The organism is Corticimicrobacter sp. (genome assembly GCF_040137905.1).
Lineage (GTDB): Bacteria > Pseudomonadota > Gammaproteobacteria > Burkholderiales > Burkholderiaceae_B > Corticimicrobacter.
Window position 1 is genome coordinate 56271 of record NZ_JBEFDG010000088.1, and the last position, 55523, is coordinate 111793.

Annotated in this window: 52 protein-coding genes and 2 pseudogenes (2 of these 54 cut by a window edge); 31 read left to right on the forward strand and 23 right to left on the reverse strand. The window is 61.0% G+C overall.

Annotation, left to right across the window (positions count from 1 at the left end; translation table 11 throughout):
• The 3 genes in view from ABN482_RS14605 to recQ are tightly spaced (at most 49 nt apart) and all read left to right on the forward strand, a layout consistent with a single transcriptional unit that may run on beyond the window.
• A protein-coding gene (locus ABN482_RS14605) for a cytochrome ubiquinol oxidase subunit I (protein WP_349504668.1) crosses the window boundary here: on the forward strand, nucleotides 1–1356 show its 3' portion. The gene continues 138 nt to the left of window position 1, outside the view; only the last 1356 of its 1494 coding nucleotides appear in the window; its start codon lies off the left edge, out of view; it ends in the stop codon at nucleotides 1354–1356.
• Entirely contained in the window at nucleotides 1353–2411 is a 1059-nt protein-coding gene (locus tag ABN482_RS14610) for a cytochrome d ubiquinol oxidase subunit II (RefSeq protein WP_349504669.1), read from the forward strand. The genes ABN482_RS14605 and ABN482_RS14610 overlap by 4 nt, the downstream gene beginning before the upstream one ends.
• Nucleotides 2412–2460: 49 nt before the next feature.
• Entirely contained in the window at nucleotides 2461–4290 is a 1830-nt protein-coding gene (gene recQ / locus ABN482_RS14615; protein ID WP_349504670.1) for a DNA helicase RecQ, read from the forward strand.
• Between the two features lie 15 nt (nucleotides 4291–4305).
• Here recQ and ABN482_RS14620 read toward each other — a convergent pair whose 3' ends face one another.
• Entirely contained in the window at nucleotides 4306–4737 is a 432-nt protein-coding gene (locus ABN482_RS14620; RefSeq protein ID WP_349504671.1) for a DUF1841 family protein, read from the reverse strand.
• A gap of 14 nt (nucleotides 4738–4751) precedes the next feature.
• A complete protein-coding gene (locus ABN482_RS14625; protein WP_349504672.1) occupies nucleotides 4752–5768 on the reverse strand; it encodes an amino acid ABC transporter substrate-binding protein in 1017 nt (338 codons plus the stop codon).
• A gap of 167 nt (nucleotides 5769–5935) precedes the next feature.
• On the opposite strand from ABN482_RS14625, the gene ykgO reads away from it, so the two are divergent.
• Both ykgO and ABN482_RS14635 read left to right on the forward strand, forming a co-directional pair.
• Nucleotides 5936–6061, forward strand: coding sequence for a type B 50S ribosomal protein L36 (ykgO, locus tag ABN482_RS14630; protein ID WP_109060492.1), 126 nt, complete (start codon nucleotides 5936–5938; stop codon nucleotides 6059–6061).
• A 135-nt stretch (nucleotides 6062–6196) separates the two neighbouring features.
• On the forward strand, nucleotides 6197–6607 hold the full coding sequence (locus ABN482_RS14635) for a ferric uptake regulation protein (protein ID WP_349504673.1): 411 nt from the start codon (nucleotides 6197–6199) through the stop codon (nucleotides 6605–6607).
• Between the two features lie 122 nt (nucleotides 6608–6729).
• Here ABN482_RS14635 and ABN482_RS14640 read toward each other — a convergent pair whose 3' ends face one another.
• From ABN482_RS14640 to ABN482_RS14660, 5 genes are all read right to left on the reverse strand, one after another.
• The gene (locus ABN482_RS14640; protein ID WP_349504674.1) at nucleotides 6730–7653 is read right to left on the reverse strand and encodes a DMT family transporter; all 924 of its coding nucleotides are present in this window, start codon (nucleotides 7651–7653) and stop codon (nucleotides 6730–6732) included.
• 20 nt (nucleotides 7654–7673) lie between these two features.
• On the reverse strand, nucleotides 7674–8372 hold the full coding sequence (locus ABN482_RS14645; RefSeq protein ID WP_349504675.1) for a DUF6776 family protein: 699 nt from the start codon (nucleotides 8370–8372) through the stop codon (nucleotides 7674–7676).
• A gap of 163 nt (nucleotides 8373–8535) precedes the next feature.
• The gene (locus tag ABN482_RS14650; protein WP_349504676.1) at nucleotides 8536–10002 is read right to left on the reverse strand and encodes a phospholipase D-like domain-containing protein; all 1467 of its coding nucleotides are present in this window, start codon (nucleotides 10000–10002) and stop codon (nucleotides 8536–8538) included.
• Between the two features lie 6 nt (nucleotides 10003–10008).
• The gene (gene murU, locus ABN482_RS14655) at nucleotides 10009–10755 is read right to left on the reverse strand and encodes an N-acetylmuramate alpha-1-phosphate uridylyltransferase MurU (protein ID WP_349504677.1); all 747 of its coding nucleotides are present in this window, start codon (nucleotides 10753–10755) and stop codon (nucleotides 10009–10011) included.
• Complete coding sequence (locus ABN482_RS14660) at nucleotides 10755–11810, reverse strand: aminoglycoside phosphotransferase family protein (protein WP_349504678.1); 1056 nt, start codon at nucleotides 11808–11810, stop codon at nucleotides 10755–10757. Before ABN482_RS14660 ends, murU begins: the two co-directional genes overlap by 1 nt.
• A 117-nt stretch (nucleotides 11811–11927) precedes the next feature.
• Between ABN482_RS14660 and ABN482_RS14665 the strand changes: the two genes are divergently transcribed.
• The 4 genes from ABN482_RS14665 to ABN482_RS14680 are packed head-to-tail and all read left to right on the forward strand — an operon-like array spanning nucleotide 11928 to nucleotide 17651.
• Entirely contained in the window at nucleotides 11928–14261 is a 2334-nt protein-coding gene (locus ABN482_RS14665) for an LPS-assembly protein LptD (protein WP_349504679.1), read from the forward strand.
• Complete coding sequence (locus ABN482_RS14670) at nucleotides 14262–15734, forward strand: peptidylprolyl isomerase (RefSeq protein WP_349504680.1); 1473 nt, start codon at nucleotides 14262–14264, stop codon at nucleotides 15732–15734.
• Entirely contained in the window at nucleotides 15731–16552 is an 822-nt protein-coding gene (gene rsmA / locus ABN482_RS14675) for a 16S rRNA (adenine(1518)-N(6)/adenine(1519)-N(6))-dimethyltransferase RsmA (RefSeq protein WP_349504681.1), read from the forward strand. The genes ABN482_RS14670 and rsmA overlap by 4 nt, the downstream gene beginning before the upstream one ends.
• Nucleotides 16536–17651 (forward strand): 3-deoxy-7-phosphoheptulonate synthase, encoded by a 1116-nt coding sequence (locus ABN482_RS14680; protein WP_349504682.1) that lies wholly within the window; start codon nucleotides 16536–16538, stop codon nucleotides 17649–17651. Before rsmA ends, ABN482_RS14680 begins: the two co-directional genes overlap by 17 nt.
• Here ABN482_RS14680 and ABN482_RS14685 read toward each other — a convergent pair.
• Genes ABN482_RS14685 through ABN482_RS14695 form a run of 3 tightly spaced genes read right to left on the reverse strand, consistent with a single transcriptional unit; the run spans nucleotide 17636 to nucleotide 19392 of the window.
• The gene (locus tag ABN482_RS14685; RefSeq protein ID WP_349504683.1) at nucleotides 17636–18124 is read right to left on the reverse strand and encodes a dihydrofolate reductase; all 489 of its coding nucleotides are present in this window, start codon (nucleotides 18122–18124) and stop codon (nucleotides 17636–17638) included. The genes ABN482_RS14680 and ABN482_RS14685 overlap by 16 nt on opposite strands.
• Before the next feature lie 14 nt (nucleotides 18125–18138).
• On the reverse strand, nucleotides 18139–18933 hold the full coding sequence (locus ABN482_RS14690; RefSeq protein WP_349504684.1) for a thymidylate synthase: 795 nt from the start codon (nucleotides 18931–18933) through the stop codon (nucleotides 18139–18141).
• A gap of 21 nt (nucleotides 18934–18954) precedes the next feature.
• Nucleotides 18955–19392 carry an OsmC family protein gene (locus ABN482_RS14695; protein ID WP_349504685.1) on the reverse strand — a complete coding sequence of 146 codons (438 nt, stop codon included), beginning with the start codon at nucleotides 19390–19392 and terminating at the stop codon, nucleotides 18955–18957.
• 551 nt (nucleotides 19393–19943) lie between these two features.
• On the opposite strand from ABN482_RS14695, the gene ABN482_RS14700 reads away from it, so the two are divergent.
• From ABN482_RS14700 to ABN482_RS14735, 8 genes and pseudogenes are all read left to right on the forward strand, one after another.
• Nucleotides 19944–21047, forward strand: coding sequence for an MraY family glycosyltransferase (locus ABN482_RS14700; protein WP_349504686.1), 1104 nt, complete (start codon nucleotides 19944–19946; stop codon nucleotides 21045–21047).
• Between the two features lie 72 nt (nucleotides 21048–21119).
• The gene (gene tviB / locus ABN482_RS14705) at nucleotides 21120–22394 is read left to right on the forward strand and encodes a Vi polysaccharide biosynthesis UDP-N-acetylglucosamine C-6 dehydrogenase TviB (protein ID WP_349504687.1); all 1275 of its coding nucleotides are present in this window, start codon (nucleotides 21120–21122) and stop codon (nucleotides 22392–22394) included.
• 16 nt (nucleotides 22395–22410) lie between these two features.
• Nucleotides 22411–23439, forward strand: a complete 1029-nt coding sequence (locus ABN482_RS14710) for an SDR family oxidoreductase (RefSeq protein WP_502877308.1) — start codon at nucleotides 22411–22413, stop codon at nucleotides 23437–23439.
• A 2-nt stretch (nucleotides 23440–23441) separates the two neighbouring features.
• Nucleotides 23442–24794, forward strand: coding sequence for a murein biosynthesis integral membrane protein MurJ (gene murJ, locus ABN482_RS14715; protein WP_349504688.1), 1353 nt, complete (start codon nucleotides 23442–23444; stop codon nucleotides 24792–24794).
• The gene (locus ABN482_RS14720; protein ID WP_349504689.1) at nucleotides 24778–25941 is read left to right on the forward strand and encodes a glycosyltransferase family 4 protein; all 1164 of its coding nucleotides are present in this window, start codon (nucleotides 24778–24780) and stop codon (nucleotides 25939–25941) included. The genes murJ and ABN482_RS14720 overlap by 17 nt, the downstream gene beginning before the upstream one ends.
• Nucleotides 25941–27032, forward strand: a pseudogene (locus ABN482_RS14725) (glycosyltransferase family 4 protein); the annotation flags it as partial. The gene ABN482_RS14720 and the pseudogene ABN482_RS14725, both read left to right, overlap by 1 nt.
• Before the next feature lie 132 nt (nucleotides 27033–27164).
• Nucleotides 27165–28205: pseudogene (locus ABN482_RS14730) on the forward strand (glycosyltransferase); the annotation flags it as partial.
• 75 nt (nucleotides 28206–28280) lie between these two features.
• Entirely contained in the window at nucleotides 28281–29414 is a 1134-nt protein-coding gene (locus ABN482_RS14735) for a glycosyltransferase family 4 protein (RefSeq protein ID WP_349504756.1), read from the forward strand.
• A gap of 92 nt (nucleotides 29415–29506) precedes the next feature.
• On the opposite strand, the gene ABN482_RS14740 is transcribed toward ABN482_RS14735, so the two are convergent.
• Complete coding sequence (locus ABN482_RS14740) at nucleotides 29507–30898, reverse strand: phosphomannomutase/phosphoglucomutase (RefSeq protein WP_349504690.1); 1392 nt, start codon at nucleotides 30896–30898, stop codon at nucleotides 29507–29509.
• 80 nt (nucleotides 30899–30978) lie between these two features.
• On the opposite strand from ABN482_RS14740, the gene ABN482_RS14745 reads away from it, so the two are divergent.
• On the forward strand, nucleotides 30979–32490 hold the full coding sequence (locus tag ABN482_RS14745; RefSeq protein ID WP_502877310.1) for a M48 family metalloprotease: 1512 nt from the start codon (nucleotides 30979–30981) through the stop codon (nucleotides 32488–32490).
• Nucleotides 32491–32555: 65 nt separating this feature from the next.
• Here ABN482_RS14745 and ABN482_RS14750 read toward each other — a convergent pair whose 3' ends face one another.
• On the reverse strand, nucleotides 32556–33656 hold the full coding sequence (locus tag ABN482_RS14750; protein ID WP_349504692.1) for a YheT family hydrolase: 1101 nt from the start codon (nucleotides 33654–33656) through the stop codon (nucleotides 32556–32558).
• Between the two features lie 10 nt (nucleotides 33657–33666).
• Entirely contained in the window at nucleotides 33667–33882 is a 216-nt protein-coding gene (locus ABN482_RS14755) for a zinc-finger domain-containing protein (RefSeq protein ID WP_349504693.1), read from the reverse strand.
• A 221-nt stretch (nucleotides 33883–34103) separates the two neighbouring features.
• Between ABN482_RS14755 and ABN482_RS14760 the strand changes: the two genes are divergently transcribed.
• The 3 genes from ABN482_RS14760 to ABN482_RS14770 all read left to right on the forward strand — a co-directional run bounded on the left by ABN482_RS14760 (nucleotide 34104) and on the right by ABN482_RS14770 (nucleotide 36660).
• Nucleotides 34104–34772, forward strand: a complete 669-nt coding sequence (locus ABN482_RS14760) for an AzlC family ABC transporter permease (RefSeq protein WP_349504757.1) — start codon at nucleotides 34104–34106, stop codon at nucleotides 34770–34772.
• Complete coding sequence (locus ABN482_RS14765) at nucleotides 34769–35113, forward strand: AzlD domain-containing protein (protein ID WP_349504694.1); 345 nt, start codon at nucleotides 34769–34771, stop codon at nucleotides 35111–35113. Before ABN482_RS14760 ends, ABN482_RS14765 begins: the two co-directional genes overlap by 4 nt.
• A 113-nt stretch (nucleotides 35114–35226) precedes the next feature.
• Nucleotides 35227–36660, forward strand: coding sequence for a DEAD/DEAH box helicase (locus ABN482_RS14770; RefSeq protein ID WP_349504695.1), 1434 nt, complete (start codon nucleotides 35227–35229; stop codon nucleotides 36658–36660).
• Between the two features lie 17 nt (nucleotides 36661–36677).
• Here ABN482_RS14770 and ABN482_RS14775 read toward each other — a convergent pair whose 3' ends face one another.
• Entirely contained in the window at nucleotides 36678–37145 is a 468-nt protein-coding gene (locus tag ABN482_RS14775; protein WP_349504696.1) for a thioredoxin family protein, read from the reverse strand.
• Nucleotides 37146–37225: 80 nt separating this feature from the next.
• On the opposite strand from ABN482_RS14775, the gene ABN482_RS14780 reads away from it, so the two are divergent.
• From ABN482_RS14780 to ABN482_RS14795, 4 genes are all read left to right on the forward strand, one after another.
• Nucleotides 37226–38026, forward strand: a complete 801-nt coding sequence (locus ABN482_RS14780) for an EI24 domain-containing protein (RefSeq protein WP_349504697.1) — start codon at nucleotides 37226–37228, stop codon at nucleotides 38024–38026.
• 20 nt (nucleotides 38027–38046) lie between these two features.
• Entirely contained in the window at nucleotides 38047–38877 is an 831-nt protein-coding gene (locus ABN482_RS14785; protein ID WP_349504698.1) for a competence/damage-inducible protein A, read from the forward strand.
• 138 nt (nucleotides 38878–39015) lie between these two features.
• Nucleotides 39016–39849 (forward strand): IclR family transcriptional regulator, encoded by an 834-nt coding sequence (locus ABN482_RS14790; protein WP_349504699.1) that lies wholly within the window; start codon nucleotides 39016–39018, stop codon nucleotides 39847–39849.
• 196 nt (nucleotides 39850–40045) lie between these two features.
• On the forward strand, nucleotides 40046–40639 hold the full coding sequence (locus tag ABN482_RS14795; protein WP_143857963.1) for a phasin family protein: 594 nt from the start codon (nucleotides 40046–40048) through the stop codon (nucleotides 40637–40639).
• Between the two features lie 202 nt (nucleotides 40640–40841).
• Here the strand turns inward: ABN482_RS14795 and ABN482_RS14800 are convergent, their stop codons facing one another.
• Nucleotides 40842–41687, reverse strand: coding sequence for a LysR family transcriptional regulator (locus tag ABN482_RS14800; protein WP_349504700.1), 846 nt, complete (start codon nucleotides 41685–41687; stop codon nucleotides 40842–40844).
• Here ABN482_RS14800 and ABN482_RS14805 point away from each other — a divergent pair.
• Nucleotides 41686–42549: an SDR family oxidoreductase gene (locus ABN482_RS14805; protein ID WP_349504701.1), complete on the forward strand. Its 864-nt coding sequence runs from the start codon at nucleotides 41686–41688 to the stop codon at nucleotides 42547–42549. The two genes, ABN482_RS14800 and ABN482_RS14805, sit on opposite strands and share 2 nt — an antisense overlap.
• 53 nt (nucleotides 42550–42602) lie before the next feature.
• Here ABN482_RS14805 and ABN482_RS14810 read toward each other — a convergent pair whose 3' ends face one another.
• Nucleotides 42603–43508: a LysR family transcriptional regulator gene (locus ABN482_RS14810; RefSeq protein ID WP_349504702.1), complete on the reverse strand. Its 906-nt coding sequence runs from the start codon at nucleotides 43506–43508 to the stop codon at nucleotides 42603–42605.
• 50 nt (nucleotides 43509–43558) lie between these two features.
• On the opposite strand from ABN482_RS14810, the gene ABN482_RS14815 reads away from it, so the two are divergent.
• The gene (locus ABN482_RS14815) at nucleotides 43559–44473 is read left to right on the forward strand and encodes a DMT family transporter (RefSeq protein WP_349504703.1); all 915 of its coding nucleotides are present in this window, start codon (nucleotides 43559–43561) and stop codon (nucleotides 44471–44473) included.
• Here ABN482_RS14815 and pdxR read toward each other — a convergent pair.
• Complete coding sequence (gene pdxR, locus ABN482_RS14820) at nucleotides 44442–45965, reverse strand: MocR-like pyridoxine biosynthesis transcription factor PdxR (RefSeq protein ID WP_349504704.1); 1524 nt, start codon at nucleotides 45963–45965, stop codon at nucleotides 44442–44444. The genes ABN482_RS14815 and pdxR overlap by 32 nt on opposite strands.
• 110 nt (nucleotides 45966–46075) lie before the next feature.
• Between pdxR and ABN482_RS14825 the strand changes: the two genes are divergently transcribed.
• Together ABN482_RS14825 and ABN482_RS14830 are read left to right on the forward strand one after the other, a co-directional pair.
• Entirely contained in the window at nucleotides 46076–47296 is a 1221-nt protein-coding gene (locus ABN482_RS14825) for a benzoate/H(+) symporter BenE family transporter (protein ID WP_349504705.1), read from the forward strand.
• A gap of 75 nt (nucleotides 47297–47371) precedes the next feature.
• Nucleotides 47372–48085 carry a glutamine amidotransferase gene (locus ABN482_RS14830; protein WP_349504706.1) on the forward strand — a complete coding sequence of 238 codons (714 nt, stop codon included), beginning with the start codon at nucleotides 47372–47374 and terminating at the stop codon, nucleotides 48083–48085.
• 38 nt (nucleotides 48086–48123) lie between these two features.
• Here ABN482_RS14830 and ABN482_RS14835 read toward each other — a convergent pair whose 3' ends face one another.
• From ABN482_RS14835 to ABN482_RS14855, 5 genes are read right to left on the reverse strand one after another with little or no spacing between them, the layout of a single operon-like run.
• Nucleotides 48124–49167: a quinone-dependent dihydroorotate dehydrogenase gene (locus ABN482_RS14835; protein ID WP_349504707.1), complete on the reverse strand. Its 1044-nt coding sequence runs from the start codon at nucleotides 49165–49167 to the stop codon at nucleotides 48124–48126.
• A 25-nt stretch (nucleotides 49168–49192) separates the two neighbouring features.
• Nucleotides 49193–49912 (reverse strand): arginyltransferase, encoded by a 720-nt coding sequence (locus ABN482_RS14840; RefSeq protein ID WP_349504708.1) that lies wholly within the window; start codon nucleotides 49910–49912, stop codon nucleotides 49193–49195.
• Complete coding sequence (aat, locus tag ABN482_RS14845; protein ID WP_349504709.1) at nucleotides 49909–50649, reverse strand: leucyl/phenylalanyl-tRNA--protein transferase; 741 nt, start codon at nucleotides 50647–50649, stop codon at nucleotides 49909–49911. The genes ABN482_RS14840 and aat overlap by 4 nt, the downstream gene beginning before the upstream one ends.
• A 13-nt stretch (nucleotides 50650–50662) precedes the next feature.
• The gene (locus ABN482_RS14850) at nucleotides 50663–51238 is read right to left on the reverse strand and encodes an NUDIX hydrolase (RefSeq protein WP_349504710.1); all 576 of its coding nucleotides are present in this window, start codon (nucleotides 51236–51238) and stop codon (nucleotides 50663–50665) included.
• 26 nt (nucleotides 51239–51264) lie between these two features.
• On the reverse strand, nucleotides 51265–53172 hold the full coding sequence (locus ABN482_RS14855) for an alpha/beta hydrolase family protein (RefSeq protein WP_502877311.1): 1908 nt from the start codon (nucleotides 53170–53172) through the stop codon (nucleotides 51265–51267).
• Between the two features lie 292 nt (nucleotides 53173–53464).
• Here ABN482_RS14855 and ABN482_RS14860 point away from each other — a divergent pair, with 292 nt between their 5' ends.
• Nucleotides 53465–53920: an outer membrane lipoprotein gene (locus ABN482_RS14860; RefSeq protein ID WP_502877312.1), complete on the forward strand. Its 456-nt coding sequence runs from the start codon at nucleotides 53465–53467 to the stop codon at nucleotides 53918–53920.
• 114 nt (nucleotides 53921–54034) lie between these two features.
• Here the strand turns inward: ABN482_RS14860 and ABN482_RS14865 are convergent, their stop codons facing one another.
• The gene (locus tag ABN482_RS14865) at nucleotides 54035–54583 is read right to left on the reverse strand and encodes a YggT family protein (RefSeq protein ID WP_349504712.1); all 549 of its coding nucleotides are present in this window, start codon (nucleotides 54581–54583) and stop codon (nucleotides 54035–54037) included.
• Between the two features lie 146 nt (nucleotides 54584–54729).
• Here ABN482_RS14865 and map point away from each other — a divergent pair, with 146 nt between their 5' ends.
• Nucleotides 54730–55523: the 5' portion of a type I methionyl aminopeptidase gene (gene map, locus ABN482_RS14870; protein WP_349504713.1), read on the forward strand. It continues 1 nt past the right edge of the window; the window shows 794 of its 795 coding nt (coding positions 1–794); it begins with the start codon at nucleotides 54730–54732; its stop codon straddles the right edge of the window (only 2 of its three bases are visible, at nucleotides 55522–55523).

Consider the following 55523-nt stretch of genomic DNA (forward strand, 5'->3'; position numbering starts at 1 on the left):
CAGGGCTGGATGTCCGTCTATCTGTTCTGGGCGCGGGTTTTTTCCATCGTGCTGGTCCTGGCCGTGCTGACGGCGCTGCCGCTGCTGTTGCAGTTCGGTGTGACCTGGCCGGGGCTGATGCCGCGTGTGGGCAGTATCGCCAGCCCCCTGCTGGCGGCTGGCCTGGTGGGATTGCTGCTCCTCAAGTTCTGCGGCTTGCGCGTCATGTTGCATCGGCGCGAACTGGTATCGCCGCGCCTGCACCTGCTGTCGGTGATCTGGGTGGCCTTGTGCCTGACCCTGTTGTTGCTGTGCCTGGTTGTCTATCAGGCCTGGACGCATGCACCGGTGGGTGCCACGCTGGTCGATGGTCGCTATCAGGTCGATGACTGGCGGCCGATTCTGTTCAATCCGCTGCTTGCCGTGTATCTGCCCTGGCTGGTGCTGGCCGCGCTGGCGGCACTGTCTTTCCTGCTCATGGCCGTCCTGTCGCTCAAGATGCAGCGCAAGCCGCAGGATGACGGCCTGCATCTGGTGTTTCGCAGTGCCGTGGTACTGGCTCTGGTATCGACTACGCTGCTGTTGCCTGCCAGCCTGTTTGCCGGCACCCGGTTGCAGCAGTGGCAACCGGCCAAGGCGGCAGCCGTGGCAGGCTACTGGAAAACGGGTACCGAGCCTCGGGTCGCGCTGCTGGCGTGGCCGAACCAGGAGGCACTGCAGAATGACCTTGCCTGGGTCGTCAATGGGGGAGGCGGATACTGGCTCAAGAAGCTGCCGGACGGTACGGTCGAAGGACTGGACAAATACGGCGGCATGTTGCCCCCGGTTGCGCTGGTATTCTGGAGTACCCGAGTGCTGCTGGTGTTGCTGGTCATCATGCCCTTGATTGCCTGGCGGGTATGGGCGGTGGGAGGCTGGCGTCGTTTCGACGTGGCCAGGCTGACGCCGGCACGCCTGAAGATGTTGCGACATGCCGGCTGGCTGGGCCTGGCTGCGCTCGCTGCGGGCCTGCTCGTGATGGAGGCAGGCAAGCTGCCCTATGCCGTGCAGGGCACCGTGACCTATTTCGAGTTGCTGGAAGGCGGCCTGTACGAGTCTGGCGACCTGGGCATGTTGTTGTGCTTCGTTGTGCTGGCGATCGGAGCATGGTGGTTTTTCTATATCTGGCTGCGCCGTGCGGCCGTGCAGCATATCGATGTCTATGAACCCGTTCCCCCGCAGATCGTGGCGACACCTGTGACCGATATATCGATTCCCGACGCGGGTGAAAAGGTGACTGCCGAACCGGATTCCGGCGCTATTGCGCCCGTTGTCGACGAGGCTGCGGGCAGGCAACCAGGTGCCGGCCAGGTGGGGTCCGACAGGAGTCAAGCATGAGTCTCACGGTACTGGCTGCCTCGCTGGGCATGGATGTGTCCGATCCAGCATTCTGGATGCCGTTGCTGCTGTTCGCGGTCTGGGCGGTGATTTTCCTGGCAGGCGTGATACAGGGAGGGCTGGAGCTTGGCATGGGTGTCCTGCTGCTGGCGTCTTCCGTGCGGGCGCAGTTTCAGATTCTCGATGTGCTCAAGCAGTGGCGGTACGCTTTTCTGGCTTGGCTGGCCATTGGCATGATGCTGGCAGACCTGGCATTTCCCGCTGCCTGGGGGGCCTTGCTGGTGCCGCTCAAAATGCCCTTGCTGCTGCTGCTGGGGGGGATGACCCTGCGCCAGTTGGCGCTGGAGCGCTGGCTGCGCGTCGATACGGGACGCCAGTTGTTCTGGAGCCGTGTGGTGGGGGCTGGAGCCCTGTTGGCGATCCTGGGGCAGGGCATGGCCGTGGGCTTGTTCGCCGTGCAGTTCGAGCAGTCCTGGGCGGCCTGGTGGGTGGTGGCGTTTATGAGCGTGGGCCTGGTGGCGACCTACTGTGCGCTGGCCATGACCTGGCTGACCCAGGGGGTGCAGGGCCTGTTGCAACGGCGTATCGCGCGCTGGGCGAGGATTCTGCTGCGCTGGAGCGTGGCAGGCGTCGTGGCAGTATCGATGGCACTGGCGATCAACAATCCCGGGGTGCTGTTTCGTTGGGGGCAGGGTGGGGCGTTGCTGGCGGCCCTGGTTTTCTGGGGATGCTTGTTGCTGGCAATCATTCTGCTTGAAATGTTGTTGCGGCGGGTCAGCAAGTTGCCGGCCCGATGGAAGCGTTTGCCCTTCGTGCTGGAAGCAGCATGGATCGTGGCTGTGCTGGGCGGCCTTTTCTACAGTATTTTTCCTTACCTTGTGCTGGATGAAATTACGCTCTGGGATGCGTCGGCCGATGTCGCTGCCTTGCGCAGCATTGCGTGCATCGGCTTGTTCGGTGTCGTCATTGCCGGCATCGTTTATGTGGTGCGCTGGCTGAACCAGTTGCGCCGAAACGGCGCAGTGCCCCAGGCAGCCGATCGGGATCAGGCTTAAAATGCCAGCTTTCCCATGAGTGAGCCTTTTCAGCCAGGCCGTATGCGTCATGCCTAGTCAGCAAGCCCAGAAAATCCTGCAGCGGGTTTTCGGGTACGAATCCTTCCGAGGCAACCAGCAGGCCATTGTCGACCAGGTCGTCGGCGGTGGCGATGCGCTGGTGCTGATGCCGACGGGGGGCGGCAAGTCCCTTTGCTACCAGATTCCGGCGCTGGTGCGCGAGGGTACCGGCGTGGTGGTCTCTCCGCTGATCGCGCTGATGCAGGACCAGGTCGATGCCTTGCTGGAAGTGGGCGTGCGGGCTGCCTTTCTCAATTCCACCCAGGACTGGCAGCAGGCTCGCGATGTCGAGCGCGCCTTTCTGGCGGGTGAGCTTGATCTGCTCTATGTGGCACCGGAACGTCTTTTGACCGACCGCTGCCTGCAGTTGCTGGAGCGAGGGCACATCGCCCTGTTTGCGATTGACGAAGCGCACTGCGTATCCCAGTGGGGGCATGATTTCCGGCCAGAGTACCTGGGGCTGTCCTGCCTGCATGAGCGCTGGCCGGAGGTGCCACGCATCGCACTGACGGCCACGGCGACCGCCGAAACCCGTGGCGAGATCGTGCAGCGGCTGGCGCTCGATGATGCACAGCATTTCGTGTCGAGCTTCGATCGGCCCAATATCCGCTATCGCATCGTCGAGAAAAATGATGTCAGGCGTCAGTTGCTCAAGCTGATCCAGGAAGAGCATGCGGGCGACGCAGGTATTGTGTACTGCCTGTCGCGGGCACGCGTCGAGGATACTGCCGCCTTTCTCTGTACCCAGGGCATTCGCGCGCTTCCCTATCATGCCGGCCTGAGTGCAGCGGTGCGGGCGGATCACCAGTCCCGTTTCCTGCGTGAAGATGGCGTGGTCATGGTGGCAACGATTGCCTTCGGGATGGGGATCGACAAGCCGGACGTACGTTTCGTGGCCCATATCGACATGCCCAAGTCTGTCGAAGGCTACTACCAGGAAACCGGACGGGCGGGACGTGATGGCCTGCCGGCGACGGCCTGGCTGGCCTATGGGCTGCAGGACGTGGTCCAGCAACGCCGCATGATTGACGAATCTCCCGGCGATGAGGTGTTCCGGCGGCGGCAGGCCGCACAACTGGAAGCCATGCTGGGGCTGTGCGAAACCGTCGAGTGCCGGCGTACCCGGCTGCTGGCCTATTTTGGGCAGGCGAACGATGCCTGCGGCAATTGCGATACTTGCCTGGAACCTCCCCAGTCGTGGGATGGGACTGTGGCTGCGCAGAAGGTCCTGTCAGCTGTGTATCGTTTGTGGCGCGAGCGTGGTCAGCGCTTTGGCGCGGGGCATATCGTCGATATCCTGCGCGGCAAGCAGACCGAGCGCGTCAGCCAGTATGGGCACAACACCCTCAGCGTATTTGGTGTCGGGGGTGACCTGTCGGAGCAGGCTTGGCGCGGCGTGCTGCGGCAACTGCTGGCCCAGGGGCTGCTGACGGTCGATCACGAGGGCTACGGTACGCTGGCGCTGACCGAGGCCAGTCGCGCCGTGCTCAAGGGGGATCGCACGTTGATGTTGCGCCGCGAGTCGGAGCGTGCGGCCCGCAAGTCTGCGGCGCGCGAGAGCAAGCCTGCGGCGGTGCAATTACCGCCCGAGGCTCAGGGGATATTCGAACAGTTGCGACGCTGGCGTGGCGAAGTGGCACGCAATAATGGTGTGCCTGCATATGTCATTTTCCATGATGCCACTTTGCGCGAGATTGCCTTGCAGCGACCGGAAAGCATCGAGGATCTCGGGCTGGTCAGCGGAGTCGGGGCACGCAAGCTTGAGGCTTATGGGGACGATATCCTGACAGTGCTCGAGGAAGCGGCTTCGGAAGCCTGAGCTGCTGGACGCGGATCAGGCTGTCTGCCCTGCGCGCTGCCACAGCAATTCAAGATAGCTGTCATTGTCAAGGGCCTTGCCCAGGCGCTGGGCTTCCCAGACAACCTGTCCCAGGCATTCCATGATTTCGTGTGCAGCCTGGTGCGGATCGTAGCGGGCGGCCAGTGCATCGTGCGCGGCCCGGATGCCGGGAGGATGGTCTACCTGAACCTGCTCGGAGATGGCAAGGTGCATCGAGAGGTGCAGGTAGGGGTTGGTGCGCCCGGCCTCGACCGGATATTCGGCCTCGATGGCGTCGGGGCGCTCCAGATCTGCATGGTACTCGGGGTGCTGCAGTATCCATCCCAGGGCCATGTCTTCGAGCGGCGTCAGCAGTTCGCGTGCCTTGTGCTTGCGCCAGGTTTCGATGAAAAACTGGCGGACTTGTTCACGGGATGGATTGAACATGGTGGCAGAACGGATCAGCGGATAGGCAGGGCGTACATCAGGCCGCCATCATACCACTGGCGGTTCAGACCCCGTGGAATCTGCAGTGAGCTGTTCTCGCCGACATTGCGGGCATAGCTTTCGCCATAGTTGCCGACCTGCTTGACGATGTTGTAGGCCCATTTCTCGTCGAGGCCGAGGTTCTTGCCGGCTCCTGGAGTGACGCCCAGGATGCGTTGTACGTTTGGATTCTCGCTCTTGAGCTGTTCATCGACGTTGGCCTGGGAAATACCGTATTCCTCTGCCTCGAGCATGGCGTAGAAAGTCCATTTGACGATATTCAGCCAGGCATCGTCACCTTGCCGTACGAATGGGCCCAGCGGCTCCTTGGAAATGATTTCGGGAAGGACCAGGTAGTCGTCAGGATTGGCCAGGCGGGAAATGCGGATCGAGGCCAGGCCGGATGCATCGGTACTGAAGACATCGCAGCGACCTGCCGCAAAGGCATTGACCACTTCATTGAACTGGTCGAAGACGACAGGGGTGTACTGGATGTTGTGGCCACGGGCCCAGTCGGCAAGGGTATTTTCGTTGGAAGTGCCGGTTTGCAGGCAGATGGTGGCACCGTTCAGGTCGAGAGCGCTGTCTACATCCAGGCTGCGTGGCACCAGAAAGCCCTGGCCGTCATAGAAGTTGATGCCGGCACCGATGATGCCGAGCGCAGTATCGCGCTGCTGGGTCACGGTGGTATTGCGGGTCAGCACGTCGACCTCACCGGACTGCAGTGCGGTGAAGCGTTGCTGGGCATTGAGCGGTACGGCCTTGAAACGGGATGCATCGCCGAAAACGGCAGCGGCGATGGCCTTGCACAGGTCGATGTCCAGACCACGCCATTCGCCCTTGTCGTCGGGGGCAGAGAAGCCGGCGAAGCCGGTCGTGGTGCCGCACTGAACGACACCACGCGCTTTGACTGTGTCCAGCGTCGAGGCCTGGGCGGTAGCCAGGGGGCCGAGTGTCAGCAGTGTGGCTGCAATAAGGGCGGGAATGCGCATCCTGGATCTCCAGTGGTCATGTAATAGGGTGAAACTTAACATGGAACTTAACCGGCCATGTTAGCGACCACGGGTCGCTGCTGGATGAACAGCATCAGTCCTGGAATAAATTTATTTCTTTGTATTATTAGTTATGATATATCATTCTATTTTTAACTGGAGTGATCATGAAAGTACTGGCATCCCTCAAGAATGCGAAGACCCGTCACCGCGACTGTCAGGTCGTGCGCCGACGTGGCAAGATCTATGTCATCTGCAAGAGCCAGCCGCGTTTCAAGGCGCGCCAGGGGTAATTCACTCACAGTCCGTTGCATCTCTCGGAGGCCTCTTTCGTTAAAAACAGGGTGGCTTCAACCTGCGCTGCATGAGATAATGGTAAATTGCTTGCAGTTCAACGTGTTTAATGTCTGATGCGTTCAGGAGTGAAGATGAGTACGGACAGAATAGAATTGAAAGATATCGGCCTGAAGGTCACCTTCCCGCGCCTGAAGATCCTTGACGTGTTTCGCAGTAGCGAACAGCGCCACCTGAGTGCAGAAGATGTCTATCGCCTGCTGATGAATGACGGCGTCGAGATTGGTCTGGCCACGGTCTACCGCGTGCTGACGCAGTTCGAACAGGTCGATCTGCTCAAGCGCAGCCAGTTGGGCAGCAGCAAGGCCGTCTACGAGCTCAACGATGGCGAGCGCAACCATGGTCATATCGTCTGCACGCAAAGCGGCGATGTGACCGAGTTCTACGATCCCCAGATCGAAAAGCGCCTGCAGAAAATCTGCGAAGAGCGTGGTTTCACGCTGTCGGAACACACCATCACGGTCTTTGCCACTCCCAAGGCCTGATGTCCGGGCGTGCCGAGAGGCATGCCATCCGATATGGTGCAGAAAGCCATGGCTACCTGTCGAGGGGCCGTGGCTTTCTTTTTCAGATTGGGGAGTGATGGGGCACAGCCCCGCAAGGCGCTTCAGCGCGACCGTCGGCTCGCCAGGATGATGCCGGCAAAGATCGCGCCGATGCCAAAGACCTGGTAAATGTGCAGGTGTTCACCCAGAAACAGCACGGAAAGCATGGCCCCGAAAGCGGGCATCAGGTGAATGAACAGCCCGGCACGGGCTGCGCCGGCACGGTCTACTCCCAGGTTGTACAGCAGGTAGGCCAGCACTGACGGAAAAATGCCGACATAGGCGAATGCAGCGGCGACCTCGCCATCGAAATGCCGTATGGTCTGCCCGGACAGGTATTCCCATGCGAATAGCGGAAGCAGCAGAATGACGCCGATCAGGATCTGCATGCCCATCAGGCCGATGCGATCGATGTCGGCCGGGATGCGCCTGAGCCAGAGCGTGTAGAGCGCCCAGCACACCATGGCGCTGAAAATGATCAGGTCCCCCTGACTGAAGCTCAGGCTGGTCAGGCGTTGCCATTGCCCCTGGGAAACAATGATCAGGACGCCGGAGAATGACGTCAGCAGTGCGATTCCCTGACGCAGGCTCAGGTGCTGGTGATAGAACAGGGCACCGAACAGTACGATCAGGATCGGAATGAACGAGTTCAGCAACAGCGCATTGGTGGCCGTGGTTGTGGTCAGCCCGGTATAGATCAGCGTGTTGAAGGCACCGACGCCGATGGCCGAAATCAGCAGCAGTTGCCAGCGGATTGCCAGATAGCGCAGCCTGTCGCGGCGCATGGTTTTCCAGGCAAAGGGCAATATGCAGAGCAGGGCGATGAGCCAGCGGCCAAATGAAAGCGTCAACGGAGGAATGACACCGTTGACCGCACGTCCCACGACAAAATTTCCCGCCCAGAACATGGGCGGCAGGATCAGGATCAGCAGGTTTGCCAGACCGCCTCGAGGCGAAGTGATGGATGAGTCGGAGGCGGAAGGCATGGCAAAAGGGGAAGGCTTGCTCAGCGAGCGTTGATGATGCGCATGCCTTGGGCTTTGCCTTCGGTGTCGCTGACCTGGATGGTTACGCGGCCGGGGCGGAATCCTTCGGGCAGAGGAGCGAGCCCGTGGACATGCTCGTATTGACCGAATGATACATCGACCGGTTCGAGCATGAGGGTTTCGCTGCGGCCTGATGGGTAGACGCCCGCCACAGACAGGGTGAGCTTGCCTGAGAACGGGGTATCGAGATTGCTGTCGTTGGTCAGCAGAACATGATAGTAGAGACCCTGATCCTGGCGCAGGAAACGTCCTGCCCTCACGCCGACGGGGCTGCTGCGCGGATCGGCCGGCATGGCTTCCAGGAACAGGCGGATGTCTTCGCGCAGTGGCTCGAGCGCCTGGCGTTCCTGGGCCAGGGACTGCTCCAGTTGCTGGACGCTGCGCTGGCTGTCGTCCAGAGCCTGCGAGGTCTGCTCAAGGTTGCCCTGCAATTGCTGCTGCGACTGCTTGGTGACCTGCAGTTCGTTGGTCAGCGCCTGGGATTCCACCACAGTCAGCCGTTGTGCACCGTAGTTTTTCTGCAGGAAGAGAAGCCCGCTGGCACCCATGATGATGCCGAGCAGCAGCAGAATCAGCCAGCGCGGCAGTCGGAAGCCCCGGCGGCGCGAATCGTAGGACGACTGGAAAAGGACGGGTTGGGATTTCTTGAACAGTGCCATCTGGCCGTGGTTCCTCTCTTGATATGAATGGCGGCACCGGCGATGGGTGCGCGAGGTGACAGCGGAAGGATAAAGGGTATTGTGGAGGCGTTGTTACATCGAAAACAAGGATTGCCTCTTAAATATTCTGATGCATCTGGTTGTGCCCATGTGGCGCATGTGCTTACAGATAAGGAGAGGCCAGCCAGATCAGGCGGTTGCGCAATTGCTTGATGCGTGGGCGTGCACGCAGTGTTTCAAGTGTTTCAGGGCTCGATTGGGCGATGGCACCATCAATGCGACGGGTGATCCAGGCAGCCAGTGCTGGATCGTAGACTTCCATGTCGACTTCGAAATTCAGTCGCAGGCTGCGCGGATCCAGGTTGGATGTGCCGACATAGGACCAGGCACCGTCTACGGTCAACAGCTTGGCATGGTCGAAGATGCCGTGCGCGCGCCAGACCCGGCAGCCTGAGCCGAGAATCTGGTCAAGCTGGGCGGTCATTGCGTAGTCGACCATGCGCAGGTTGTTGTTGCTGGGAATGACGATATCCACGGCAATGCCGCGCCGGGCGGCGGTGTTGAGCGCGGCGATCAGCGGCTGGTCCGGCAGGAAATACGGCGTATGGATGCGGACACTGCGTTCGGCTACGGCCAGGGCCCCCAGGATCATGTTGTGCGTGCTGCCGATGTTCTGGTCAGGGCCGGATGCGACGACCCGGATGGCCGTGGGATGCATGTTGTCCGGTGCTGGCGGCGGATCTTCAGGGAACCAGGGGGGGCCTTCCAGTGTTTCGTGGGTGCTGAATTTCCAGTCTTGCGCAAAGATGTGCATCAATTGCGAGACGATCGGACCCTCGAGGCGGAAGTGGGCATCCCGTGCGGGCGTACCACCCTTTGCCGGTGTGATGAACTCTTCACGGATATTCATGCCACCCGTCAGCGCCAGCGTGCCGTCTATGATCATGATCTTGCGGTGGCTGCGCAGATTGGCATAGGCCAGTCGCAGGCCGAAGGCGGTATTCATGAACAATGCGGTCTGCACACCACCTCGCAGCAGCATGCTGGTAATCGGCGGGTGAGAGTAGCGTGCGCCGATAGCGTCGATCAGGACACGTACCTCCAGCCCTCGCTTGCGTGCATCGATCAGCGCCTCGGCAATTTCCTTGCCGATGGCATCGCAATCGAAAATGTAGCTGGTCATGGCTACCGAATGGCGGGCATTGCGGATGGCCGCAAGCATGGCGGGATAGGTTTCCGGGCCGCCATCCAGGGCCTGGATGCTGCTGTTGGTCAGCAGGGGAAAGCCACTGATGTGATCGCCCAGTGTCTTTTGCGACCAGAGATGCCGAGGAGCGAAAGGTCCCAGATTGGTGACGGCATGACGTCCGCCATGCTGGATCGGACAGGTGATCGCGGCGTTGTGCTCCTGGTGGACCTTGTCCTGGCGGATGCGGTTGATGCCGGCGATAAGATAGAAAAAGGTACCGAACAGCGGTGAGAACAGGATGACTGCGACCCAGCCGATGGCTGCACGGACATCGCGCTTGCTCATGGCGGCGTGTACGGCCGCGACGGCGCTGATGCCAAAGGTTGCCAGGAAGGCCAGATGTGGCCAGTATTCGGCCAGGAAGTCGCGCAGAGTGTCCATGGCTTCTTATAGCATGGATGTATCGGGCGACTGCCGTTGCGGCCGGGTCAATTGATGGTCGAGAGCAGCGAGTCGTTCGGGTGTGCCGATATCCAGCCATTGCCCCTCGTGCCGCTGGCCGATGACCTTGCCTTCGGTCAGTGCGGCGCGCAGCAATGGCCCCAGCGCCTGGCGTTGTCCGGATGGCACGCTGTCGAAAAAGCGGGGGTGATAGATGCCGATGCCTGTGAATGTCAGGGATTGATCGGGCCGGGTGTCGTTGATGTCGGTGACCTTGCCTGCATTTGTGAGACTGAAATCGCCTTGCCGATGATGTTCCGGGTTGGCGGTCAGCAGCAGCCATGCATCCGGCGTGTTGGCGGCAGACTGTGGGTCGTGAGTCAATCCGGCAGCCAGAGGGGATGCCTGCGCGTAATCCCAGTCACACCAGACATCGCCATTGACGACCAGGAACGGGTCGGTACCCAGCAATGGCAGTGCCTGGCGAATGCCGCCGGCAGTCTCGAGCGCTTCGGTTTCATATGAGTAATGCAGGTGGACGCCCAGGCGCTGGCCATCGCCCAGGGTTGCTTCTATCCGTTCGCCCAGCCAGGACAGGTTGATGACAATATCCCGGATGCCGGCCTGAGCCAGACGTGCGATCTGCCACTCGATCAGGGGGCGGCCTCCAACGGTCAGCAACGGCTTTGGAGTGTGGTCGGTCAGTGGGCGCATCCGCTCGCCCCGGCCGGCTGCCAGGATCATGGCGCGCATCAGAACGCAATCCCGTTGTAGGTGCGGATATTTTCGAGTCGGTCGAGCAGTTTCAGCAGCGGACGCAGCGGCTGGTATCGTTGTGCCACCTGACGGACGTATTGCGTGACACGCGGGAGGTGGTCCAGATACCAGGGCTTGCCATCACGGTAGTTGAGCCGGCAGAAGACGCCCATGATGCGAAGGTTACGCTGCAGGCTCATCCATTCGTACTCCTGATGGAAGACGGAGAACTCGGAAGGCAGTGGCAGGCCGGCAGCGCGGCCGAGTTCCCAGTAGCGGATGGCCCAGTCTAGCTGCTGGGCTTCATCCCAGGTGGTGCGCGCATCGGTAACGAGCGAAGCGATGTCGTATGTGATAGGGCCGAGCAGGGCATCCTGGAAATCCAGGATGCCCGGGTTGCGTGCCGGGTCGCCTTGCCCGGCGGCAGGATAGGTCACCATCAGATTGGGACTGTGGAAGTCGCGGTGCACCAGCACGCAGGGCTGGCTGGCAGCCGAACGTGCCAGCAACCGGAAAACCGTTTCCAGATCTGTCTGCTCTTGTTCTGTCAGTGTGCTGCCATGATGGCGCTCGACGTACCATTCCGGAAAGAGCGACATTTCATCCAGCAACCGGGCTTCGTCGTATACAGGCAGGCCTGCTGTGGCGCTGCCCTGCATGCGTACCAGCGCCGCAAGCGCATCGCGATACAGTACCTGCAGCGTGCCGTCTTCGAGTCCTTGCTGGACAGCACTGTAGTATGTCGTGCTGCCCAGATCACTCAGCAGGAGAAAACCTTGGGCGAGGTCCTGGATCAGTATCTCGGGAACCGTCACGCCAGCCTCTTGCAACAGGCCGGCAACATGCACGAAAGGATGGCTGTCTTCTCGTTCGGGAGGGGCATCCATGACGATCAGGCTGTTGCCAGAGTGGGTCTGCAGCCGGAAGTAGCGACGAAAACTGGCATCGCTGGAGGCGGGTTGCAGGGTGTCGAGGCGCAGCGCCAGTGTGGCGGGCAGGCCGTTCAGCCAGCTTTCCAGCTGGGTCAGCCGTAGATCTCGGGGTTCGTGCATTGACGCGGTTCCGTGAAGCGAATTGCAAATCGCCATTGTATTTCCGCCATCGGCTTTGCGCCATTCTCTATAATAGTCGTTTACCTCCATCTTCAAGGCTCGCTGCTTCCCGTGTTCATGGTCAAAAGGTTCGCTTTCCTGGCAATGCTGGCAACAGGCGTCAGTCAGGCCCAGTCCGTCACGCCCGAAAGCGCCGATACGGTCCAGCTACTGATTTCTCCAGGGCTGAGGCTGCCGGCCGGCATCATCGAAGATGACCAACCGGTATTTCTCGATGGTGACCAGGTCGATGGTACCGGGCAGGATACGGTTACCCTGACCGGCAATGGGAGCATTCGTCGCACTGGCACTTCGCTCAAGGGTGATCGCATCGACTATGACCAGCGCAGCGGCTGGGTCGATGCCGTCGGTGATGTCAGGCTGATGCGCGATGGTGGCCTCATCCGCGGCCCTGGCCTGCGCTACAACGTCAACACCGAACAGGGAGAGGTTGACCAGCCCCGTTTTCATCTCGGCGCTTCCGGGGCTTCCGGCCATGCGGCGACGGCCACCATTCACGACCGGCAGCGCATGAGCATGACCGACGTGGTGTATACCGGCTGCCCCTGCCCCAACCCTGCCTGGGAAATCCGCGCCCGTGATGTCGATCTCGATTTCGAGGAAAACGAGGGAGTTGCACACTGGGGGGTGCTGTATTTCAAGGATGTGCCCATCCTGGCCTCGCCCTACCTGACTTTTCCGATCAAGAAGGAGCGCAAGAGTGGGTTGTTGATGCCAACCTACGGTACGACCAGCAAGGGAGGGTTCGATTTTTCATTGCCCTACTATTTCAACCTGGCACCCAACTACGACATGACCCTGACGCCACGCCTGCTGAGCAAGCGCGGGGTGCAGCTTGGCGGCGAGTTTCGCTACATGGGCAGTACCTACGAAGGGCAGATGCATGGTACCTGGCTGGACCATGATCGCGAGGCCAAGCGCGATCGCTGGATGTACTCGACTCAGCATGCGCAGCGACTGGGTGGCGGTTTCAGCATGGGCTGGGATATCAATGCTGCATCCGACGATGACTACTTTCGGGATTTTTCGACTTTTGGTCTGAATGAGGCCTCTACAACGACACTTAATCGGAGTGGGCAAGTGTCTTGGGCCAATCAGTACTGGAGCTCATATGTATTGGTACACAAGTATCAGACATTGCAGGATGCAGATGCACCCATCACGCCTCCGTTCGAGAAGCTTCCCGAGGTAGGTGTGCGTGGTGCCCGATATGGCTGGAATGGCTTCGATATCACGACCGATCTGACTTCAACCTGGTTTCGTAATTCCTGGTACAACTATCAGAATGCATCGAGGTTGAGCGCGCTTTATGAAGGGCAGAGATTGTCATCCTATACGACGATTGCCTATCCGATCGTGCGTGCGGGATGGTATATGACGCCCAAGTTCGGCATGCATGCCAGTCGGTATGAAACAGATTACTTCCAGAGCAATGGTGGCAGGCGAGCCATCGATCCTCGCGTAACGCAATCTCGTGCAGTGCCTATTTTTTCATTTGATACCGGCATGACGTTTGAGCGAAGGGCCTCGTTGTTTGGCAAGGCTTCGACGCAAACCCTTGAGCCACGCATCTATTACCTGTGGGTTCCTTATCGCAATCAGTCCAACCTGCCGCTGTACGATACGTCGGTGGCCACTTTCAGTTTTGCTCAGGCATTCAGCGAGAATATCTACAGTGGCGGCTGGGATCGTATTGCCAATGCCAACCAAGTGACACTGGGGTTGACATCGCGATGGCTGGATGAAGATACCGGGTTCGAGCGCCTCAAGCTCGAAGGGGCTCAGCGTATCTATTTCGAAGATCAAAGGGTAACTTTGCCAGGCGAGACGCCGCGTACGGGTGCACGATCAGATTACCTGATTGGAGCCAGCGCAGCACTGACCAATACCCTGACGACGCAGACATCCCTGCAGTACAACCCCGATGAAAGTCGGTGGGAGAGAGCCACAGCAGGTTTCAAGTGGTTGCCTCAACGGTCTGCATCGATTACTGCGGCCTATCGATACCAGCGCGAGCCTACACCAGGCATTGTGGATCTGTCGCGTCCGCGTACGCCGCAAGAACAGGTCAGCACGACTTTTCAATGGCCTTTCAGCAACCGCTGGTACACCCTGGGGCGCATGGACTACTCGTTGCGTGAAAATCGTTTCACACAGGCGATTGGTGGTGTCGAATACAAGGGTGATTGTTGCTGGGTGGGCCGTTTCGTGGTGCAGCGCTACGCTGTTTCCGCCAATGATGCCAATACGGCTTTCTTCTTCCAACTTGAACTGAGCGGGCTGGGATCGCTGGGAACGGATCCGATGAGCTTGCTGTCTAAGAGCATTACGGGCTATCAGGTAATCAATCCGCCTGCGCCGGATCGCTCGATTTTTGAAAGGTACGAATAAATGCGAAACGCGCGACAAGCGTACATCTGGCAGCGCCGGCTGCCGCGACTGGTCATGGTGCTGGCGACGTTTGCGCTGGCACCTCAGCCTCATCTCATGGCCGCCGAGGCACAACAGGTACTGCAGCCCGCTGCGGCGGAGCGTTTGAGCGATGGCATTGCGGCGATTGTCGACAAGGATGTCATTACGTTGCGCGAATTGTCGCGGCGGGTGGCAGAGGTACATGCAGACCTGGCGCGTCGCGGCATACAGTTGCCGCCCGATGCCGATCTCGAGCAACAGGTATTGCAGCGGATGATTACCGAGCGCCTGGAGCAGCATGAGGCGGAGCGGCTGCATATCGCCGTCAATGATGCCCAGGTCGATCAGGCGATTGCCGTGATTGCACAGCGCAATGGCATGTCGCAGCAGGAACTTCAGCACAAGATCGAGGAATCGGGCCTGACGTGGGCGGCCTATCGTACCGAAATCACTGACAGCATCCGCCTTGATGCCATTCGTCAGCGTGCCGTGGATCCCACTATCACGATTTCCAATGCCGAGATCGATGCCTTCCTCGCCGAGCAGGAGTCGCGGGCCAATGCCGTGGGTACTGCACGGCCCAACCTTGCCGCCCCGGTCTCTGTGCATCTTGCCCAGATCCTGGTTCGTGTGCCGGAAGGTGCTGCCTCCAGTGATGTGGCAGCACTGCGCCAGCGTGCCGAGGATGTGCTGGCGCGAGCGCGTGCCGGTGAGGATTTTGCTTCTCTGGCCGCTGCGGCATCGGATGGCCCTGAGGCCTTCCAGGGGGGAGATATGGGCGAGCGTCCGTTGCAGGCCTGGCCCGATCTGTTCATTATCGCCATTCGTGGCTTGCAACCAGGACAGATGACCGAGCTGGTGCAGAGTGGCAATGGTTTTCACATCATCAAGGTTGTCGCCAGTTCGGGGGGCGATGCTGCCCAGGCACAGCAGCAACTGCAGTTCGAGCGAAGCCAGCAGGCCCTGGCAGAAGGCCCCATGCCGGTCACCCAGACCCATGCCCGCCATATCCTGATCAAGACCTCGGCGGTGATGAGCGATGAGCAGGCGCGCACGCGCCTGGAGCAACTGCGCCAGCGAATCCTGGAAGGGAAGGAAAAATTCGAGGATCTGGCTCGCCAGCATTCCAATGACACCTCGGCACCGCAAGGTGGCGATCTGGGTTGGCTGACGCCGGGCGAAACAGTACCGCCCTTTGAACAGGCCATGGACGCGCTGGATTCCGGCCAGGTCAGCCAGCCCGTTCAGAGTCCGTTTGGCTGGCATCTCATCAAGGTTGAGGAACGCCGGACCCAGGACATGGCCGAAGAGTACCAGCGCATGCAGGCACGGCAGATCCTGTTCGAGCGACGTGCCGGACCGGCATTCGAGGAGTGGTTGGGGCAGTTGCGTGACCAGGCCTATATCGAGAATCGCCTGGAAAAGCGTGCCCGACTGGAACAGGAACTGTGAGTACGCGGGGACATGGCGGCGGGCATCAGGCCCGCAAGCGTTTCGGGCAGCATTTCCTGGTCGATGAAGTCGTCATCGACCAGATCGTGCGTGCCATTGGTCCCGAGCGTGCCGATCTGATGGTCGAGATCGGTCCAGGCCAGTCGGCACTGACGGCCCCATTGTTGCAGCAGCTCGATTGCCTGCATGCCGTCGAAATCGATCGGGATCTGGCCGGACGTCTGCGCCAGCAACATGGCGAGCGTCTGAAACTGACCAATGCGGATGCGCTGCAAGTCGATTTCAGGGAGTTCGGTGCGCCACTGCGGATCGTCGGCAATCTGCCCTACAACATCTCGACGCCATTGCTGTTTCATCTGGTCCAGGCGATCGATGTCGTCAAGGATCAGCATTTCATGCTGCAGAAAGAGGTCGTGGATCGTATGGTCGCGGCACCGGGCTCGTCGGATTACGGGCGGCTGTCCGTCATGCTGCAATTGCGCTATCGCATGGACAGCCTGTTCGATGTGCCGCCCGATGCGTTTGATCCACCTCCCCGTGTCACGTCAGCCGTGGTCAGGATGCGTCCGCTTCCGGAAAGCCGACCGAAGCCGGCCAGCATGGCGGTATTCGAACAGGTCGTGACCCGAGCCTTTTCGCAGCGTCGCAAGATGTTGCGTCGTGTCCTGGGAGCATGGGCGGCTGCCGTGCCCTGGGAGTCGCTTGGGATTGAAGGGACGGCGCGCGCCGAAACGCTGTCGGTGGCGCAGTTCATCGACCTGGCTGATGCCTTGAAGGATATTGTCGAATCAGGAGGCGGTGATGTGTCCGCAACGTGAAAATACTGTCAGTGATATCGAGGGTGTGAATCCCGCCATCCAGGATGCAACCCGCATCGACGATGTGCGCATCAGTGCCGTGCGGCCGCTGATTTCGCCAGCCTTGCTGCTCGATGAGCTGCCCGTGAACCCGGCGGCACACAGCCTGGTCGAGCGCAGCCGTGCTGCGATTGCAGATATCCTGCACGGCCGCGATGACCGGCTGCTGGTTGTTGTGGGCCCCTGTTCCATTCATGATCACGGGCAGGCTATCGAATATGCCCGCAAGCTGCAGGGCATTGCCCGGTCCCTGGAAAAAGAACTGCTGATCGTCATGCGGGTGTATTTCGAGAAGCCGCGTACCACCGTTGGCTGGAAAGGCTACATCAACGACCCCTTGCTCGATGGCAGCTTTCGCATCAACCTGGGTTTGCGCAAGGCGCGCGAGTTGATGCTTGATATTTCCGACATGGGCTTGCCAATTGCCACGGAATTTCTCGACCTGCTCAGCCCGCAGTATCTCTCCGACCTCGTGACCTGGGGGGCGATCGGTGCACGAACCACTGAAAGCCAGAGCCACAGGCAACTGTCTTCGGGCCTGAGCTGTCCCCTGGGTTTCAAGAACGGTACCGATGGTGGCGTGCAGGTTGCGGTGGATGCCATCGTGGCGGCCAGTTCCTCGCATGCCTTCATGGGCATGACCAAGCTGGGTACGGCGGCGATCTTCGAAACGCGCGGCAATCCGGATACCCATGTCATCCTGCGTGGCGGCAAGCATGGTCCGAACTACGATGCGGCGAGTGTAGAGGCCTGCTGCCAGGCGCTGCGCAAGGCAGGTCTGCGCGAACAGGTCATGATCGATTGTTCGCACGCCAATTCAAGCAAGGATTATGCCCGGCAGGTGCCAGTTGGTCAGGATGTCGCGGGGCAGATCGCCGCAGGTGAGCAGCGTATTACCGGCGTCATGATTGAAAGCCACCTGGAGGCCGGACGGCAGGACCTCAAGGAAGGCGTGCCGCTTGCCTATGGCGTATCGATTACCGACGGCTGCCTGGGCTGGTCGCAGACCGAACCCCTGCTTGAAATACTGGCGGACGCAGTGCGTCAGCGACGCTTGTAAGTGACGAAGTCGTAAGCGTAGCCGTTTTCGGGCGGCTGCGGCCGGCGTTCCACTTCTGCCCAGCGGGCAGGAGGCAGTACCGGAAAGTACGCATCCCCGTCGACATCCTGGTTGATTTCCGTTGCGCAGATGGTATCGGCCAGATCCAGGGCCAGCGCATAGACCTGGGCACCTCCAATGACGAAAACCCGGTTGGCAGGCATGGCCAGTGTCAGTGCCTCCTGAAGCGTTGGTGCTACCTTGGCACCCGCTGCAGAATATGCTGCATCACGGCTGATGACGATATTGAGGCGACCGGGCAGGGGGCGCCCGAGCGATTCCCAGGTTTTGCGCCCCATGATGATGGGATGCCCCAGCGTGGACTGCTTGAAATGGGCCAGATCGCCCGGCAGGTGCCAGGGCAGGGTGTTGTCCTTGCCGATGACGCGGTTGCGGGCATGGGCGACGATCAGGCTGATGGCAGGTTGGGTCATGGCAGGGATCCGGCTCAGACGGCGACAGGCGCCTTGATGTGAGGGTGGCACTGGTAGCCCTCGATCTCGAAATCCTCGTAGGCATATTCGAAAAGAGAATCGGGACGACGCTTGATGCTCAGGCTCGGATAGGGGTAGGGCGTGCGAGACAGTTGCAGCTCGACCTGCTCGAAGTGATTGCTGTAGAGATGGCAGTCGCCGCCCGTCCAGATAAAGTCGCCGACATCCAGGTTGCATTGCTGTGCCACCATGTGTGTCAGCAAGGCATAGCTGGCGATGTTGAATGGTACGCCCAGGAAAATATCGGCGCTGCGCTGGTAGAGCTGGCAGGACAGCTTGCCGTCGGCCACGTAGAACTGGAACATGGCATGACAGGGTGGCAGGGCCATCTGGTCGATCAGTCCGACATTCCAGGCCGAAACGATCATGCGGCGCGAGTCGGGTGTTTCCCTGATCTGTTGCAGTACCTGGCTGATCTGGTCGATATGGTGGCCATCCGGAGCCGGCCAACTGCGCCACTGAACACCGTAGACGGGCCCGAGGTTGCCTGCTGCATCGGCCCATTCGTCCCATATGGTGACGCCACGCTCCTGTAGCCAGCGCACATTGGCGTCGCCCCGCAGGAACCAGAGCAATTCGGTGAAGATGCTGCGGGTGTGCAGCTTCTTGGTGGTGACCAGCGGAAAGCCTTCCGACAGGTTGAAGCGCATCTGGTAGCCGAACACGGAGCGTGTGCCGGTACCGGTGCGGTCTGTCTTGGTTGTGCCATGCTCATAGACATGGCGCATGAAATCTTCGTATTGACGCATGGGCGAGGGTTCCTGCCTGGATCAGTCTGCGGTATTGCTGGTATCGATGAGTGTCACGCTCCAGTCCAGCGTTGCGGTCTTGCCAAGCATGGCCGAGGCCGAGCAGTATTTCTCGTGCGAAAGCTGCACGGCCCGTTCGACAGCCGCCAGCGGCAGCTTGCGGCCCGAGACGGTAAACGCGAAGCGGATATGGGTGAATACCTTGGGGTCGGTGTCGGCACGCTCGGCCTGCAGTTCGACGCGGCAGCCATCTACCTTGTGACGACCGCGCTTGAGGATCAGGACCACATCGTACGCCGCACAGCCGCCGGCACCTGCCAGCAGCATCTCCATCGGGCGGGGAGCCAAATTGTTGCCGCCGCCTTCCGGGGCACCATCCATTGCCGTGACATGGCCGCTGCCAGTGCTGGCGACGAACAGCATGCCGGATGGCCCGGTCCATTCAACTTTGCATTCCATGTGTATTCCTTGGCCTGTGCGTATGATCCGTAATGATAAAGCATGGGCCATGGGCTTTGGCAGCTATCGATGGACTCTGTCTTGCAGGGGGCTGTGTGGTGGAATGGTTTCCGATGGGATGGGGTTAACCCTTTTGTTGCCTGGTGATGATCAAGGTATTTGTATCTGTATATTGCGCTGCACAAAAACAACAGAACAGCAGATATGCTGTGGTTCTTCCAAAAATCTTGCGTTGCACCATTTTCCTTGTATATAATTGAGTCATCGGATGTCGAGGCAGATTGGTGCGGTGAGCACACCCCGATCTGCAAGGGTTAACCCCCGGACATGCCAAGGTTGTCTCCTCCACCCTCCTCCTTTGGTGGATTTACCCCGAAACCGTTTGGTTTCGGGGTTTTTTTTTGGGGTTTGTTGCAATTGCCCACGAGCGTCATATACCAAAGTTACAATTTGGGCAGATAATAGAGGGATAGTAAAAACAGCGCGCCACTCCAATATATATATGTATGGCACGCAGCCCCGGCAAGGGGATTCCGGCAAGTGAGGCAAGAGTGACCTGGTTAACGATCTGTGTGGTGGCGTTCATGGTAGGTGGCCTGATCGTGGCATCCGAGCGGTGGCACGGTGCGCTGACGGGCGACAGCGACATGAGCAAGCCGCAGGCTTTCCACAGTCGGGCGACGCCTCGCGTGGGTGGGCTGGCCGTGCTGGCCGGCACGATGGCCGGGCTGCTGGTGCTGGGACCCAGCAACATGACGCTGGCCTGGCTCTGGCCGGCATTGTTCCTGGCTGCCTTGCCCGTATTCGTTGCCGGCCTGCTGGAGGACATCACCAAGGACATCGGTGCCGGCAAGCGTTTGCTGGCGGCCTTCGCCTCGGCGGCGATTGCATGGTGGCTGCTGGGTGGGGTCAGTCGGGTGGGGTTCGAATGGATAGACTGGCTGCTGGCTTTCTGGCCTGTATCGTTGCTGTTTACAGTCATCGCCGTGGGGGGGTGCACCCATGCACTCAATATCGTTGATGGCATGAATGGGCTGGCAGGCATGGTGGCCACGCTGATGGCTGCCTCGATCAGCCTGGTGGCCTGGCAGGTTGGCGATATGCCGATTTTCCTGATTTCCGCTTCCCTGGCGTCGGCCACGCTGGGATTCCTGGTCTGGAACTTTCCTTTCGGCCGCGTTTTCCTCGGGGATGGCGGTGCCTATTTCATCGGTTTCATGCTGGCCGAACTGGCTGTGCTGCTGGTGGTGCGCAACCCTTCCGTTTCGCCGTTCTATGCATTGGCTGTGTTGTTCTATCCGGTTTTCGAGACGCTGTTCTCGATCTGGCGGCGCAAGTTCAAGCGTGGCGTACCGGTCGACCAGCCGGATGCATTGCATTTGCACCAGCTTGTGTTCCGTCGCCTGGTCCGGGTGACATTCAGTCGTCGGCAGCGTCATGCCATACCGGCACTCTGCAACGCACTCGCCTCTCCCTATCTCTGGGGGCTGGCCCTGATCGGGCTGGTGCCTGCCACTATCTGGTGGGACAACGCCTGGGCGTTGTGCGCCAGCATCCTGGTTTTTTCCATTTGCTATGTCTGGCTGTATGCGCGTCTCGTATCATGGCGCCGGCCTGACTGGCTGCTTCTGCCTCGCAACTGGCGTGCCGATTGAGGCGCTGTCGTTCAAGGCTTGTTCCGATTGTCGATTACCCTATGGCGCATGACGCCGCAACAGGAGAAAATCTTGCATATCAATGATGTCAAACTGGCCATTATCGGATTGGGTTATGTCGGGCTGCCGCTGGCCGTCGAATTCGGTCGCAAGCGTTCGGTCGTCGGTTTCGATATCAACAAGGCGCGCATTGCCGAATTGCAGTCGGGCCGTGACCATACCCTCGAAGTCTCGAGTGAAGAACTGGCCGAGGCCGGCCAACTGTCATTCAGTCACGAAGTCAGCGACCTGGCCCAGTGCAATGTCTTCATCGTCACCGTGCCGACGCCGATCGACGAATACAAGCAACCCGACCTGACGCCGCTGGTCAAGGCCAGTGAAACCATTGGCCGCGTCCTGAAGAAGGGCGATATCGTGATCTATGAGTCCACGGTCTATCCGGGGGCGACCGAAGAGCGTTGCGTGCCGGTGCTGGAGCAGGTCTCCGGCCTGATTTTCAACCAGGATTTTTATGCGGGCTACAGCCCGGAGCGTATCAATCCGGGCGACAAGACGCACCGGGTATCCACCATTCTCAAGGTCACTTCGGGTTCGACGCCTGAGGTGGCGGATCTGGTTGATGCACTGTACGCCAGTATCATCACCGCGGGTACGCACAAGGCGTCCAGCATCCGGGTCGCCGAGGCCGCCAAGGTGATCGAGAATACCCAGCGCGATGTCAATATCGCGCTGATCAACGAACTGGCACTGATCTTCAACAAGATGGGTATCGATACCGAGGCTGTTCTCAAGGCTGCCGGTACCAAATGGAATTTCCTGCCGTTTCGCCCCGGCCTGGTCGGTGGCCACTGCATCGGCGTCGATCCGTATTACCTCACGCACAAGGCACAGGCCATCGGCTACCATCCGGAAATCATTCTGGCCGGCCGTCGTCTGAACGATTCGATGGGGCAATATGTCGCTTCGCAACTGGTCAAGGCCATGCTCGGCAAGCGGATCCAGGTCGATGGTGCACGCGTGCTGATCATGGGGTTGACCTTCAAGGAAAACTGCCCTGACCTGCGCAATACCAAGATCGTCGACATCCTGCATGAGCTGCGCGAATACAACGTGGAAGTCGATGTCTATGATCCCTGGGTGAATCCCGAGGAAGCAGTGCATGAATACGGTATCCGTCCGATCACCGAGCTGCCGCAAGGTGCCTACGATGGCGTTATTCTGGCAGTCGCGCATCACCAGTTCGCGGACATGGGTGCGCCCGCCATCCGGGCACTGGGCAAGAAGGCGCATGTGCTGTACGACCTCAAGTACCTGCTGACGGCCGAGCAATCGGACCTGCGTCTTTGACCTGCCACGGAGATCCATGCTCATGTCCGAATACCAGACTGTCCAGGAAACCCTGCGCCGTACCCCTGCCACCTGGCTGGTAACTGGCTGCGCCGGCTTCATCGGTTCCAACCTGATCGAAACCCTGCTGCGCCTCGACCAGCAAGTGGTCGGTCTCGATAACTTCGCGACCGGGCACCAGCATAATCTCGATGAGGTGCAGGCTCAGGTGGGGCCCGAGCGTTGGGCGCGCTTTCGTTTTATCGAAGGTGATATCCGTGATCTCGAAACCTGCCGTCATGCACTGAAAGGTGTGCGTCATGTGCTGCATCAGGCTGCGCTGGGCTCGGTGCCCCGTTCGCTGAATGATCCGATCACCAGCAATGACGTCAATGTGTCCGGTTTTCTCAACATGTTGACGGCCGCACGCGATGAAAAGGTAGCTTCGTTTGTGTACGCTGCCTCGAGTTCGACCTATGGCGATCATCCCGGATTGCCCAAGGTCGAGGATACAATAGGTCGGCCACTGTCTCCCTATGCCGTCACCAAGTTCGTCAACGAACTGTATGGTGATGTGTATGCGCGTGCATACGGTTTTTCCAGTACGGGCCTGCGTTATTTCAATGTATTCGGCAAACGCCAGGATCCGGATGGGGCCTATGCAGCGGTGATTCCCAAGTGGATCTCGGCCATGATCCAGGGCCAGGTCGTGCGTATCAATGGCGATGGCGAAACCAGCCGCGATTTCTGCTTTGTCGAGAATGCGGTGCAGGCCAATCTGCTGGCATCCGTCAAGCAGGCCCAGGGTGAACACCAGGTCTACAACGTGGCGGTCAATGCCCGCACCACGCTCAACACGCTGTATGAGCAGTTGGTCGAAGTCCTGGCGCTCAACGGTGTACAGGTCACTGCACGTCCCGAACACGGTGATTTCCGGGCTGGCGATGTGCGCCATTCCCAGGCTGATATCGGCAAGGCCGCGGCAGCATTGGGCTTTGCACCGACCCATACCCTGCGTCAGGGGCTGGAAGTGGCCATGCCCTGGTATCTCGACTTCCTGCGCTGAACTTGAAGCGTCTCCTCAACCGGCTTGGGCGGCTTGACGGCGATCATCGCAGGATCGCCCTGGGAGCCGCCCGGGTCGCCTTTTTCCTGATCATCGGCAAGCTGGCTGGGGCCTTCAAGGAAATGGCCGTGGCGTATCGCTACGGCATCAGCGATGTGGTGGACGCCTACCAGTTCACCATGACATTCGCGACCTGGGTGCCCGTGACGCTGGTGGGGGTGCTGTCGGTGGTGCTGATCCCGGTGCTGGTTCGACTGCGCAAGGACGAGCACCGCCAGAATGTCCGTTTTCTGGGCGAATTGCAGACACTGGCCTGGTGGCTGGGGCTGGCCCTGGCGGCCTTGATCATCCTGGCCTGGCCCTGGGTGCTGCAGGGGCCCGGTGCGGCACTCAATGCCGAGACGATGGCCTATGCCCGGGAACTGGCCTGGGGTTTTGCCCCGGTGGCGCTGTTCACGGTATTGGCAGGAGTCAGTGCGGCGCGCCTGCGGGCCCGCGAACGTCATGTGAACACGTTGCTCGACAGCGTGCCGGCTCTGGTCATCCTTGTCTGGGTGATGCTGGCTGGTCCGGATGCCGGTATTGCACCGTTGCTGTGGGGAACCGTGCTGGGATTTGCCGTGCAGTGCATCTGGCTGCAATGGCTGGCCGCGCGTGCCGACAATGGCATCTGGGGAGCCCCTACCTGGGGTCTGGGTTCGCCATACTGGCATGGCATGGCACAGGCGCTGGGCATCATGATGATTGGTCAGTTGGTGATGAGTCTGGTGGGGCCGCTGGATCAGTACACGGCGGCACGGTTGTCCGGCAATGCCAACGCCACGCTGGGCTATGCTGCCCGCCTGCTGTCGCTGCTGCTGGGTATCGGTGCCATGTCGGTGGGGCGGGCCGCGTTGCCGGTGCTGTCTGAGGTCCAGAGCCGCGGCGAACCGGCGCGTGCCCGGCAGATGGCACTCAAGTGGTCGATGGCCATGGCGGCCATCGGTGTTGTCGCGGTAGCCGTGGGCTGGTGGCTGGCACCGTGGGGCGTTGCCCTGATTTTCGAACGCGGAGCCTTCGGGCCGGATGATACCCGTGCTGTTGCACAGGTATTGCGTTGGGGCATGCTGCAATTGCCTTTCTATTTTGGCGTGCTGGTGCTGGTGCAGTTGCTGGCCAGCCAGAAACGCTATCGCATCATGGCAGCGATTGCCGTCATGAATTTTGCCGTCAAGGCGCTCATGAATCACCTGCTGGCACCTGCGATGGGCGTGGCAGGCATCATGCTGGCCACCAGCCTGATGTACCTGTCCTCCTACCTGTGCTATTTCCTTGTGGCTTCCCGCCCTTATCGTGCACATGACCAGACTGCCTGATTCTTCCCTGCATATCCTGATCGTCATCTATTCGCTGCGAGGTGGCGGTGCCGAACGGGTGGCCGTTGATCTCGGCAGTGAATGGCTGCAGGCAGGCCATCGCGTGACGCTGGTCAGCCGCATGGATGACAGTCATGATGCCTACGCACTGGCACCTGGCGTGAAGCGCGTCATCCTGGATCATGACGCGGCAAGCCGTGCGAAAGGCGCGTGGCATGGTCTGCTGGCCCTGATCAGGCGGATTGCCCGCCTGCGGGCAATCATCCGGCAGGAACGTCCGGATATCGTGCTGGGCATGATGAGTACATCCTCCATGCTGTCTATCCTGGCCGCGCGTGGACTGCCCTGCAAGGTGATCGCGACCGAGCATACACATCCTCCTGCACAGCGCATGGGCCGGTTGTGGCGCTGGCTGCGGCGCAAGACCTATCCCCATGCGGCTGCAGTGGTGGCCTTGACCCGAGATACGGCAAGCTGGCTGCGCGAACAGATCCCGGGCGCACAACTGGCGGTCATTCCGAATGCCGTGCACTGGCCTCTGCCCATGACGGACGCGGGACGTGCCGAAGTACACGCCAGCCGGCAGAACCTGTTGCTGGGCGTCGGGCGCCTGCATCCCATCAAGGGATTCGATGTCCTGGTCGAAGCATTTTCACGCGTGGCGGATCGCCATCCCGACTGGTGCCTCACCATCCTGGGAGAAGGGCCGCAGCGTCGCGCACTCGAACAGCAGGTCAGCGACCATGGTCTGCAGGATCGCATCAGCCTGCCGGGGCGCACCGATCATGTCGGGGACTGGTACGCAAGGGCGCAACTGTACGCACTGAGTTCGCATACGGAAGGACTGTCGAATACGCTGCTCGAGGCTATGGCCAGTGGTTGTCCGGTCGTGGCATTCGATTGCGAAACCGGACCTCGGGAAATCATCCGGCCCGACCTGGATGGCCGGCTGGTGCTGCCGGTGGGTGATGCCGCTGCGCTGGCAGAGGCGCTCGACACGCTGATGGCAAGTCCCGAGCTGCGTGCACAATTCTCCGGACAGGCTATCGAAGTCCGGGAGCGTTTTGCAATGACCAGAATCCTGGCGCAATGGCAGGCACTGTTCGATCAGGTCCTGGCACGCCAGACATCGGGAGGAAAGGCCTGATGAAGATACTGCTGCTGGTGAGTTCCATGCATGGTGGTGGCGCAGAGCGGGTTGCCGCGACGCTGGCGGGTGCATGGGCCATGCGTGGAGACCGCGTGACCCTGATGCCGACCTATTCCGCACGTGGCGAATGCGTTTATACCCTGCCGCCGCAGGTCGAAACGGTCTGGCTGGCAGATCTGGTCGAGCAGTCCGGAAAGCGGGCCAGTCTCTGGAACCGGGGGCGGTGCCTGCGCCAGTTCGTGCAGGAGCGCCAACCCGATGTGATCGTTTCCTTCCTGACCAACGTCAATGTCGTGGCGCTGATGGCGACCTGGGGCCTGAAGGTGCCGGTGATCGTCTGCGAACGTACCAACCCGGCATTCGCGACCAACCTGGAAAGGCGTCTGCGCTGGTTGCGACGCTGGCTGTATCCGCGTGCGGACGTCGTGACGGTGCAAACCCAGGACAGTATTCCGACGTTCCACAAGATGGTGCCTGGCATGCAGCAGTTGCATGCCATTCCCAATCCCTTGCCGGAGGGTATTCCCGTCAAGCGGCCTGGTGTGGTCGAGCATGGCACGCCGGGGCGTCGCCGGCTTGTGGCCATGGGACGCTTTGCGCCGGTCAAGCAGTTTGATCTGCTCATTCGCGTGTTTGCACGGCTGGCTTCCGAGTATCCCGACTGGGATCTGTACCTGTGGGGCGAAGGCCCCCAGCGTCGGGCGCTTGAGGACCAGATCGCCCGTGACAACCTGATCGGACGTGTCATGCTGCCGGGGCGAACGCGCCAGCCCTGGCATGAGTTGGCGGCAGCGGATGCGTTCGTGCTGACATCTGCCGTGGAAGGTTTTCCGAATGCGCTGATGGAGGCGATGGCAGCAGGATTGCCGGTGGTCAGCTTTGATTGTCCGAGCGGCCCGGCAGACCTGACTGACCATGGACAGGATGGCCTGCTGGTGCCGCCACAGGACGAAGAGGCCCTCTATGCCGCATTGCACCGCTTGATGGGGGATGACGCGCTGCGTACCCGGTTGGGGGGGCAGGCAATGCGTGCGGTGCGGACGCGCTATGCGTTGCCTGCCGTGCTGGCCCAGTGGGATCGGCTCTTCGCGCTGGCAAGCGTACCTGCTGGCGCGCTGTCTGTTGATGCAGGTCTGGCGGCATCGGCGCGGATGCCCGGCGTGACGTTGGCAACGCAGCAGGCATCACGTCCGGAGGTCCGGATCAAGGTTCTGCACATCATTTCCGGATTGGGGCAGGGCGGGGCCGAGGCTGTGCTGTTTCGCCTGACGACGTCACCCGGCATGGATCCTTCGATACGGCAGGAAGTGCTGTCGATGACGGATGAGGGCGTGTACGGCGAACGCATGCGTGCGGCCGGCATCCGTGTTCACACGCTCGGTATGCAGTCCGGCAGGATGGGATGGCGTGATTTCAAGGCATTGCGACACCGTATCGAATCCATCGCCCCCGATGTCGTCCAGACCTGGATGTACCATGCCAATCTGGCGGGCGGACTGGCCGCACGCCTGTGCGGTATCCGGGCCGTGGCCTGGGGAATCCGCAATGCCGGTACCAACCTGTCCTTGATCAGCCGTTCGGCCCGTCTTGCCTTGCGCCTGGGAGCCAGGCTGTCCGGGTTGTTGCCTGCCGTCACGGTCAGTTGTGCCGAAGATGCGGCCCAGCGGCACATCGCGCTGGGTTATCGGCGTGACCGGATGCAGGTCATCGCCAATGGCTATGACCTGAGTCGTTTTTCTCCTGACCCCGAGGCGGGGCTGGCCCAGCGTCGGCGTTGGGGCGTGGACGGCAGCATGACTTTGCTGGCCTGCGTGGCGCGCTGGGATCCACTCAAGGATCATGCCAATCTCATCCGAGCCCTGGCCAGGGTGCGCGGCGTGGCCCAGCGGCCTTTCCGGTGTGCACTCGTCGGGCGCGGCATGACGCCTGAAAATGCCGAGCTGATGGCCCTGATACGTGCCGAGGGCATGGAGGACTGGATACTGCCTCTGGGGCCGACCGATGATGTCGCCGCCGTCATGAATGCGGCCGATATTCATGTGTTGTCGAGCCGTGCCGAAGGCTTTCCGAACGTGGTCGCCGAGGCCATGGCCTGCGGCACCCCATGTGTGGTGACGGATGTCGGTGATGCCGCCTTGATCGTCGGTGACACCGGTTGGGTGGCCGCTCCGGAAAGTGCCGAGGCGCTGGCCGATGCCGTACGCCAGGCCCTGACCGTGGCACGGGATCCCCTGGAGTTGCGGGCGCGGGCTGCCGCTGCACGTACCCGGGTCCAGAGCCGCTTCGGCCTGCATGTCATGCAGGAAGCCTATGGCCGCCTCTGGCGTGGCTTGCCGATGCGGCGTCGTGCTCGCACCGGACGTCTGTTGATGGTGGTCAACAATCCGGCCTTTTTTCTGTCGCACCGTTTGCCGCTGGCTCAGGGTGCGCAGGCAGCGGGCTATGAAGTGCATGTGGCGACCATGGCCGGGCCGGCAGTCGAGCAGATCCGGCAACTGGGCTTCGTCCATCACGCCATTCCCATGAGCCGCAGTGGCCGGCGCCCCTGGGAAGAAATCCGTACCGTGTGGGCACTCTACCGCCTGATGCGCCGCCTGCGACCGGATGTGGCTCACCTCGTGACCATCAAGCCGGTGCTTTATGGTGGATTGGTGGCTCGCTGGCTGAAAGTGTCGCGCGTAGTGGCAGCCGTTTCGGGGCTGGGTTTCGTGTTCGTGGATGATGGCCAGGCGACACGCCGCTTGCGGCGGCTGGTGACGACGCTCTATCGGCTGGCATTGCGACAGCCTCGTGCCAGGGTGATCTTCCAGAACGCCTCGGATCGTGATGTGTTGTTGGCGCAGGGTGTCATCCTGCCGGAGCAGGCACGCCTGATCCGGGGCTCGGGTGTCGATCTGGGTGCCTACGCCGCCGTGGACGAGCCTGAGGTGCCACCGTTGACCGTGGTTATGGCGGCCCGGCTGCTGCGAGACAAGGGCGTGCAGGAATATATCGAGGCCGCTGCACAGGTGAGCAGCCGGATCGATGGGATACGTTTCGTGTTGGCCGGGTCTCCCGACCCGGGCAATCCGGCCTCGGTGGATGCTGCGATGTTGGCGGCCTGGAATGCCGCCGGGCATGTCGATTACATGGGCGAGTGCAATGATGTGGCAGCACTCTACGCCCAGTCACATATCGTGGTCCTGCCTTCCTGGCGGGAAGGCTTGCCGCGCAGTCTGGTCGAGGCTGCAGCATGTGGCCGTGCCGTGGTGACGACGGATGTGCCGGGTTGCCGCGATGCCATCGAGCCGGGTGAAACCGGATTGCTGGTGCCGGTGCGTGATGCCGGTGCGCTGGCCCAGGCTATCCTGCAACTCATTGAAGACAGTGCGTTGCGCCATCGCCTGGGGCGAGCTGGCCGGGAACTGGCAGAGCGGGAGTTCGATATCGACCGTGTCGTGCAGGCACACCTGGATATTTACGCCGAGTAGTACTGCAAGAGGGACTGGTCAAAGTCTGTGTGTCGTACCGGACGGATTTGTCTGGCACGACACTGATCTTGCCTTGGCCGTGAATTTTTGAATCAGAATGGCAGTATCGCATCAGGCTTCTGCTGCAGGATCTGCGCCCTGAACTCCCCCTGGATACGCGCAAGCGCTTCTGGCGTGTCGGCCTCGAAGCGCAGCACCACCACCGGAGTGGTATTGGACGCCCGAGCCAGGCCGAAACCGTCTGCGTACTCGGCTCGGATGCCGTCGATATCGATCAGCCGCTCGGCCGTGTCGAAACGGGCATGGCGCTGCAGGGCCGCGATCAGTTCGAAGGGTTCGCCTTCGCGCAGCTCAAGCTTGAGTTCGGGAGTGGAAAGCGACTGAGGCAATGCTTCCAGCGTGGCACTGGCATCTTCACTGCGGGCAAGGATTTCGAGCAGTCGTGCGCCGGCATAGAGACCGTCGTCGAAACCGTACCAGCGTTCCTTGAAAAAGACGTGGCCACTCATCTCGCCCGCCAGCGGAGCCCCCGTTTCGGCCAGCTTCGACTTGATCAGCGAATGTCCGGTACGCCACATCAGTGGCTGGCCACCGGCCTGTTCGATGGCCAGGCCGACGTGCCGGCTGCACTTGACGTCATAGATGATCTCGGCCCCAGGGCTGCGTGACAGTACATCGCGGGCGAACAGGATCAGTTGCCGGTCGGGCCAGATGATCTGGCCACTGCGCGTGACGACCCCCAGGCGGTCTGCGTCGCCGTCAAAGGCCAGGCCCAGTTCGCAATCCGTGGACTGGACATGACGGATCAGGTCCTGCAGATTGGCAGGATCGGCGGGGTCGGGATGGTGATTGGGAAAGCGGCCATCGACTTCGCAGAATAGCGTATCGATTTCGCAGCCCAGCGCTCGGAAGAGCCATGGTGCAACGGCACCTCCGATGCCGTTGCCGCAGTCGATGGCGATTTTCATGGGGCGCTCAAGACGAATGTCACCGGCGATGCGTGCGATGTATTCGGGCATGATGTCCAATGTATGGCGCTGCCCATGTTGCATGGCAGGCAGGGATTCGGATATTGCCTGCATGGCGTCACGCAGTTCGAGAATGTCCTGGCCGTGCAGCGTGCTGCCCCCCATCATCATCTTGAAACCGTTGTAGCGCGGTGGATTGTGGCTGCCGGTAATGGCCACGCCGGATCCGGTCTGCAAGACGTGTGCAGCAAAATAGACCAGTGGTGTCGGGACGCGGCCCAGGTCCACCACATCGATACCCGATTCGAGCAGACCTTGCTGGAGGGCTGCGGACAGATCGGGACCGCTGTCCCTGCCATCACAGCCCACGACCAGTGCTGTGACGCCTGCTGCCCGTGCGCGAGCCGCCAGAGCGTGCCCCAGTTGTCGGGCAAAGTCAGGGTTGAGCTGGTCGGGCACGGTACCGCGGATATCGTAGGCCTTGAAAACTGCATCGGGAAGTGCGTGGGCGGTCATGTTCTGTCCTGGCAGCGCCTGGCTGCACAAATATGAATGTGTCCTGATTCGGCCCATTGTAGAATAGCCTGATGGATCCGATCATCAGATTCCGGCTGGGTTTTCCTGCCACGGCCACCTGGCGTACCGCCTGCGGTGCGGTGCTTTCCGTTGCGGCACTGGCATGGCCGTCCGTGCCTTTGTCCCAGCCTGTCGGGCTGCCCAACATGGGTGCGGCCTCGGCGGCAGAACTGTCGCCGCGTCTCGAACGCCAGTTGGGCGATGCCATCATGATGCAGGGTCGGCGCGATCCAACCTATATCCATGATCTGGACCTGACACAGTATCTCAATGAAATGGGCCAGAAGCTGGTGCGACATGCCTCCGGGCAGGCCCCCGATATTCTGCTGTTCGGTGTGCGCGATCCATCGATCAATGCTTTCGCCATGCCGGGAGGCTACATCGGCATCCATAGTGGCCTGTTCACCAGTGTCGAGTCCGAGTCCGAGCTGGCCGGCGTCACGGCGCACGAAATCGGCCACGTTGCGCAGCGCCATATCGCCCGCGGGCTGACCCAGCAGGCCCAGAACAGCAGCATTATGATGGCGTCGATGGCTGCGGCACTGTTGGCAGCACTGGCGGGCAGTGTCGATCTGGCGCAAGGCGTGGCCGTGTTCGGCCAGGCGGCGGCCATCGATCGCCAGCTCGGGTTCTCGCGTGATGCCGAGCGCGAGGCCGACCGGGCCGGTTTCGATATGCTGCGCAAGGCGGGCTACGATCCTGCCGGCATGGCGCAGATGTTCCAGCGCCTGATGAACAGTTCGCGCCTGAACGAGGGTATGGGTGGCGGTGCGTATGCTTCCACTCACCCCTTGTCGATCCAGCGGATGTCCGATATCCAGAATCGCATGTCCCAGATGGCACCGAGTTCGCATGTCAGCAGTGATGATTTCTGGTACCTGCGCGCCAAGTTGCGCGTGTTGCAGGCGCTGGATGCGCAGTCGCGCCGCCTGGTCATGCAGCAGCTTCAGCAAGAAGCGCAGTCCCTGTCTGGCACACGCCAGCATGCGGCCTGGTTCGGGTTGGCCGTCGAGGCGCTGCGGCGCAAGCAGGGTGACGAAGCCGAAGGCTGGTTGAACAAGCTGACGGAGGCCCGGCAGGATACGCCCTATGCTGCCGGCTTGCGGATCGAACTGGCGCAGTTGCGTGGGCAGGATGAGCAGGCCGTGGCGCTGGCCAGGGCTGCCGTGCAGCGCTGGCCACAACGCCAGGCATTGCAACTGGCCCTGGCGGAAGCCCTGTACGCTACGCAGCACTTTCAGGAGCTGGAACGCCTGGTGGCAAGCCAGGATCCCGGGCTGCTCGAGCGGGAGCCCCGATTCCGTCAATTGCAGGCGCAGGCTCAGGATGCCCAGGGCAACCTGAGTGCGTCGCGGCGTACCATGGCCGAGTTCTACATCATGACCGGAGCCTACCCCGCTGCCGTGTCGCAATTGCATCAGGCGCGTGCAGTGACGGACGATTTTTATGTGCAGTCGCAGATCGATACACGTATCCGTCAGGTTCAGGAACTGATGGACAGCGAAAAGCGTTTGCGGGAGCAGTTCGGCTGATGCCTTTTTTGGTCAGTCAGGCAAAAAAGGGCGGCTGAGTACGAGCCAGATGGCTCGCCTCTACCCTAGAGTCCGGTTTCGAAGAAGGTGCCCAGTCGCTGGGGCAGCCAGCCCTGGTGCGAAGGGAAACTGCCGGTTGGGAAGACGGCGTGGCCCCCGTCGTCTGGCTGGTGCAGCAGCACGCTGCCTGCGCATTCGGAGGCAACGGGCAATGCCGGTGCCGGCAGGAATGGGTCATTGCGGGCGTTGATGACCAGCGTCGGTACCGTCACCTGACCCAGCAATGGCTTGGCCGAGCATTGCGTCCAGTAGTCGAGAACATCCCGGAAACCATGCATGGGCGCGGTGTAGGCGTCATCGAATTCCTGCAGCGTGTGGGCGTGCTCGATACGCAGGACATCGATGACACCCGGGAAGCGTCGTGCCTTTTCGAGCACCTTGGCTTTCATGGTCTTGAGGAACACCCGGCTGTACAGGTGGCGGGGCAGCAGGGGGCGGCCCAGGCTGCGGCCCGATGCCACCAGATCGACGGGGGCCGAAATGGCTGCGCAGGCTGTCAGCCAGCCGGCGTCCTGGCGCTGTTCGCCGAGGTATTTGAGAAGGGCATTGCCGCCCAGCGATACGCCGGCGGCATGCCACATGACCTGCGGCAGGCGGGTTCGCACGGAGGCGAGCATGAAGTCGATTTCTTCGCTGTCGCCGGAGTGATAGGCGCGTGCCAGCCGGTTTGGCGTGCCCGAGCAGCCCCGGAAATGGGGAATCACGACAATCCAGCCGCGGGCGCGGAAATACTGGGCGATGCTCTGTGCGTATGCGCTGGCGCTGCTGCCTTCGAGGCCGTGAAACAGGATCAGCGCAGGGATGCCGCTGTGAGTGCCCAGTGCGGTCCAGTCATCGATTTCCATCCAGCGCGCTGCAGCACCGTGCCGCAGACCTTCGCTCTGGCCCGGTTGCATGTCCTGCAGGCTGCGCCGGGCAATCAGGCCAGGGCCGCTCCAGTCGAAATCAAGGAAGTCGCCATCGGGTGTTTCGACCCGATCACGGACGAAATGAATCTTGTGGTAGCTGGAAAACAGGGTCGCCAGCGTCTGCGCATGCCCGCCCGGCAACCAGCGAGGGGCTGGGCAGGGAGCGATGTCGAGGCGGGCGACGGCAGGGGAGGACATGCAGCAGGGATCAATGGCCGTGCAGGACGACGCCGGGTTTCAGGCGGTAGGTCGCACCACAGTAAGGGCAATGTGCAGGCTCACCGTGCGTGACATCAAGATAGACGCGGGGATGCATGCTCCACAATGGCGATTTCGGCCCCGGACAGAAGACGGGAAGGTCGTGGCCATCGACTTCGATGGCGGCGTGCTGGGGGACGTGCGAGTCTGCCTGTGCTGTGCTCATGTCTGATCCTGGGAAAAACCGGCGGGATGCGAATGGCGATTGCGCCAATCCGGCTATTGTATCAAGACGGTGCGGTCTACAATACGCCTCCATCGGTTATTGTTTACTGATATGCATACACTATCGACAAGGCATTCCGCGTGAGCCGTCCTTCCGATCCACATCCGTCTACCGATGCGCACGCGGCTTCGGTCGAGCGCCGCGCCGCGCTGTTCGATGGCATGCGCCAGGTCATGCCGGCCATGTTGCCGACCGCGATCTGGGGGCTTGTCACCGGGGTGGCGATGGTCAAGTCCGGCCTGACCGAAACCATGGCGCTGACCATGACGGTACTCGTTTTTGCGGGGTCGGCCCAATTGACCTCGCTGCCATTGATTGCGACCGGCGCACCACTGTGGCTGATCTTTGCCGCCGGATTGGTCGTCAACCTGCGATTCGTGATTTTCGCGGCGGCGCTGCAGCCGTTCTTCCGGCATCTTTCCTGGCCGCGACGCCTGGGACTCGGTTATTTCACGACCGACATCACATTCATCGTCTTCATGCCACGCTTCGGCGAAGCGCCTGTGCCGGGGACGCGCGAGCATGTCTGGTTCTACGCAGGCACCATCATTCCGGGCTGGATCATCTGGCAGCTCTGTTCGCTGACCGGCATCGTGCTGGGCAGCATGGTGCCCTCCTCATGGTCACTCGAATTCGCCGCCGTGCTGGCGCTGCTGGCCCTGGCCATACCGCTGGTCAATAGTCGCCCGGTGGCGGCTGCGGCACTGGCGGCAGGCCTGCTGGGATGGGCGGGGCAGTGGTTGCCGCTGCGCCTGGGGCTGGTCCTGGCCGTCGTCGGTGGCGTACTGGCCGGCATCCTTGCGGAGCGCAGGCTGGAGCGTACGCCATGAACGCAACCGAACTCTGGTCGCAGGACGGCTATGTGTATGCCGCCATTCTGCTGCTGGCGCTGTGCAGCCTGATTACGCGAGCGGGTGTGCTTCTGGCCGGAGACAGGCTGTCCCTGTCGACTTCGGTGCGCCGTGCGCTGCGCTATGCGCCGGTTGCTGCGCTGGCAGGCATCCTGGTGCCTGAAATACTGCCCTGGTCGGCTGGAAGCTGGCCGCAGATCGACGAGCGCCTGCCTGCCGTGCTGGTGGCGCTGGCAGCCTATCGGTTGCGTCGCAATGCACTCACGGTGATTGTGTCAGGCATGCTGGTGCTGTGGCTATTGCGCTGGCTGTTGCATTGATGCATCCCTGAATCACGCGCAGGTGCGGCATCTGGGGTAAAATTGGACAGGAAGCATTTTTCTGGCAGGCTATCCTGCCGCCACGGCACCCTGAGGTGCCCTCACCGTCCTGAATGACTCAATCCAACACATCCCCCGCCGCATCACCCGAGCAGGTGCCGCTGTTTGCAGATTCCGGCCTGCATCCCCTGATTCTCCAGGCAATTGCCGAGACCGGCTACGTTTCCCCGACGCCCATCCAGGCACAGGCCATGCCAGTCATTCTGGATGGCCGTGACGTGATGGGTGCGGCCCAGACCGGTACGGGCAAGACGGCGGCCTTCACGCTGCCGATCCTGCACCGGCTCATGCCGCTGGCCAGTACCAGCACGTCACCTGCACGGCACCCCGTGCGGGCGTTGATGCTGACGCCGACCCGTGAACTGGCCGACCAGGTGGCCGACAACGTCCGGCTTTATGCCAGTTGTACGCCGTTGCGCTCGGCCGTGGTGTTCGGTGGGGTCGATATCGCACCCCAGAAGGCGCAGTTGCGCCAGGGCTGCGAAGTGCTGATTGCCACACCCGGACGCCTGCTGGATCATATCGAACAGAAAACGGTCAATCTGTCGCAGGTGGGCATTCTTGTGCTGGACGAGGCTGACCGCATGCTGGACATGGGTTTCCTGCCGGATCTCGAACGCATCATTCGCATGTTGCCGTCGACTCGGCAAACGCTGCTGTTTTCGGCGACCTTCAGCAAGGATATCCGCAAGCTGGCCCATTCCTATCTCAACCATCCGGTCGAGATCGAAGTGGCGGCACGCAACGCGGCTGCCGATACGGTCACACAGATCGCCTATCCGATCGGTGGCGATGCCAGGCGGGCGGCGGTCGTGCACCTGGTCAAGTCCAAGGGGCTCAAGCAGGTCATCGTCTTTTCCAATACCAAGATCGGTACGGCCAGGCTCGCTCGCGCGCTGGAGCGCGACGGCGTGCGTGCCGAGTCGATCCACGGCGACAAGTCGCAGGCAGACCGTATCAAGGCGCTGGATGCCTTCAAGGCAGGCGAACTCGAGGTGCTGGTGGCCACGGATGTGGCAGCGCGTGGCCTGGACGTGGCAGGCGTGCCCTGCGTCATCAACTACGACCTGCCTTATCACGCCGAAGACTACGTGCATCGCATCGGTCGCACGGGTCGTGCCGGCGCATCGGGTGAAGCCATTTCCTTCTTCGCCGGCGAGGAAGAGCGGCAACTCAAGGATATCGAGAAACTGCTCGGTCGTGCCGTGCCGCGTGGCACGCTGGACCTGCCGTCGATGCCGCGCGAACGCAGCAGTGGCGGCAGCCATCGCAGTGAGCGTGGCAGTTCATCGGGCCGTGGCGAAGGCCGTCGCCATGATGGCTATCGTCCGGTACAGCAGCCGGTCGATGAGTTTTTCAGCAAGCCCTACGAGCCCTCCGCGGCCCTCGCAGACGGTACGGCTGTACCGGCCACTGCAGAAAGCAAGCAGCGTGCAGCGAATGCACGACGCCCAGTCGCATTGCTGCTGGGCGGCAAGCGGGCCTGATTTATCTGCAGGGCCGCTCAGCCAGTGTGCTGGGTGGCCGTCTTTTCCATCTGCCCTTCAAACAGTGCCCGTATATCGGGCAGCGTCGTGCGTGTACCGACAGAGCGTGTGTGCTGCACGGAGCCTGTGTTCACAACTGCGCGCTCTTCAGCCAGTGAGGCCAGCAATCGATCCAGGTGTTCGATGTGTGGCAACATGGTGCCGTAGAACAGTGTGCGCTGGCTGTCGCAGACCAGCAGGGTGGGGAAGTTCTCGATATCTTCGTCGCCACACAGTTCCGGATAATCCTCGATATCGATCCAGACGAACACATGCCGGCCCTGGTATTGGGCAGACAGTGCCTCGAAGCGAGGCTCGTATTCTCTGCAGGTGCCGCACCAGGCCGCACAGAAACAGGCGACCAGCAGGGCGTCCGGATCTTGCAGGGTATCGTGCGCGGCGGGCAGGCCGGGCGGCAGCGGTGCAGGCAGGGCGTAGATAGGCATGGGTACACGGATCAGGGTTTTCGCTATGATAACGCTCAATGCCGACCGACATGCCATTGCATAGAAAGGAAGCCGATTCCATGAACCAGAACCCCGTGGCGCTTCCGCCACAGCCTCATGACCCATCCCCTGCCACGCTTGATGGCGTGGGCCGTGCCTGCGTGCGCGCCCTGGTCTCGCAGTGCCACCCTCGCATGCTGTTTGCGCTGTTGCTGCCCTTCCTGATCATGTTCGTGGGCGGCAGCCTGCTGCTCTGGCTGGCCTGGACGCCGCTGACCCAGGCGCTGCAGAATGGGCTGGATGGTGTGGGTATCGTCAACCGTGTCGACCAGTGGATGGTCATGGCCGGACTGTTCTCGCTCAAGGTCTGGCTGATCCCGCTGCTGGCGGTCGTGATCCTGTTGCCGATGGCCGGTATCCTGGGCCTGGTCGTGGCGGCGATCTGGGTCATGCCGCTGGTCCTGTCCCATGTCGCGTCGCGGGATTATCCCGAACTGTCCCGCCAGGGGCGGCATGCCTGGGTGGGCAGCATATGGAACACTTTATGGGTGATGTGCATCTTCATCATCGGTTGGATGCTGACCTTGCCGCTCTGGCTGATCCCGCCGCTGGGCGTGCTGCTGTCTGTGTTCTGGTGGGCCTTTGCCTTTACCCGCATCATGCGGGTGGATGCCCTGATCGAGCATGCCAGCCCGCAGGAGCGCAAGCTGCTCCAGCAGCGCTGCTATGGTGGTTTCTGGAGCCTGGGGCTGATCTGTGCGCTGTTGCAGTTGCTGCCGCCTGCATGGCTGTTCCTGCCGGTGTTTTCTGCACTGATGTTTGTGCACTATGGCCTGGACAGGCTGCGGCGTCTGCGCGCAGAATCCGTCATCGATGTCTGAGAATCAATGGATGAAAAGAAATGAGCATCACGGAACAATCCGGTACGTCGCTTCGCTTCGAGGGAGCTGTGCCGCGCATCGGCCTGTATATCATCGGCGATGAAATCCTGTCGGGCCGTCGCCAGGACAAGCATTTTTCGAAAATGGTCGAGCTGCTTGGCGCGCGTGGCCTGAAGCTGGCCTGGGCCCAGTTCCTGGGAGACGATCGTGCAGAGTTGGTGGCGGCATTGCGCCGCAGCTTTGCCTCGGGCGATATCGTGTTTTCCTGCGGCGGCATCGGGGCGACGCCGGACGACCATACCCGGCAGGCTGCTGCCCAAGCGCTGGGCGAGCCGCTGGTCCTGCATCCCGAGGCCCGTCGGCTGATTGCCGAGCGCAGCGCCGAGATGGCAGCCAAGGGCCAGGGCAGTGCCGATATGGAGACCCCCGAAAACCAGCAGCGCCTGCAGATGGGCATGTTTCCGGCCTCGGCCGAGATCGTGGCCAACCCCTATAACCGGATTCCAGGGTTCCATGTGTGCAACCATACCTTCATGCCAGGCTTTCCCGTGATGGCCTGGCCGATGATGGAAGCGATGCTCGATACCCGCTATGCCGATCTGCACCATCGGGAGGCCTGGGCCGAGCATTCGTTCCTGGTGTTCGACATGCCTGAGTCGCGCATCACGCCGGCCATGGTCGAAATCGAACGGCGCTGGCCCGACGTCCGTGCGTTCAGTCTGCCCAGCGTGGGCGAGGGCAGCGCGCCGCATATCGATCTGGGGGTCAAGGGTGAGCCACAGGCTGCTGCCGAGGCACTGCAGTGGCTGCAGGCCGAAGTCACAAGGCTGGGTGGCCGGCTGGGCAGCTAGGGCGAATCGGCATTCATTTTGCAGTGGTCGAGCAGGCCGGTACGGTAAGGCGGGCGGTCGGATCCGGTGTCTTGCCGCTTCCCTGTTTCATGATATGGGATAGAATGACATTGTTGCGTTGCCGCATACGGGCCTTCCATGTCTGTGAACCGTTCTGTCGATCCTGTCCCCGCTCTTGCCGAACCTGTTGCCGAGCGCGCCCATGCCGGGCCTGCCATTGCCATCCAGGTACTTGAGCGGGCCATGAGTCTGCTCGATGCGCTGGCTGCCCAGAGTGAGCCCGTGGCGCTCAAGGATCTGGCGCAGGGCACGGGCCTGCATGCCTCGACTGCGCACCGGATTCTCAACGACCTGGTGATCGGCCGCTATGTCGAACGTGTCGATAACGGACTGTATCGGCTGGGCATGCGCTTGCTGGAACTTGGCTCCCTGGTCAAGGGGCGCCTCAATGTACGCGAGGCCGCCATCGATGCCATGCGGGCGCTGCACAAGCGTACCGGGCAGACGGTCAACCTGTCGATCCAGCAGGGGGATGAAATCGTCTATGTCGAACGGGCCTGGAGCGAACGCTCCGGCATGCAGGTGGTGCGTGCGATAGGTGGCCGTGCGCCGCTGCACCTGACATCCACCGGCAAGCTGTTCCTGTCGCTGTTCGATGGCCGTCAGGTTCGGGCCTATGCCTTGCGTACCGGACTGGCAGGCAATACCCGCAACAGTCTGACTGACCTGGACAGGCTCGAACGTGAAATCAACCTGGTGCGCAGGCACGGCTATGCCCGTGACAACGAAGAGCTTGAGCTGGGCGTTCGCTGCATGGCGGCTGGGATTCGCGACGATGCCGGCCGGCTGGTGGCCGGGCTGTCCATCTCTGCGCCTGCGGAGCGCTTGCAGGATGAATGGCTGCGCGATCTGGTGGAAACGGCAAGCCAGATTTCGGCCGCACTTGGGTATGAGCCTGGGCGCATGGCCTGACCCTGCTGATGCATCTGTGATACTGCGCTGCACAAAAAATATTTGACATTTCACAGGGAGTATTTAAAATCGGTTTGTGCATTGCAACAAGGGTCGATTCAGGTAGCAGATGAAATACGGCCCACGTTTGAGTCGTTGTAACCACTCTTTCATTCATACCTCGAGCCAGGCAACTGGCCCCGACCCGGAGAAATACATGAGCGCCATTCCCCAACAAATCGCCGATCGCCAGAAAGATGCCCTGGAAACCCTGCTGGCTGTACAGAACAGCGTGTTTGCCGGTTTCGAGAAGCTGGTCGACCTCAACCTCAAGGCTACCCGTGCCGCACTCGACGATGCTGCCGCCAAGTCCAAGAAGCTGGCCGCCGTCAAGGATCCCCAGGAAGTCTCCGCAGTGACTGCCTCCCTGGTGCAGGCTTCGCCCGAACAGGCCCTGGCTTATGGCAAGCAGGTCTATGACATCATTTCGGGTGTGCAGGGCGAGCTGACCAAGCTGGTCGAAGCGCGCATCGCTGACAACCAGAAGCTGGTGGCTGATGCCATCGACCAGATCTCGAAGAACGCGCCGGCCGGTTCCGAAAGTGCCGTGGCACTGATCAAGTCGTCGCTGGCAACGGCCAACAACGCCTACGATTCGCTCACCAAGGCTGCCAAGCAAGCTGCCGAAGTCACCGAAAGCAACCTCAATGCAGCCGCCAGCGCTACGGCACGTGCTGCGGCCGAAGCGACCGAGGCCGCTGTCAACGCGGCCAAGAGCACCGCCCGCAGCGCTGCTGCAGCGCGCAAGTAAGACACCTGATTCGACGGTCCTGCAGATCGGGCCCGTCCTGTTCTGCGCACCGGCAGACCCGCCCCTCGACAGAGTGGCGGGTTTTTTCATCTCCGCTCGGATGCAACCCCTGTGTCATGCATGTCCCTGCCCAAGTCGGCAGAGTGGTCGAAAGCCGCTATCGGGAGTGTCCGGTTGCGCCAGGCTCGACTTTCTCGGCTGGTCACTGTGGTATCGAAACCGATGACTTGATATCGAGGGCATTGCGCAACAGGGTCAGAGTGCCATTCTCAAGCGATTGCACCGGATAACACAGTCCAACGCGGCGCTTCAAATCCAAGGTGTCCAGCGGATGAGTGATGATTCCGGCGGTCTCTTTGGCCAAGGAGGCTGGCACGATTGCGATTCCAACTTCTGCCACGACAAGATCCAGCGCCAGGGAAAAATTGCTCGCGTGGGCGGCGGGGCTGCTGGCCGCCGTACCATATATCGGCATGAGCCGCTGATGGCTGGTGTGAGTCGGACACATGATCCATGAGACAAGATCATCGAGCGGGTCGTTTTCCGTCAATTTCTTGTCTGCCCAAGGGGTTGAGGCCGGCGTGGCAATGACATAGGATTCGCTGAAGATCGGTAGAAAGAGTTCATCCTCGCAGCGCAGGTCTTCGCAGCCTAGGCGGGCATCCCCATCACATCCAGACAGCATGTCCAGCTGCAGGCCGGGTATGCATGCATGTGCTGTTGCCACAAGATGCTGCACGGCCTTGCGGGCAATATCCTGCTCGATACCGATCGCCAGTTTTTCGTGATGATGGCCGGTACGGAAGCGTCGTATCAATTGTTCCGCTTCTGCCAGCATGCGGCGTGCCTGCGGATACAGGGAGCGGGCATCGTCAGTGACTTCCACGCCGCGTGCCTTGCGCACGAAGAGACTTGTACCCAGTGATTCTTCCAGCAACTTGATACTGCCTGAGAGCGCTGGCTGCGTCAGGTGTATGCGCTGCGCAGCGGCAGTAATGTTGCGTTCCTCGAATACGGCGATGAAGGCACGCAGTTGACGGTAGTCCATGGCTAAAGAAATAAAATATATTTATGGATGGCAGAAAAATAAACCATTTTTCAAAGACAGTCCTGCTGAAATAGACTGGCTTGTCGATTTTAAGCATAGATTATATTTATTTCTTGAGGGAAATTTAATGACACAAACACACAAGCCCCTGATCGTCATTACAGGTGCAAGCTCTGGGATCGGCCAGGCGGCTGCCAGGCTCCTGTCCGAGCGAGGACATGCCCTCTTGCTGCTGGCGCGTCGCCTGGAGCCCATGTTGGCGTTGAACCTGCCGAACGCACTTTCCATCCAGGTAGATGTGACGGATCGAGAAGCCTTGCTGAACGCCGTTGCTCAGGCGGAGGGTCGCTTTGGCCCGGTAGATGCGATCATCAACAATGCCGGTGTGATGCTGCTCGGAGATATCACGCAGCAGGACCCCAAGGAGTGGGATCGCATGTTCGATGTCAATGTACGAGGATTGTTGAACGGAATTCTGGCGGTCTCCCGGGGGATGGCTGCCCGCAAGAGCGGAACCATCATCAATATCAGCTCCATCGCGGGCCGCAAGGCATTTCCAAATCACGTTGCCTATGTCGGAAGCAAGTTTGCTGTCTCGGGCCTTTCGGAAAATTTGCGTGAAGAGCTTTCAGTTCACAACGTGCGTGTGGTCACGATTGAGCCCGGTGCGGTGGAAACGGAGCTGCTTGGGCATACCTCCGATGAGGCCATCAAGAGTGGTTATCAGGAATGGAAGAAAGGGATGGGTGGCGTCGTCCTGTCTGCACAGGATGTTGCCAATGCCATTGCCTTTGCATATGAACAACCCCAGGGCGTTTGCATTCGTGAGATTGTTCTGGCCGCCACGCGCCAGCAGGCTTGACAAAATACCGCCAGATCAAGTGTGGCGACTTCTGTCTGGTCGCCATGCTGGATTCAGTCAGCGGCGGGGGCGGTAGCGCATGCCGTCTTTGTCTCGAAGCGCATTTTCCTGGCTACGTCGACAAATGCCAGTGCAGCAGGTGACAGTCGCTTGAAATTCAGTGCGGCCAGCCCGATTTGTCTGGGCTTGTGTGGTTGCAGGCTGCGGTAGACCACGCCGCTGGGAGGCTCCGGCAATGCCAGCCGTGCTGCGATCGTCACGGCTGCGCCTTGGGCCACGAATCCCAGCATGGACGAGAGTTGTTCGAAATGGAACAGGGTTTTGGGTATTGAGCCTGCTGTTGCAAGGAACTGGTCGATATGTGGGCCGGAGCCTGCCGAGGTACGAATAAACGGTTGGCCGTGAAAGTCGGTTGCCGCGACTCTGGATTGGGCAGCCAGTTCATGGTGGGCGGGTAACACTGCGACCAGCTCATCGGCAGCGATTGCTAGCGTATCGAAACGGTCATCGGGCAACACCACGAACCCCAACTCGACGCGTCGTTCAAGCAACCACTGCGTTACAACATTGTCTATGCCTTCGTCGATGTGTACCTCGACCCATGGATGTGCATGCTGGTAGCGGACAATCAATTGTGGCAACAGGTGCAGCGAGGATGTGGCCCCGAATGATGCGATGCGTAACGTGCCGCGTGCAAGGCCGCGCTCATTGTTTGCTTCCTGGAGCAAAGCCTCTCTTTGCTGCAGGATGTCATTGGCACGGATCAGCAGTCTTGCACCTGCTTCGCTGGGTGTGGCCAATGTCGCTTCTCGAATCATCAGGCTGACACCCAGCTCGGTTTCCAGTTGCTTGATCGCGTGGCTGACAGCACTTTGCGTGATACCCAGGGCAGCGGCTGTCCTGGAAAAGCTACCGACCCTTGCCAGGATCGAGAAAATTTCGAGCTGCGTGAATGTCATGAGGTTTTACTCATTCGACTATAAGTTGAAAGAAGTAAATAGTACGCCTTATGACATTCTCTAGATATTCTGTGCATTTGGGGCTGATTGGCATGTCGGTGCTTTGGGGCGCTTCGTGGCCATGGGGGAGAGTGGTTGCGCAGTCCATGCCGCCGGTCGCGGCAGCGTGCCTGCGCTTTCTCTTGGCCAGCGCAGTATTGCTCGTCTGGCTGTCCCTGAGCGGGCGGCTGGGAGCGGTACGTTTGCTGACACCCCGGCAATGGCTGGGCCTGGGTTGCGCTTCTGTGGTTGGCGTGCTGGCCTATTCGATTTTCTTTCTTCTGGCACTCAGGGAGGTGCCAGCGGGGAGGGCGGCAATGATCGTGGCACTTAATCCCGTACTGACCTTGCTGTTTGCCGTTCTGCTGTTCCGGGAGCCGGTTAACTGGAAGATGGCTCTGGGTGTCGCGATGGCAGTGTCAGGGGCATTGTATGCACTCAGCGGAGGGACCTTGACGGCATTGCTCCCCGGGCAGGCTGGAATGGGCGAGTTGCTGCTGCTGGGCTGTGCGGGTTGCTGGGTAGGCTATACGCTGATCGGCCGCATGATGCTTGCCTCGTTGGACTCGTTGACCACGACGACCGTGACTGCGGTATTGGGAGCCATTTTTCTGTTGGCAGCCAGTATGATGATCGAAGGTCCATCTGCATGGAGTACGCTCGTACGGGCACCTTGGCAAGCCTGGTTCAGTGTGATCGCGCTGGCCTTGGGTGCGACTGCATTGGCCTATGCCTGGTATCTCCACGGAGTGAAGACCCTGGGAGCAGGGGCAGCGGCTGCCTACATGGCGCTGGTGCCGTTATTCGGCGTCCTGTGTTCCAGTCTGTGGCTGGATGAACCTTTGACCTTGTCTCTTCTGGGCGGCGGCGTTCTGGCAATCAGCGGGATGGCAGTCATGAACTGGGGACGGCAGACGCTAGCCTGATGGCTTTCAATACGTCTGCCAGTTTCTTGACGGCGACCTCCAGTTCATGCGGGGCATAGGCGGCAAATCCCATCAGGAATCCTGCCCGATGATACCTCGGTGTGTGGTGCAGGGCGGTCAGCCCCAGCAGATCGAGGCCAGCACGTTGCGCGGCCTCCACGACAGCACGCTCCGGTATGTCGCAGATAAAGATGCAGGGCATCTGCATCCCGCCGGCAGGTACCCTGGGCTCCACGAAGTCTGCCAGGTGCTGGCGCACCAGTCGCGCCAGTGCATCGCGACGTTCGGCGTAGACGAGCCGCATGGTGCGTACATGTGAACCGAAATGACCACCCTCGATGAAGCGTGCCAGTGTGAGCTGCGGGATGGGCGCACTGTGCCCGTCGAGCAGGGTGCGGGCCACTGTCATGGGGGAAACCAGGGAGGGGGGAAGGATCATGTAGCCGATGCGCAGACCGGGAAACAGCGATTTGGTGAAAGTGCCGATGTAGATTGTGCGTTCGTAGGGATCGAGCCCCTGCACACAGGCCGTGGGCTTGCCCGCATAGTGGAATTCGCTGTCGTAGTCGTCTTCGATGATCCAGCCCTGCTGTTGCCGGGCCCAATCGATAATGGCCAGGCGGCGCTGCAGCACCAGCGTCGCGCCGGTAGGAAACTGGTGCGAGGGGGTCAGGAATACTGCCTTGGGAGGCGAGCTGGTCGCTCTGCCTGCATCGAGCAGGCAGTCCACCTGCAGGCCATCGGCATCCAGGGGGATGGGTACGCATTCCAGCCCGGCGGCGTCGAATGCCTTGCGTGCGCCGTGATAGCCCGGATCTTCTACAAAGATACGGTCACCGGCATCAAGCAGCACTGTGGCGCACAGGGTCAGGGCCTGCTGTGAGCTGGTCAGGATCAGGATGCGCTCGGGGGTGGCATGTGCACCGCGCTCGAGATTGACATAGTCGGCAATCGCCTGTCGCAGGGGCTCCATGCCTTGTGGATGGCTGTGCAGCAGGGCCTGGGTACCATATTGCTTCATCACCTGCCGTTGCAGCCTTTCCCAGGTCTGCAGCGGAAAACTGCGCGTTTCGGGTACACCGGGCGCGAAAGGGCGTGAGAAAAGGAAGTCACGCACGCCACCCGCCTCGAACATCAAGGCACCACGCTGACTGAGTCTGGGCGCGATCACGATACGGCTTGTTGTTTTCAGGGGCCGGCCATGCCTGGCCAGACGCTGGGCCTGCAACGATACAAAACTGCCACTGCCTGTTTTGCGCTCGATAAAACCTTCGGTGTGCAACTGGCCGTAGGCCGTTTCGATGGTATCGCGCGACACGCCCAGTGATTTTGCCAGCAGGCGCGAGGCAGGCAGGGGTTTGCCTGCCTGCAGGGTGCCATCCACGATCAACTGACGGATGGCGCGCTGCACACGCAAGTGCAGGGGCAGGGCATGGTGCGCAGGATCACCGATCCAGGCCTTGACGGATTCAAGCTGGGCATGTTTGAACAAAATTGGTCTGTATCTAGTATAAAAAATGGATGGGTATGGCAGTCCATTTTAAAGATATAAATAGGTCTTGCACATCATTTCACTCATGCCGCAGGAGTCATTTTCAGGTCATGTCATCCGTATCCTCTTTTTCATCCGTTCGCTGGCGTGATCTGGCACATCCGGTGGTGGCCGCTCTGGTTTCCGTTATCGTCAATTATGGTGGCACTTTCATCCTGGTTTTTCAGGCGGCCAAGGTGGCTGGTCTCAGCCCGGAGATGACGGCTTCGTGGGTCTGGTCGATTTCGATAGGCGTCGGGGTCACGGGGATCGTGTTGAGCTGGGTGTCCCGCGAACCCATCATTACGGCATGGTCGACACCCGCAGCGGCATTCCTGGTCACGGCTCTGGGGCATACACCCTATGCCGAGGCAGTAGGTGCCTACATGATCTCGGCCGTTGCGTTCGTGGTGCTGGGGCTGTCGGGTTGGTTCGAGCGCGTCATCCGGTTGATTCCGCCCGGTGTGGCGGCCGGGTTGCTGGCGGGTATCCTGTTGCAATTCGGTATCAAGGCCTTTGGCGGCATGAGTATCGATCCCTGGCTGGCTGGCATGCTGATTGTTTCCTATGTCGTGTTGAAAAGGTTCAGTGCACGTTATGCCGTGGTGGGCATTCTGGTGCTGGGACTGGCTTTTCTGTTGATCCAGAACCGTGTTGACCTGTCGGGGATGCGCCTGGCCCTGGCGGCACCGATCTTCACGCCGCCGGCCTTTTCCCTCAATGCTCTGTTGAGCGTGGCGTTGCCGCTGTTCCTGATCACGCTGACGGGCCAGTACATGCCGGGCATGCTGGTGCTGCGCAATGATGGTTTCAGGACCCGTGCCGATCCGATCGTCAGTCTGACTGGATTCGGGTCGCTGCTGATGGCACCATTCGGTTCGCATGCTTTCAACATCGCGGCCATCACGGCAGCCATCTGCACGGGACGTGAAGCCCATGAAGACCCCTCAAAGCGCTGGATTGCCGGTATTGCCGCTGGGGTGTTCTATATTCTTGTTGGAATATTCGGTGTCACACTGGCGACCATATTCATGGCATTCCCAGCAACCTTCATCACCACGTTGGCAGGCCTGGCGCTGCTGGGCACGATTGGTGGCAGTCTGGCCAGCGCCATGATTGATGCCAGAACGCGCGAAGCTGCACTGATCACTTTTCTGGCGGCAGCTGCCAATATCACACTGTTGGGGATCGGTGGTGCCTTCTGGGGACTGATGATTGGACTGGTCGCCTATGTGGTGCTCAATGGCCAGTGGAGATGCCGGAAATCGACAGCACCGGCACCGAGGGTCTAAGCTGTGGCACATCGGGATCGATGTGCCTGCTGCCCAGGTCCGGTCAGATCAACCTCATACGGAGAAAATGCGTTCATGAAAACTGCGATTGCCATTCGACACCTGGCTTTTGAGGATCTCGGCACCTTTGAGTCCGTCCTGGTGGACCGAGGCTATGCCGTGCATTATCTGGATGCGGCGCTTGACGAGCTGTCTGACTCGGGCATTGCAGACGCGGATCTTCTGGTTGTGCTGGGTGGACCGATTGGTGCCTTTGACGAGGCGCTCTATCCCTTCGTCAAAGACGAATTGGCACTGATCCAGCAGCGACTGGACACGGGGCGGCCATTGCTGGGCATCTGCCTGGGGGCTCAGTTGATCGCCCGTGCGCTGGGTGCCGGTGTGGCCAGCATGGGCGTGAAGGAAATCGGCTTTGCGCCGTTGATGCTGACGCCGGAAGGTGAGGCATCGCCACTGGCGCAGTTGGGCAGTGTGCCGGTATTGCACTGGCATGGTGACCGTTTCGAGATACCTGCCAATGCAGTACGGCTGGCGGGCACACAGATTTGTACCAATCAGGCTTTCATGCTGGGTACACAGGTATTGGCGTTGCAGTGCCATCTGGAGGCAAACCCCGAGCAGATCGAGCGCTGGCTGCTGGGGCACGCCTGCGAGCTGGCACAGGCAGGCATTGATCCCCGTTCATTGCGAAGTGACGCCCATGCCAGGCTCTCCGACCTGCCTCAGGCTGCAGCGGCAGTGTTGCAGTGCTGGCTTGATTTGGCTGAAAGCGCGGCTACCCAAACCTGAGCGTGGAGGCCTGGCGGCTGTGGTCGTCGAAACGACAGTCAGCGGGCCCCTATGGCGGCCGCGCATTCGCCAATCAATGCCGGGCCGCGATAGATCAGGCCGGTATACAACTGCACGGCATCGGCCCCGGCCGCGATTTTTTCCCTGGCCTGTGGGCCGGACAGAATGCCGCCCACGCCGATGATGGCAAGTGCTGACCCGGCCCGCTCACGCAGGCGAGAAATGACGCGCAGCGATAGCTCATGCACGGGCGCACCGGAAAGCCCGCCGGTTTCTTCGGCGTGCTTCAGTCCCTTTACCGGCTCGCGCGACAGTGTGGTGTTGGTGGCAATGATGCCATCGATGCCGTGGCGCAATACCGTGTCGGCAATCTGGTCAACCTGCTCGTCCGTCAGGTCCGGGGCGATTTTCACGACCAGCGGCACCTGGCGCGCATGTTGCTGGGCCAGTTCCTGGCGGCGTGCCTGCAGGGCCGCCAGCAGTTGCTCAAGTTCGTCGCCGCCCTGCAGGGCACGCAGATTCTTGGTGTTGGGGGAGGAAATGTTGACCGTGACGTAGTCGGCGTGGGGATAGACGCCATCCAGTCCCAGCAGGTAGTCATCCACCGCCTGCTCGATGGGGGTATCTGCGTTCTTGCCGATGTTCAGTCCGACGATGCCGCCCTGGCTGCGCCAGGTGCTGCGCGAGATGTTGTCCAGAAAGGCGGCCAGCCCCTGGTTGTTGAACCCCAGCCGGTTGATCAGTGCCTGTGCCGCTGGCAGCCTGAACATGCGCGGTTTGGGGTTGCCTGGCTGCGGGCGTGGCGTGACCGTGCCGACTTCCACGAACCCGAAGCCCAGGTTGGCGAGGGCGTCGATGTGCGCCCCGTTCTTGTCCAGGCCGGCGGCCAGGCCGATCGGGTTGCGCAGTTTGAGGCCCATCAGGGTGCAGGGGGCGGACGGTTCTGCATGCAATATGGCGCGAGTCAGCCGGCAGTCATAGGCACGTTGCAGGTTGGTCAGCGTTTTCTCGTGCGCGACTTCAGGGTCCAGGGCGAACAGGCTCGGGCGGAGCAGGGGATAGACGGAATGCAACAGGGACATGGTCGGAGATGAGGCGCTGTGCCAGTCAGGGCTGCGTTGGCAGGATATCCTGCCAGGTCCCATTGCGGCGGACCTGCAGCGGTTGGAATCGGATCTTGTATGCCATTTTACGACTGTTCTCGATCCAGTATCCCAGATAGAGCCACGACAGGCCCAGGCGACGACACAGTTCAATCTGCCACAGAATGGCATAGGTACCCAGGCTGCCGGGCGCATCGGGATCGTAGAAGGTATAGACGGCCGACAGCCCCTGGTCCAGCATGTCGATCAGCGACACCATCACGACCCGCCCGTCTGCATCGCGGAATTCCGCCAATTGTGTCTGGACGCTGGACTCGAGCAGGAAGCCTGCATATTGGGCGCGATCGTCTTCATCCATGCCGCCGCCAGGATGGCGAGCCTGCTGATAGCGCAGGTAGAGCGCGTAATGTTCCGGCGACCAGTATGGCGACGCAAGCGTGGCCGACAGGGCCTGATGGTGCCGTGTCCAGCAGCGGCGCTGGCTGCGGTCCGGACGGAAATGCGCGGCATCGACCCGTACCGGCTGGCATGCCTGGCAGTGATCGCAGTGCGGGCGGTAGACAAAGCTGCCGCTGCGCCGGAAACCATGTTCGATCAGTTCGTCATAGGCCGGGGCGTGGATCAGTTCTGCCGGAGCGGCGACCTGGGAGCGAGCCTGCCTGCCTGGCAGGTAGCTGCAGGGATAGGGGGCGGTCGTATAGAGCCGTATCGTCTGCTGGGTCATGCCGGAAAGGGAGATATGGAACCGTCCAGTCTCAACTGTCCGGCCTGCCAGGGCAGGGACGGTTGGGGTATCAATCGTGCCAGCAGGTCCTTGAAATCCTGTCGGGGCATGGCACGTGCGCCCAGGCTGCCGAGGTGGCGCGTCTGCTGCTGGCAGTCGATGGCCGGGGCGTCGTGGCGGCGTAAAAAGGCGATCAGATGCGCCAGGGCGATCTTCGATCCGTCAGGCAGGCGGGTGAACATGGATTCGCCATAGAACATCCGGCCCAGAGAAACGCCATACAGGCCGGCACTCAGGGTGTCGTCGATCCAGAGTTCGACGCTGTGTGCCAGTCCCTGGCGATGCAATTGCGCATAAGCCTGCCGAACGGGGGCTGTGATCCATGTGCCGGGCTGGCCGGCACGCGGGGCAGCGCATTCGGCCATGACCTGCTCGAATGCCCGATCCACGCAGACCCTGAGATGCCCGGATTGGGCCTGCCGCTCGATCTGGCGCAGTTTCTTGGAAAGCGAGTGTGAGCACTTGAAGTCGTCCGTAGCCAGCACCATGCGCGGGTCAGGGCTCCACCAAAGCACGGGTTCGCCGTCGTTGAACCAGGGGAAAATACCTTGCCGGTAGGCCGCATGCAGCCGTTCCGGCGTCAGTTCCAGGCCGGCTGCCAGCAAGCCGTCAGGCTCGCGCAGCGCCTGTTCGACGGGCGGAAACGGGGTGCCGCTTTCCAGCCATGTCAATGACATGCGATCCCCACGATCAGTGTCTTGGCAGGGCGTAGTGGTGCACGTCGAAATACCCCTTGCTGCGATCTTCCAGGAAATGGCGCAGCGTCGTGCTGACGGTCTGGAACGACAGGTTGTCCCAGGGGATCTCGCTCTCGTCGTAAAACCGGGCTTCGAGGCTTTCTGGGCCGGGATCGAGGTCCGGGCCGAGGGCTTCCGCCAGAAAGTAGAAATGTACCTGGTTGACTTCGGGGACGTCGATCACCGTGAAGAGTTTACCCAGCTCGATGCGGGCACCGGACTCTTCGCGTGTCTCGCGCAGTGCGCCCTGGGCCGTGCTTTCGTCCAGCTCCATGAAGCCGGCGGGCAGGGTCCAGGTGTCGTAGCGCGGCTCGATGGCGCGCCGGCACAGCAGGATACGGTTCTGCCAGACCGGAATGGTGCCGACGACCATCAGGGGATTCTGGTAATGGACCGAGCCGCAGTGGTGGCACAGGTAGCGTACCCGGTTGTCATCGGGTGGGATATCCCTGGACAGGCCATGGCCACAGTGGCTGCAGAAACGCAGCTCGGCCGATGCAGGGTGGTAGAAAGCGGTGGAAGGTTCCATGCTGGCGTTCCGGGCGTATTGCGATGTCAGGGTTTGAGGTGTTCGGTCAGGAAGCGTTCCATGGCTTCGTAGAACTCGAACTTGTTCTCGTCGTTGTGGAAGCCGTGGCCCTCGTTGTCCTTGACCATGTACTCGACCTCGATGCCACGCTGGCGCAGCGCCTCCACCATCTGGTCGCTTTCGGCCTTGTTGACGCGAGGATCCTGGGCACCCTGCGCGATGAACAACGGCGTGCGGATGCGCTCGGCATTCAGCGCGGGCGAGGTAGCGGCCAGGCGTTCGTGGTCATGCTCGGGATGGCCCACCATCTCGTACAGCTTGGGCATGATCGGCTTCCAGTAGGGGGGAACCGTATTCATGAAGGTCAACAGGTTGGAGACGCCGACATAATCGACGGCGGCGGCATACAGCTCGGGCGTATAGGTAATGCCGGCCAGTGTGGCGTAGCCCCCATAGCTGCCGCCATAGATGCCGATGCGCGACGGATCGGCAATGCCTTGTTCGACCAGCCAGTTCACACCGTCGGTGATGTCGTCCTGCATGCTCAGGCCCCACTGGCCGAAGCCGGCTTCCCAGAAGGCCCGGCCATAGCCAGTCGAGCCCCGGAAATTGATCTGCAGTACGCAGAAGCCCCGGTTGGCCAGGAACTGCGCCTCGGGGTTGTAGCCCCAGCTGTCGCGGGCCCAGGGGCCGCCGTGCGGATTGACCACGCAGGCCAGGTCGCGGGCCTGCTTGCCCGGTGGCAGGGTCAGGTAGCCGTGCAGGATCAGGCCATCACGGCTGGTGTATTGGACGGGCTGTACCTGTGCCATTGCCTGTTCGGGAATCCAGGGGTTGATGTCGCCGAGCTTGTCCAGGCTGTCGGCATCGACGTCGTAGATGTAGCGGGCACCTGGCGTGCGGTCATTCCAGGCGGCGACGACCAGCTTGCGTTCGTCGCGGGTGGCGCTCTGAGGGGTGATCTCGTAGCCGGGCAGGCGGCCGTGCAGGCGTGCGAACAGCTTTTCGGTGCTGTCGTCGAAGAAGTGCTGCTGCGGCGTGCTGGTCTGGTAATAGGCCGAGGTCAGGACCTTGCGCAGGCGCGAATAGGCTGCACCGTCCAGATCGACCTCGGCGGTTTCGAAGACCAGTTCTTCTTGGTCGGGCCGTGCCGGATCGATGATCACCAGGGCGATCTTGTCGCGGCCGCGATTGCTTAGTGCATAGAGCTTGCGGTCATCGAACGTGAAGAACAGCGGACTGACCGTGGTCTTGAAATCAACCGTGGCCAGCGTGCGGAAATCGTCCTCTTCGCTGTCGCGATACAGCAGGGTGGAATTGAGTCCGTCGGTGGCGATGGCGGCACGGATGCGGCCCTGGTGGTCGGTTTGCCAGCCCAGGATGTTGCCGGGATTCTCGGCGACGCGTACCGAGGTGCCATTGCGCAGATTGTAACGATAGACGTCGAAGACCATCGGCTCGCGCTGGTTGTGGCTGATGAGGATGTGGTCGGGATCATCCTCGAGATCATCTTCGATGCCGGCGCGCACGCCTTCGAAGGGCGTGAGATCGGTGATCTTGCCGGTAGGCACATCCACGGCCACGACGTGGAAGTTCTCGTCGCCACCGAAATCCTTCTGGAACAGGATGGTGTCATCGCCTTTCCAGGCATAGCTGCTGATGTCGCGCGCGCTTTCTGCCGTCAGCAGGCGCGGCTCGCCGACCGGACGGCTACCCTCGAGGGCCTGCACATGGATATTCATGCGCGGCGGCTGGCCATCAATGGACACGGGTTGCATGAAGCTGAGCATGCGACCGCCATCGGACAGGCGGAAATGGCTTTTCTCGGGGTTGCGGAAGAAGTCGCGCAGTGGGTACTGTGCCGGGGCCTCTGCGGTGGCTGCACCCTGCGGTGCGCCCGCGCATCCGGCGACGCCGAAGGCAATACCGACCATGGCGGCGGCGAGAATGCCGTTGCTGCGTGAAATCATGAAACCCCCAGTCAAAATAATTGCAAACCGGGATATTATGCCGCAGTCGGGCATGGCATGATATTACGCAAGCGCGGTCCTGGTTTCAGTAATGCATGACGGTCACGCCTTGTTAAATACGGAAACTGAACATCCGCTGCCATCCGCTGTCTAATCATGCGGCGATCATGAACGGATATTGTCCGAGGAGCTTACTATGAATACACGATTCCAGGTCGAAGGCCAGCGTCCGGGCCATGCCCGGCCCGTGCGCTGGATGGTGCTGGGCAGTATGTTGCTGGCCGTCACGCTGGCAGCCGGTTGCGCCAACCGGAGCGCATCAAGCGCCGTCTATACCTACGACCAGGCCCAGCGCGAGCAGATCGTGCGCTATGGCACGGTCATGGGTGTGCGCAACATCACGCTCCAGGACGACAAGTCCAGTGGTGCCGGCGTGATCGGTGGTGGTGCGCTGGGCGGCGTGGCCGGCAGTGCCATCGGCGGAGGGACGGGCCGTACCCTGGCAACCGTGGGCGGGGTCATCCTGGGCGCGCTGGCCGGCAATGCCATCGAGAACCAGGCTGGTCGCAGTGCCGGCTACGAAATCACCGTGCAACTTGACAATGGCGAAACCCGCGTGATTGCGCAGGAAGCGGATGTGCCCATCAATGTTGGCCAGCGTGTGCGCGTGGTTAGCGGCGCAGGTCCGACCCGCGTGGCACCGGTGCAGTAGGGCATTTTGCCAGGGCCGTTGGAGGCCATTCGCAAAAAAGCCGGGAATCCCCCGGCTTTTTTGCAATCAACGATCATGATCGGTCGTGTCTGTTCCGGCCATGAGCAGGCGGATTCATTGCCCTGTATAGGGAACGAGCAGCATCATGCCGACCTGGGCGATGACCAGCAGTACCAGTGGCGAGAAGTCCATGCCGCCGGTTTTGGGCATGATGCGACGGATCGGATCCAGCAATGGGGCCGTGACTGTGGTCAGGACCGGCATGATCGGTGCCAGAGGATTGATCCAGGACAGGATGGCCTGGGCCAGTGTCAGCCAGATGATCAGGTTGAGTGCCCACTTGCACATGGTCGCCAGGGCCATGCCTGCGATCATGGGCAGCATGTCGAGCGTAGGCAGGGCCTGGCGCACGACCAGGATCAGCAGCACCAGATAGATGAGTGCCGTCAGCCAGGTGCCGAACAGGCTGGCCCAGTCGAACCGGGCATGAACGGGAAACACCCTGCGCAAGGGGCGCACCAGCCATTCCGTGTACTGGATGAGGACGCGGGCGACCGGATTGAAGGGATGCATGCGGATGCCATGCATCCAGGCACGCATCAGCAGGGCGGCCCCGAACAGGGTGAAAGCGATACTCAGCAGGAATCGGAAAACGTCAATCATGCGGTCAGATGCTCTCTACGATATGCAACGGTGGGGGCATATTGTCGCATGGCCTGCGCCTGTCTTGCTATCCTTGAGGTCATGACCCCTTGTCAATGCAAGGTGTGCTTACCTTGTCCCATGCTTTTGCAGACATATTTTTCACCATGAAAGAATCGATATATACCTATTCCGCCTCGGAGATTGCCCAGTCACGCGCTGCCGGCCACATGGCCGCAGAGGTGCTGGCGATGATCGGCGAATACGTCAGGCCCGGTGTCAGCACCGAAGAGCTGGATGGCATCTGTCATCGCTACATTGTCGATGTACTCAAGGCTGTGCCGGCCAATATTGGCTATCACGGATTTCCTAAAACCATCTGTGCCTCTCTCAATCATGTCGTATGCCACGGGATCCCCGCTGCAGGGCAGGTGCTCAGGGATGGCGATATTCTCAACATCGATGTCGCGCTCATCAAGGACGGCTGGTATGGCGATACCAGTCGCATGTACTACGTGGGCACGCCTTCGGCGCAGGCGCGCAAGCTGGTCGAGACGACCTACGAGGCCATGCTCGCCGGTATCCTGCGGGTGCGTCCTGGCGCGACACTTGGCGATATCGGGTATGCCATCCAGCAGGTTGCCCATGGTCAGGGTTTTGCCGTCGTGCGCGAGTACTGCGGCCACGGGATCGGCCAGAAGTACCATATGGCCCCTCAGGTACTTCATTATGGACAGCGCGGACAGGGCCTCACGCTGCGCAGCGGCATGATTTTCACCATCGAGCCGATGATCAATGCAGGCAAGGCGGATACCAGGGTACTGCAGGATGAATGGACGGTCGTGACGCGCGACAAGTCGCTTTCGGCACAATGGGAACACATGGTCGTGGTGACTGATGATGGTTTCGAGGTGCTGACACCCTGGCCGGATGGATTGGGCAGTTACGCCAGCATTTCCTG

What these genes read in the sequence shown, in the direction of transcription:
- ABN482_RS14610 (WP_349504669.1), top strand. Translation starts at nt 1,353, where the DNA reads ATGAGTCTCACGGTACTGGCTGCCTCGCTGGGCATGGATGTGTCCGAT.
- recQ (WP_349504670.1), top strand. Translation starts at nt 2,461, where the DNA reads ATGCCTAGTCAGCAAGCCCAGAAAATCCTGCAGCGGGTTTTCGGGTAC.
- ABN482_RS14620 (WP_349504671.1), bottom strand. Translation starts at nt 4,737, where the DNA reads ATGTTCAATCCATCCCGTGAACAAGTCCGCCAGTTTTTCATCGAAACC.
- ABN482_RS14625 (WP_349504672.1), bottom strand. Translation starts at nt 5,768, where the DNA reads ATGCGCATTCCCGCCCTTATTGCAGCCACACTGCTGACACTCGGCCCC.
- ykgO (WP_109060492.1), top strand. Translation starts at nt 5,936, where the DNA reads ATGAAAGTACTGGCATCCCTCAAGAATGCGAAGACCCGTCACCGCGAC.
- ABN482_RS14635 (WP_349504673.1), top strand. Translation starts at nt 6,197, where the DNA reads ATGAGTACGGACAGAATAGAATTGAAAGATATCGGCCTGAAGGTCACC.
- ABN482_RS14640 (WP_349504674.1), bottom strand. Translation starts at nt 7,653, where the DNA reads ATGCCTTCCGCCTCCGACTCATCCATCACTTCGCCTCGAGGCGGTCTG.
- ABN482_RS14645 (WP_349504675.1), bottom strand. Translation starts at nt 8,372, where the DNA reads ATGGCACTGTTCAAGAAATCCCAACCCGTCCTTTTCCAGTCGTCCTAC.
- ABN482_RS14650 (WP_349504676.1), bottom strand. Translation starts at nt 10,002, where the DNA reads ATGGACACTCTGCGCGACTTCCTGGCCGAATACTGGCCACATCTGGCC.
- murU (WP_349504677.1), bottom strand. Translation starts at nt 10,755, where the DNA reads ATGCGCGCCATGATCCTGGCAGCCGGCCGGGGCGAGCGGATGCGCCCA.
- ABN482_RS14660 (WP_349504678.1), bottom strand. Translation starts at nt 11,810, where the DNA reads ATGCACGAACCCCGAGATCTACGGCTGACCCAGCTGGAAAGCTGGCTG.
- ABN482_RS14665 (WP_349504679.1), top strand. Translation starts at nt 11,928, where the DNA reads ATGGTCAAAAGGTTCGCTTTCCTGGCAATGCTGGCAACAGGCGTCAGT.
- ABN482_RS14670 (WP_349504680.1), top strand. Translation starts at nt 14,262, where the DNA reads ATGCGAAACGCGCGACAAGCGTACATCTGGCAGCGCCGGCTGCCGCGA.
- ABN482_RS14680 (WP_349504682.1), top strand. Translation starts at nt 16,536, where the DNA reads ATGTGTCCGCAACGTGAAAATACTGTCAGTGATATCGAGGGTGTGAAT.
- ABN482_RS14685 (WP_349504683.1), bottom strand. Translation starts at nt 18,124, where the DNA reads ATGACCCAACCTGCCATCAGCCTGATCGTCGCCCATGCCCGCAACCGC.
- ABN482_RS14690 (WP_349504684.1), bottom strand. Translation starts at nt 18,933, where the DNA reads ATGCGTCAATACGAAGATTTCATGCGCCATGTCTATGAGCATGGCACA.
- ABN482_RS14695 (WP_349504685.1), bottom strand. Translation starts at nt 19,392, where the DNA reads ATGGAATGCAAAGTTGAATGGACCGGGCCATCCGGCATGCTGTTCGTC.
- ABN482_RS14710 (WP_502877308.1), top strand. Translation starts at nt 22,411, where the DNA reads ATGCTCATGTCCGAATACCAGACTGTCCAGGAAACCCTGCGCCGTACC.
- ABN482_RS14720 (WP_349504689.1), top strand. Translation starts at nt 24,778, where the DNA reads ATGACCAGACTGCCTGATTCTTCCCTGCATATCCTGATCGTCATCTAT.
- ABN482_RS14735 (WP_349504756.1), top strand. Translation starts at nt 28,281, where the DNA reads ATGCGGCGTCGTGCTCGCACCGGACGTCTGTTGATGGTGGTCAACAAT.
- ABN482_RS14740 (WP_349504690.1), bottom strand. Translation starts at nt 30,898, where the DNA reads ATGACCGCCCACGCACTTCCCGATGCAGTTTTCAAGGCCTACGATATC.
- ABN482_RS14750 (WP_349504692.1), bottom strand. Translation starts at nt 33,656, where the DNA reads ATGTCCTCCCCTGCCGTCGCCCGCCTCGACATCGCTCCCTGCCCAGCC.
- ABN482_RS14755 (WP_349504693.1), bottom strand. Translation starts at nt 33,882, where the DNA reads ATGAGCACAGCACAGGCAGACTCGCACGTCCCCCAGCACGCCGCCATC.
- ABN482_RS14760 (WP_349504757.1), top strand. Translation starts at nt 34,104, where the DNA reads ATGCGCCAGGTCATGCCGGCCATGTTGCCGACCGCGATCTGGGGGCTT.
- ABN482_RS14765 (WP_349504694.1), top strand. Translation starts at nt 34,769, where the DNA reads ATGAACGCAACCGAACTCTGGTCGCAGGACGGCTATGTGTATGCCGCC.
- ABN482_RS14770 (WP_349504695.1), top strand. Translation starts at nt 35,227, where the DNA reads ATGACTCAATCCAACACATCCCCCGCCGCATCACCCGAGCAGGTGCCG.
- ABN482_RS14775 (WP_349504696.1), bottom strand. Translation starts at nt 37,145, where the DNA reads ATGCCTATCTACGCCCTGCCTGCACCGCTGCCGCCCGGCCTGCCCGCC.
- ABN482_RS14780 (WP_349504697.1), top strand. Translation starts at nt 37,226, where the DNA reads ATGAACCAGAACCCCGTGGCGCTTCCGCCACAGCCTCATGACCCATCC.
- ABN482_RS14785 (WP_349504698.1), top strand. Translation starts at nt 38,047, where the DNA reads ATGAGCATCACGGAACAATCCGGTACGTCGCTTCGCTTCGAGGGAGCT.
- ABN482_RS14790 (WP_349504699.1), top strand. Translation starts at nt 39,016, where the DNA reads ATGTCTGTGAACCGTTCTGTCGATCCTGTCCCCGCTCTTGCCGAACCT.
- ABN482_RS14795 (WP_143857963.1), top strand. Translation starts at nt 40,046, where the DNA reads ATGAGCGCCATTCCCCAACAAATCGCCGATCGCCAGAAAGATGCCCTG.
- ABN482_RS14805 (WP_349504701.1), top strand. Translation starts at nt 41,686, where the DNA reads ATGGCTAAAGAAATAAAATATATTTATGGATGGCAGAAAAATAAACCA.
- ABN482_RS14800 (WP_349504700.1), bottom strand. Translation starts at nt 41,687, where the DNA reads ATGGACTACCGTCAACTGCGTGCCTTCATCGCCGTATTCGAGGAACGC.
- ABN482_RS14810 (WP_349504702.1), bottom strand. Translation starts at nt 43,508, where the DNA reads ATGACATTCACGCAGCTCGAAATTTTCTCGATCCTGGCAAGGGTCGGT.
- ABN482_RS14815 (WP_349504703.1), top strand. Translation starts at nt 43,559, where the DNA reads ATGACATTCTCTAGATATTCTGTGCATTTGGGGCTGATTGGCATGTCG.
- ABN482_RS14825 (WP_349504705.1), top strand. Translation starts at nt 46,076, where the DNA reads ATGTCATCCGTATCCTCTTTTTCATCCGTTCGCTGGCGTGATCTGGCA.
- ABN482_RS14830 (WP_349504706.1), top strand. Translation starts at nt 47,372, where the DNA reads ATGAAAACTGCGATTGCCATTCGACACCTGGCTTTTGAGGATCTCGGC.
- ABN482_RS14835 (WP_349504707.1), bottom strand. Translation starts at nt 49,167, where the DNA reads ATGTCCCTGTTGCATTCCGTCTATCCCCTGCTCCGCCCGAGCCTGTTC.
- ABN482_RS14840 (WP_349504708.1), bottom strand. Translation starts at nt 49,912, where the DNA reads ATGACCCAGCAGACGATACGGCTCTATACGACCGCCCCCTATCCCTGC.
- aat (WP_349504709.1), bottom strand. Translation starts at nt 50,649, where the DNA reads ATGTCATTGACATGGCTGGAAAGCGGCACCCCGTTTCCGCCCGTCGAA.
- ABN482_RS14850 (WP_349504710.1), bottom strand. Translation starts at nt 51,238, where the DNA reads ATGGAACCTTCCACCGCTTTCTACCACCCTGCATCGGCCGAGCTGCGT.
- ABN482_RS14855 (WP_502877311.1), bottom strand. Translation starts at nt 53,172, where the DNA reads ATGGTCGGTATTGCCTTCGGCGTCGCCGGATGCGCGGGCGCACCGCAG.
- ABN482_RS14860 (WP_502877312.1), top strand. Translation starts at nt 53,465, where the DNA reads ATGGTGCTGGGCAGTATGTTGCTGGCCGTCACGCTGGCAGCCGGTTGC.
- ABN482_RS14865 (WP_349504712.1), bottom strand. Translation starts at nt 54,583, where the DNA reads ATGATTGACGTTTTCCGATTCCTGCTGAGTATCGCTTTCACCCTGTTC.